This is a genomic window from Mycobacterium sp. 1465703.0, assembly GCF_001672975.1.
In the GTDB taxonomy this organism is placed as follows: domain Bacteria; phylum Actinomycetota; class Actinomycetes; order Mycobacteriales; family Mycobacteriaceae; genus Mycobacterium.
This window is the reverse complement of the sequence record NZ_LZKU01000045.1, coordinates 1-41,000: the sequence shown is the minus strand read 5'-3', so window position 1 is coordinate 41,000 and position 41,000 is coordinate 1. Positions and strand designations below refer to the sequence as shown.

At 65.7% G+C, this 41,000-nt stretch carries 43 protein-coding genes, 1 tRNA gene and 3 pseudogenes; 33 read left to right on the top strand and 14 right to left on the bottom strand.

Annotated features, from left to right (window positions below; translation table 11 throughout):
• The 5 genes from A5625_RS04025 to A5625_RS04005 form a co-directional block, all read left to right on the top strand.
• The coding region (locus A5625_RS04025) for an HNH endonuclease signature motif containing protein (RefSeq protein WP_197515956.1) at positions 1–609 on the top strand (609 nt) is incomplete at its 5' end.
• Positions 610–716: 107 nt separating this feature from the next.
• Complete coding sequence (locus tag A5625_RS04020; RefSeq protein WP_066989270.1) at positions 717–1,169, top strand: DUF2834 domain-containing protein; 453 nt, start codon at positions 717–719, stop codon at positions 1,167–1,169.
• 92 nt (positions 1,170–1,261) lie between these two features.
• Positions 1,262–1,660, top strand: a complete 399-nt coding sequence (locus A5625_RS04015) for a DUF4189 domain-containing protein (protein ID WP_066989267.1) — start codon at positions 1,262–1,264, stop codon at positions 1,658–1,660.
• Positions 1,661–1,708: 48 nt separating this feature from the next.
• Positions 1,709–4,726 carry an acyl-CoA synthetase gene (locus tag A5625_RS04010; RefSeq protein WP_156747911.1) on the top strand — a complete coding sequence of 1,006 codons (3,018 nt, stop codon included), beginning with the start codon at positions 1,709–1,711 and terminating at the stop codon, positions 4,724–4,726.
• Entirely contained in the window at positions 4,723–4,938 is a 216-nt protein-coding gene (locus tag A5625_RS04005) for a Trm112 family protein (protein ID WP_066989263.1), read from the top strand. The genes A5625_RS04010 and A5625_RS04005 overlap by 4 nt, the downstream gene beginning before the upstream one ends.
• On the opposite strand, the gene A5625_RS04000 is transcribed toward A5625_RS04005, so the two are convergent.
• The 4 genes from A5625_RS04000 to A5625_RS03985 all read right to left on the bottom strand — a co-directional run bounded on the left by A5625_RS04000 (position 4,904) and on the right by A5625_RS03985 (position 8,469).
• Positions 4,904–5,524 (bottom strand): TetR/AcrR family transcriptional regulator, encoded by a 621-nt coding sequence (locus A5625_RS04000; protein ID WP_066989261.1) that lies wholly within the window; start codon positions 5,522–5,524, stop codon positions 4,904–4,906. The two genes, A5625_RS04005 and A5625_RS04000, sit on opposite strands and share 35 nt — an antisense overlap.
• A gap of 79 nt (positions 5,525–5,603) precedes the next feature.
• Entirely contained in the window at positions 5,604–6,422 is an 819-nt protein-coding gene (locus A5625_RS03995; protein WP_156747909.1) for an ABC transporter permease, read from the bottom strand.
• A complete protein-coding gene (locus A5625_RS03990; protein ID WP_066989257.1) occupies positions 6,356–7,120 on the bottom strand; it encodes an ABC transporter ATP-binding protein in 765 nt (254 codons plus the stop codon). The genes A5625_RS03995 and A5625_RS03990 overlap by 67 nt, the downstream gene beginning before the upstream one ends.
• A gap of 71 nt (positions 7,121–7,191) precedes the next feature.
• Entirely contained in the window at positions 7,192–8,469 is a 1,278-nt protein-coding gene (locus A5625_RS03985) for an ammonium transporter (protein WP_066989255.1), read from the bottom strand.
• Between the two features lie 108 nt (positions 8,470–8,577).
• On the opposite strand from A5625_RS03985, the gene A5625_RS03980 reads away from it, so the two are divergent.
• From A5625_RS03980 to xerD, 14 genes are all read left to right on the top strand, one after another.
• Positions 8,578–9,222 (top strand): DNA-3-methyladenine glycosylase, encoded by a 645-nt coding sequence (locus tag A5625_RS03980; protein WP_066989252.1) that lies wholly within the window; start codon positions 8,578–8,580, stop codon positions 9,220–9,222.
• A gap of 33 nt (positions 9,223–9,255) precedes the next feature.
• The gene (tyrS, locus tag A5625_RS03975; RefSeq protein ID WP_066989250.1) at positions 9,256–10,527 is read left to right on the top strand and encodes a tyrosine--tRNA ligase; all 1,272 of its coding nucleotides are present in this window, start codon (positions 9,256–9,258) and stop codon (positions 10,525–10,527) included.
• A gap of 90 nt (positions 10,528–10,617) precedes the next feature.
• Entirely contained in the window at positions 10,618–10,989 is a 372-nt protein-coding gene (locus A5625_RS03970) for a DUF732 domain-containing protein (protein WP_066989248.1), read from the top strand.
• A gap of 28 nt (positions 10,990–11,017) precedes the next feature.
• On the top strand, positions 11,018–11,818 hold the full coding sequence (locus tag A5625_RS03965) for a tetratricopeptide repeat protein (RefSeq protein WP_156747907.1): 801 nt from the start codon (positions 11,018–11,020) through the stop codon (positions 11,816–11,818).
• 1 nt (position 11,819) lies between these two features.
• The gene (locus tag A5625_RS03960; protein ID WP_066989246.1) at positions 11,820–12,857 is read left to right on the top strand and encodes an HAD-IIA family hydrolase; all 1,038 of its coding nucleotides are present in this window, start codon (positions 11,820–11,822) and stop codon (positions 12,855–12,857) included.
• Between the two features lie 23 nt (positions 12,858–12,880).
• Positions 12,881–13,066: a hypothetical protein gene (locus tag A5625_RS03955; protein ID WP_066989244.1), complete on the top strand. Its 186-nt coding sequence runs from the start codon at positions 12,881–12,883 to the stop codon at positions 13,064–13,066.
• An 8-nt stretch (positions 13,067–13,074) separates the two neighbouring features.
• Complete coding sequence (locus A5625_RS03950) at positions 13,075–13,884, top strand: TlyA family RNA methyltransferase (protein WP_066989242.1); 810 nt, start codon at positions 13,075–13,077, stop codon at positions 13,882–13,884.
• A complete protein-coding gene (locus A5625_RS03945; protein ID WP_255397902.1) occupies positions 13,881–14,810 on the top strand; it encodes an NAD kinase in 930 nt (309 codons plus the stop codon). Before A5625_RS03950 ends, A5625_RS03945 begins: the two co-directional genes overlap by 4 nt.
• Before the next feature lie 24 nt (positions 14,811–14,834).
• Positions 14,835–16,589, top strand: a complete 1,755-nt coding sequence (recN, locus tag A5625_RS03940) for a DNA repair protein RecN (protein ID WP_066989240.1) — start codon at positions 14,835–14,837, stop codon at positions 16,587–16,589.
• A 113-nt stretch (positions 16,590–16,702) separates the two neighbouring features.
• Entirely contained in the window at positions 16,703–17,884 is a 1,182-nt protein-coding gene (gene steA / locus A5625_RS03935; protein ID WP_066989238.1) for a putative cytokinetic ring protein SteA, read from the top strand.
• 21 nt (positions 17,885–17,905) lie between these two features.
• Positions 17,906–18,850, top strand: coding sequence for a copper transporter (locus tag A5625_RS03930; RefSeq protein WP_066989235.1), 945 nt, complete (start codon positions 17,906–17,908; stop codon positions 18,848–18,850).
• Positions 18,851–18,972: 122 nt separating this feature from the next.
• Entirely contained in the window at positions 18,973–20,724 is a 1,752-nt protein-coding gene (locus A5625_RS03925; protein ID WP_066989233.1) for a CTP synthase, read from the top strand.
• A complete protein-coding gene (locus A5625_RS03920) occupies positions 20,717–21,340 on the top strand; it encodes an NUDIX hydrolase (RefSeq protein ID WP_066989231.1) in 624 nt (207 codons plus the stop codon). Before A5625_RS03925 ends, A5625_RS03920 begins: the two co-directional genes overlap by 8 nt.
• Complete coding sequence (gene xerD, locus A5625_RS03915) at positions 21,337–22,278, top strand: site-specific tyrosine recombinase XerD (protein ID WP_066989229.1); 942 nt, start codon at positions 21,337–21,339, stop codon at positions 22,276–22,278. Before A5625_RS03920 ends, xerD begins: the two co-directional genes overlap by 4 nt.
• Positions 22,279–22,293: 15 nt before the next feature.
• On the opposite strand, the gene A5625_RS03910 is transcribed toward xerD, so the two are convergent.
• Entirely contained in the window at positions 22,294–23,046 is a 753-nt protein-coding gene (locus tag A5625_RS03910) for an O-methyltransferase (RefSeq protein ID WP_066989227.1), read from the bottom strand.
• A 305-nt stretch (positions 23,047–23,351) separates the two neighbouring features.
• Between A5625_RS03910 and A5625_RS03905 the strand changes: the two genes are divergently transcribed.
• The 9 genes from A5625_RS03905 (at position 23,352) to A5625_RS03865 (ending at position 30,736) form a co-directional block, all read left to right on the top strand.
• Positions 23,352–24,215: a ParA family protein gene (locus A5625_RS03905; protein ID WP_066989225.1), complete on the top strand. Its 864-nt coding sequence runs from the start codon at positions 23,352–23,354 to the stop codon at positions 24,213–24,215.
• Positions 24,212–25,039 carry a segregation/condensation protein A gene (locus tag A5625_RS03900; RefSeq protein WP_066989223.1) on the top strand — a complete coding sequence of 276 codons (828 nt, stop codon included), beginning with the start codon at positions 24,212–24,214 and terminating at the stop codon, positions 25,037–25,039. Before A5625_RS03905 ends, A5625_RS03900 begins: the two co-directional genes overlap by 4 nt.
• On the top strand, positions 25,040–25,744 hold the full coding sequence (gene scpB, locus A5625_RS03895; protein ID WP_066989221.1) for an SMC-Scp complex subunit ScpB: 705 nt from the start codon (positions 25,040–25,042) through the stop codon (positions 25,742–25,744).
• Positions 25,744–26,487 (top strand): pseudouridine synthase, encoded by a 744-nt coding sequence (locus A5625_RS03890; RefSeq protein ID WP_066989219.1) that lies wholly within the window; start codon positions 25,744–25,746, stop codon positions 26,485–26,487. Before scpB ends, A5625_RS03890 begins: the two co-directional genes overlap by 1 nt.
• Positions 26,484–27,167 (top strand): (d)CMP kinase, encoded by a 684-nt coding sequence (gene cmk / locus A5625_RS03885; protein WP_066989217.1) that lies wholly within the window; start codon positions 26,484–26,486, stop codon positions 27,165–27,167. Before A5625_RS03890 ends, cmk begins: the two co-directional genes overlap by 4 nt.
• A complete protein-coding gene (der, locus tag A5625_RS03880; RefSeq protein ID WP_066989216.1) occupies positions 27,164–28,564 on the top strand; it encodes a ribosome biogenesis GTPase Der in 1,401 nt (466 codons plus the stop codon). The genes cmk and der overlap by 4 nt, the downstream gene beginning before the upstream one ends.
• Before the next feature lie 289 nt (positions 28,565–28,853).
• Positions 28,854–28,930, top strand: a tRNA-Pro gene (locus A5625_RS03875).
• Between the two features lie 252 nt (positions 28,931–29,182).
• Positions 29,183–29,611, top strand: coding sequence for a nuclear transport factor 2 family protein (locus tag A5625_RS03870; protein ID WP_082984256.1), 429 nt, complete (start codon positions 29,183–29,185; stop codon positions 29,609–29,611).
• Positions 29,612–30,139: 528 nt separating this feature from the next.
• A complete protein-coding gene (locus A5625_RS03865) occupies positions 30,140–30,736 on the top strand; it encodes a hypothetical protein (RefSeq protein WP_156747905.1) in 597 nt (198 codons plus the stop codon).
• A gap of 41 nt (positions 30,737–30,777) precedes the next feature.
• Here the strand turns inward: A5625_RS03865 and A5625_RS03860 are convergent, their stop codons facing one another.
• The 6 genes from A5625_RS03860 to A5625_RS30520 form a co-directional block, all read right to left on the bottom strand.
• Positions 30,778–30,966, bottom strand: a complete 189-nt coding sequence (locus A5625_RS03860; RefSeq protein WP_066989210.1) for a hypothetical protein — start codon at positions 30,964–30,966, stop codon at positions 30,778–30,780.
• A 342-nt stretch (positions 30,967–31,308) separates the two neighbouring features.
• Positions 31,309–31,803 carry an AAA family ATPase gene (locus A5625_RS03855; RefSeq protein ID WP_066989208.1) on the bottom strand — a complete coding sequence of 165 codons (495 nt, stop codon included), beginning with the start codon at positions 31,801–31,803 and terminating at the stop codon, positions 31,309–31,311.
• Positions 31,797–32,354, bottom strand: a complete 558-nt coding sequence (locus A5625_RS03850; RefSeq protein WP_066989206.1) for a hypothetical protein — start codon at positions 32,352–32,354, stop codon at positions 31,797–31,799. The genes A5625_RS03855 and A5625_RS03850 overlap by 7 nt, the downstream gene beginning before the upstream one ends.
• Before the next feature lie 87 nt (positions 32,355–32,441).
• Positions 32,442–32,627: an excisionase family DNA-binding protein gene (locus tag A5625_RS29485; RefSeq protein WP_066989204.1), complete on the bottom strand. Its 186-nt coding sequence runs from the start codon at positions 32,625–32,627 to the stop codon at positions 32,442–32,444.
• 364 nt (positions 32,628–32,991) lie between these two features.
• Positions 32,992–34,155 (bottom strand): tyrosine-type recombinase/integrase, encoded by a 1,164-nt coding sequence (locus A5625_RS03840; RefSeq protein ID WP_066989202.1) that lies wholly within the window; start codon positions 34,153–34,155, stop codon positions 32,992–32,994.
• A gap of 366 nt (positions 34,156–34,521) precedes the next feature.
• Entirely contained in the window at positions 34,522–36,477 is a 1,956-nt protein-coding gene (locus tag A5625_RS30520) for a serine/threonine-protein kinase (protein WP_082984254.1), read from the bottom strand.
• 320 nt (positions 36,478–36,797) lie between these two features.
• Between A5625_RS30520 and A5625_RS03830 the strand changes: the two genes are divergently transcribed.
• Both A5625_RS03830 and A5625_RS03825 read left to right on the top strand, forming a co-directional pair.
• Entirely contained in the window at positions 36,798–37,397 is a 600-nt protein-coding gene (locus A5625_RS03830) for a GNAT family N-acetyltransferase (protein ID WP_066989200.1), read from the top strand.
• A 47-nt stretch (positions 37,398–37,444) separates the two neighbouring features.
• Entirely contained in the window at positions 37,445–38,128 is a 684-nt protein-coding gene (locus A5625_RS03825; protein ID WP_066989198.1) for a TetR/AcrR family transcriptional regulator, read from the top strand.
• Here A5625_RS03825 and A5625_RS03820 read toward each other — a convergent pair whose 3' ends face one another.
• Both A5625_RS03820 and A5625_RS03815 read right to left on the bottom strand, forming a co-directional pair.
• Entirely contained in the window at positions 38,129–38,803 is a 675-nt protein-coding gene (locus A5625_RS03820) for a TetR/AcrR family transcriptional regulator (RefSeq protein ID WP_066989196.1), read from the bottom strand.
• A gap of 24 nt (positions 38,804–38,827) precedes the next feature.
• Positions 38,828–39,139, bottom strand: a complete 312-nt coding sequence (locus A5625_RS03815; RefSeq protein ID WP_066989194.1) for a putative quinol monooxygenase — start codon at positions 39,137–39,139, stop codon at positions 38,828–38,830.
• Between the two features lie 381 nt (positions 39,140–39,520).
• Between A5625_RS03815 and A5625_RS03810 the strand changes: the two genes are divergently transcribed.
• Both A5625_RS03810 and msrB read left to right on the top strand, forming a co-directional pair.
• Positions 39,521–40,291, top strand: coding sequence for an SDR family NAD(P)-dependent oxidoreductase (locus A5625_RS03810; protein WP_066989192.1), 771 nt, complete (start codon positions 39,521–39,523; stop codon positions 40,289–40,291).
• Positions 40,292–40,367: 76 nt separating this feature from the next.
• Positions 40,368–40,826, top strand: a pseudogene (gene msrB / locus A5625_RS03805) (peptide-methionine (R)-S-oxide reductase MsrB); the annotation flags it as partial.
• Here msrB and A5625_RS30665 read toward each other — a convergent pair.
• Positions 40,812–40,919: pseudogene (locus A5625_RS30665) on the bottom strand (peptide-methionine (S)-S-oxide reductase); the annotation flags it as partial. The pseudogenes msrB and A5625_RS30665 overlap by 15 nt on opposite strands.
• Positions 40,920–40,927: 8 nt before the next feature.
• On the opposite strand from A5625_RS30665, the pseudogene A5625_RS28930 reads away from it, so the two are divergent.
• Positions 40,928–41,000, top strand: a pseudogene (locus A5625_RS28930) (peptide-methionine (S)-S-oxide reductase); the annotation flags it as partial.

Genomic DNA, 41,000 nt, shown 5'->3' with positions numbered 1-41,000 from the left:
CCGGAGTTGGTGGCCGAGTTGGCCGCCTCGGCCACGCTGGTGTCGTTGGTGCATCCCGGTGATGGCGCCCCGGAGCGCGGTTATGTGCCGTCCAAGGCGTTGGCCGATTTCGTGCGGTGCCGGGATTTGACGTGTCGCTGGCCCGGCTGTGATCGTCCGGCCACCGACTGCGACCTCGACCATACGATTCCTTATGCCGACGGTGGGCCTACCCATGCGTCGAACCTCAAATGTCTGTGTCGCACCCACCATTTGGTGAAAACGTTTTGGGGCTGGGCCGAACAACAACTCGCCGACGGCACGCTGATTGTGACCGCCCCGTCGGGGCACACCTATGTCACCACCCCGGGCAGCGCCCTGCTGTTCCCCAGCCTGTGCGCGCCGACCGGCGAAATCCGCCCACCAACTCCGCGCGCGGCCGACCACTGCGCTGAGCGCACCGCAATAATGCCCACACGCCGGCGCACCCGCGCCCAAGACCGCGCCCACCGCGTCGCCACCGAACGCAGACAAAACCACCAAGCCCGCCAAGCGAACCGTCGAGAATGCGAGGCCGCCTACTTCGGTCCCGCGCCACCGTCCGACGATGATGATCCACCGCCATTCTGATTGCCGGACAACGGTTTACACAGAGGCGACGGCGAGCAGACGCCAGTCGCCGGGCACGAAGTTGTCGTTCTGGTCCCATCGACGGTTCAGTTCGCTTAGCGTGAGCTATGACAACAGCCGATCAGCGCTCAGTCCTGCCCACTTCACGCAAGGTCCTCTGCTTCGTCTACGGCGCTATCGCTGTCGCCGCGCTCATTGCCACGTGGAGTCAGAATGTGGCCTACCTGGACAAGCCCGCCCGATTCCTGATCGAATTCATCAACGCCTCGAAGGTCACACCGGCATCTCGATCGATGAGTGTCGACGCTCTGCTGGTCGCCATCTCTGCAGTGATCCTGATGGTGATCGAGGCCAGAAGGCATGGCGTTAAATACGTTTGGCTCTACGTCGCGGGCGCATTTGTCACCGCGATCAGTGTCATGTTTCCCCTATTTCTGATCGCGCGCGAATTACGCATGGGCACATCCGACGCGCCCCGCCTCAGCACTACCGACACGATCCTGCTGGCAGTCGTCGCCGTTGCGACTGCGGTGTGGACTGTCTGGGTGGATGTGGGGTGAGGCCGTTCTAACGGCCTTCAGGACCAGTTCTCACGTCCTACCCAACTGCGGCTGCGACCGTAGAGCCGTTGGTCCACGGATGGGTCGGAACCATGAGGAATGTTGCGCTGGCCGCGGTCACCGGACTTCTCGTCGCCGCCGTGCCGGTGGTGGCCACGCCGCGAGCCGCCGCCGATATCTCCCTGTATTGCAGGCCGGGATGCTGGGGTGCGATCGCGGCGTCGCTGTCCACTGGAGAGGAGGCCATCCGGCTCAACTACACCACTGCGCAAAAGGCGGAGGACGACGCCGTGTTGTGGTGCGACGTGATCGGCAAGACGAACGACTGCCAGCTGGTCACGTCGGGGCTAGGTTGCCTCTCGATCGCGGAGAGCAGCGACGGCAAGACCCTGGCGGCGCGACAGGCTTTCACCCAAGACGCGGCCGATGCCGCAGCGCTGGACGGCGCGGGACCTGGGTCGACGATCGACCTGAACGGGTGCAGCGGCTGACGTCGATTGGGGGAACCACCGGCCTTCTAGCTGCCCTGATGTGCCATGATGTCCAAGCTGTCAAGACTCAGGGGAGCAGCAGTGGATCTCAATTTTTCGATGGTCACACGACCGGTCGAGCGGCTGATCGCTACAGCGCAGAACGGGCTGGAGGTCTTGCGGCTGGGGGGTTTGGAAACCGGTAGTGTCCCGTCGCCGTCTCAGATCGTCGAGAGCGTGCCAATGTACAAGCTGCGGCGGTATTTCCCGCCGGACAGCCGGCGCGGCCAGTCGCCCCTCGGGCCGCCGGTGCTGATGGTGCACCCGATGATGATGTCGGCCGACATGTGGGACGTCACCCGCGACGAAGGCGCGGTGGGAATCCTGCACGCCCACGGCATCGACCCGTGGGTCATCGACTTCGGCGAACCCGACAAGGTCGAAGGCGGTATGCGCCGCACCCTGGCCGACCACATCGTCGCGCTCAGTCAGGCCATCGACACCGTCAAGGACGTCACCGGCAACGACATCCATCTGGTCGGATATTCGCAGGGTGGCATGTGGTGCTACCAAGTCGCCGCCTACCGGCGTTCGAAAAGCCTGGCCAGCATCGTCACCTTCGGTTCGCCGGTCGACACGCTGGCCGCCCTGCCGATGGGCATCCCGGCCAACTTCGCCGCGCCCGCGGCGAACTTCATGGCCGACCACGTGTTCAGCCGGCTGGCCATCCCCAGCTGGATGGCGCGCACCGGCTTCCAGATGCTCGACCCGCTCAAGACCGCCAAGGCCCGGGTGGACTTCGTCCGCCAGTTGCATGACCGCGAGGCGCTGCTGCCGCGCGAGCAACAGCGCAGGTTCCTCGAGCGCGAAGGCTGGATCGCCTGGTCCGGCCCGGCCATCTCCGAACTGCTCAAACAGTTCATCGCGCACAACCGGATGATGACAGGCGGTTTCGCCGTCAACGGACAGATGGTCACCCTCACCGACATCACCTGCCCGGTGCTGGCCTTCGTCGGCGAGGTTGATGACATCGGGCAGCCGGCCTCGGTGCGCGGCATCCGGCGCGCCGCACCTGACGCCGAAGTCTACGAAAGTCGCATCCGCACAGGACATTTCGGGCTGGTCGTGGGAACCAAGGCGGCGCAACAGAGCTGGCCGACGGTAGCCGAATGGGTGGAGTGGCTTTCCACCGGCGGCGACAAACCCGCCAGCATCGACCTGATGGCCGATCAGCCCGAGGAACACACCGACAGCGGCGTGGCGTTGAGCTCCCGGATAGCACACGGCCTCGGCGAAGCGTCCGAGGCGGCAGTGGGAATTGTGCGCGGCGCGGCCAACACCGTCGTCGCCGCCAACAAGTCGGTGCGCACGCTGGCCGTCGAGACGGCCCGCACCCTGCCCCGACTGGTGCGCCTGGGCCAGATCAACGACCACACCCGGATTTCGCTGGGCCGCATCATCGAAGAACAGGCACACGACGCACCTCAGGGCGAATTCCTGCTGTTCGACGGCCGTGTGCACACCTACGAGGCGGTGAACCGGCGCATCAACAACGTGGTGCGTGGCCTGATCGACGTCGGGGTGCGGCAAGGCGATCGGGTCGGCGTGTTGATGGAAACCCGGCCCAGCGCGCTGGTGGCCATCGCCGCCCTGTCCCGGCTGGGCGCCACCGCGGTGGTGATGCGGCCCGACGCGGATCTGGCCGCATCGGTGCGGCTCGGGGGAGTGACCGAACTGCTCACCGACCCCACCAACCTCGACGCGGTGCTGGCGTCCGACCGCCAGGGGCTGCGCCAGGTGCTGGTGCTCGGTGGCGGGGAGTCGCGGGATCTGCACCTGCCCGAGGACTCCGACGTCATCGACATGGAACAGATCGACCCGGACGCCGTCGAGCTGCCCGGCTGGTATCGGCCCAACCCCGGACTGGCCCGGGACCTGGCGTTCATCGCGTTCACCGCGGCCGGCGGTGAACTGGTGGCCAGGCAGATCACCAACTACCGGTGGGCGGTGTCGGCCTTCGGTACCGCCTCGACGGCCGCCCTGGACCGCCGTGACACCGTCTACTGCCTGACACCGCTGCACCATGAGTCGGCGCTGCTGGTCAGCCTGGGTGGCGCGGTGGTCGGCGGCACCCGCATCGCGCTGTCGCGTGGCCTGGACCGGCACCGATTCGTCCAGGAGGTGCGCCAGTACGGCGTCACCGTGGTGTCCTACACCTGGTCCATGCTCCGCGAGATCGTCGACGATCCCGCGTTCGTGCTGCACGGCAATCATCCGGTGCGGCTGTTCATCGGTTCCGGCATGCCGACCGGCCTGTGGGGACGGGTCGTCGAGGCATTCGCGCCCGCCCATGTCGTCGAGTTCTTCGCCACCACCGACGGGCAGGCGGTGCTGGCCAACGTGTCGGGCGCCAAGGTCGGCAGCAAGGGTCGCCCGCTGCCGGGTGCGGGGCGGATCGAGTTGGGCGCCTACGACGCCGAGCAGGACCTGATCCTGGAGAACGAGCGCGGCTTCGTACAGATCGCCGAACCCATGCAGGTCGGGGTCCTACTCGCGGCCTCCAACGGCCCGATCGATCCGAGCGCGTCGGTCAAACGCGGTGTCTTCGCTGCGGGCGACACCTGGATATCGACGGAGTACCTGTTCTACCGCGACGACGACGGCGACTACTGGCTGGCGGGCCGCCGGGGCTCGGTGGTCCGCACCGCGCGTGGCCTGGTCTACGCCGAGCCGGTCACCGACGCCCTGGGATGCATCACCGGTGTCGACCTCGCGGTGACCTACAACGTGCCGGTGGGGGACCACGAGGTGGCGTTGTCGGCGGTGACGTTGTTGCCTGGGGCCTCGATCACGGCGGCCGACCTCACCGAAGCCTTCGCCAAGCTCCCCATCGGTCAAGGACCCGACATCGTGTGCGTGGTGCGAGAGATGAATCTGAGCGCGACGTTCCGCCCCACCGTCAGTGCGCTACGGGCGGCCGGGATCCCGAAGGCCGGACGCAACGTGTGGTATTTCGATGCCGAGGCGAACGAGTACCGTCGCCTGACCGGCGCGGTCCGTTCCGAGCTGACCGGAGCGCAGTCATGATCGACGATGCACTGCTGCGCATCCTGGTGTGCCCGCAGGACCGGGGCCCACTGGTTTTGGTGGGCTCCGAACTGCTCTACAACCCACGGCTGCGGCGCGCCTACCGCATCGAGGACGGCATCCCGGTGCTGTTGATCGACGAGGCCCGTGACGTCGGCGACGACGAGCACGCCCGGCTCATGGCGCAAGGCCGTCCGGCAGATCCCCGGTGAGGTAGCGCTGCAGATTCGGCGCGATGGTCTGCGCGATCTGCTCGGGCGGTAGCGACGCGAACGGCTCCAATTGCAGGATGTACCGCGCCATCACCACGCCGACCAGTTGCGACGCCACGAATTGGATGCGGATGGTTCCGCTTCCCGGTGGATTGTCCACGCGTGAACCGACTTCGACGGTGATGACGTCTTCGATGAACGTGCGGAACAGGTTGACCTCCGAACCGGCCAGCACCGACCGCAGGGTCGCGATGAACCCGGTGCCCAGATCGGAATCCCACAGCGGCAACAACATCGACGGCAGCCGGTAACCGATTTCGGAGACAGGCACCTCGCGCAACGGACCGATGATGTCCATCGGGTCGATCGGGATATGCACCGCCGCGGCGAACAGCTTTTCCTTGGTGCCGAAATAGTGGTGCACCAACGCCGAATCCACCCCCGCCGCCGCGGCCACTGCCCGAATCGAGGTGTTGCGAATCCCCTTGCTGGCGAACAGCTCTCGCGCACTGGTCAAAATGCGTTCACGGGTGTCGGAGACCCCGGCCGGCCGCCCCCGCCGCCGCCGCGCGCTGGTGGCCGTCACTAGGACGCTCCGTGGCGACCCAGCCCCCGCAAGCGGGAGGTACCCCCGGCGCCCGGCTGTGCCGCGCTTGCGATCGCCACTACGGTGTCCGTCGCCGCAGCGTGGCCGCGGCCAGGCACAGCGCGGCCAGGGCGAAGCCCAACACCACGGCGATGTCGCGCACGGCGATGAAGGTCAGTTCCGGGTTCGCGCCCACCTGCTGCAAGGCCTCCAGTGCGTAGCTGGCCGGCAGCACATTGCTGATCCATTGCAACCAGTGTGGCATCAATGCGCGCGGCACGATGATGCCGGCCAGCAGCAGCTGCGGCACCATCACCAGCGGTATGAACTGCACCGCCTGAAACTCGGTGCGGGCGAACGCACTACACAACAGACCCAGGCCGACCCCGAGCACGGCGTTGACGATGGCGATGACGAACACCCACATCGGGCTGCCCGCGGTGTCGAAACCCAGCAGCCAGAACGACACGATGCAGGCCACAATCGCCTGTGCGGCAGCGGCGACGGAGAAGGCGGTGCCATAGGCGATCAGCAGATCGAGGCGGCGCAGCGGCGTGGTCAAAATGCGCTCCAGCGTTCCGGAGGCCCGCTCACGCTGCATGGTGATCGCCGTGATGATGAACATCACGAAGAGCGGGAACAGGCCCAGCAGAATCAGGCAGGCGTTGTTGAATGGCGAAGGGGTGCCCGGCCGATGTGGAGCATTTTGAAACATGAAGTACATCAACGTGATCACCAGCACCGGAACCGCCAGAATCATCGCTACGCTGCGGTGGTCGGCGACCAACTGGCGCAAGATTCGCGCCGTCGTCGCGGTGTAGCCCTTGAGCCCTAACCGGCTTGGCGCGTGGTGCTGCGCTTGATGATGGACAGAAACGCGTCCTCCAGTGACGTGCATCCGGTGTCCTCTCGTAGTCGGGTCGGCGTGGTGTGGGCGACGAGGTGGCCGTCGCGCATCAGCAGCAGATCACCGCAGTGGTCGGCCTCCTCCATGACGTGGCTGGAGACCAGCAGCGTGGTCCCACCGCGCGCCAGTTCGGTGAACTGCTCCCAAAGATCCACCCGCAACACGGGATCCAGGCCCACCGTGGGCTCGTCGAGCACCAGCAGGTCGGGCTGGCAGACCAGCGCGCACGCCAGCGACACCCGGGTGCGCTGGCCACCGGAAAGATTGCCGCAGAAGGCGGTTCGGTGATCCGTCAGCCCCACCCGTTCGATGGCGGCATCGGCGGCCTGGCTGTCGAACCCGTACAGCGCCGCGAAGTACCGCACGTTGTCGACGATGCGCAGGTCGTTGTAGATGGTCGGGTCCTGCGGCAGGTATCCGACCCGGCGGCGCAGCGGCGCGGATCCGGCGGGGTGGCCCAGCACGGTGACGGTTCCTGAGGTCACGATCTGGGTGCCGACGATGCAGCGGATGAGTGTGGTCTTGCCGCAGCCCGATGGGCCCAGCAGGCCGGTGATACTGCCCGTGCCGATCTGCACCGAAAAGTCGTGCAGAGCTGGGCGTTTGCCGCGGATCACGCGCAGGTGATCGATCTGCACCGCCGGCTCCGCGGAGGCGGTGATTAATTCATCGCGGGATGAACTCATCATGCGATGAATAATCGTCTTGTGCGGCAGGGTTGTCAAGGACGAGATTGTGCGGGGCGGCAGGTATGCCGGGGCTAGTTCAGCCGGTCACCGGTGCCCGGGCGGCGCTGCGGCAGATGTCCGTGCACGCCTTCGGCGTACGCGGTCTCGGCGTGCTGGGTCAGGTCGACACCGGTGGTCTCGTCTTCGGCGCTGACCCGGAAACCCATCAGCCGGTCGATCGCTTTGCCCAGCGCGAACGTCATGGCGAACGCGTAGAACGCGACGACCACAATGGCCAGCCCCTGCTTGCCCAGCTGGCCGAAGCCGCCCCCGTAGAACAGGCCCTGCGGGCCCGCCGTCATGACCGCAGTGGCGAACAGCCCGATCAGCGACACCCCGACCACGCCGCCGACGAAGTGCACGCCCACCACGTCCAGCGAATCGTCATAGTTGAAGCGCAATTTGGCGCCCACCGCGAACGAGCACACGACGCCCGCCGCCAGGCCGACGACCGTCGCACCCAGCGTGTTGACCGTCCCGCAGGACGGGGTGATGGCGACCAGGCCGGCGACCACACCCGATGCCGCACCGAACGTGGTGGGCCGGCCGTCGCGGATCTGTTCGACCGAGAGCCAGCCGAGCATGCCCAGACATCCGGCGACCAGGGTGTTGAGGAAGATGGCCGCGGCTGTTCCGTTGGCGGCCAGCGCGGAACCGGCGTTGAACCCGAACCAGCCGAACCACAGCAACCCGACGCCGACGAACAGCAACGGCAGATTGTGCGGGCGCATCGCGTCCTTCTTGAAGCCGATGCGCGGCCCGAGCACCAGCGCCAGTGCCAGCGCCGAAGAGCCCGACACGATCTCGACGACCAGACCGCCCGCGTAGTCCAGCACCCCTAGCTTGGCCAGCCAGCCGCCGGGCCCCCATACCCAATGCGCGACAATCGAATACACGGCAACGGTCCATACCGGAACGAACACCATCCAGGCGGCGAACTTGGCACGGTCCGCGATCGCGCCGCTGACCAGTGCCGCCGTAATGATCGCGAATGTCAACTGGAAAGTGGCATAGAGCAATTCGGGGACCGTGCCGTGGACGGTGTCGGGAGTGATGCCGAGCATCCCGAAATGTCTGAGGTTGCCGACGAGTCCGTTCATCCCATCCTCGGAGAACGCCATGGTGTAGCCGACCAGCAACCAGGCGACCGTCACCAGCGGGATGGAGATGAAGCTCATCATCATCATGTTGAGCACCCCGGTGGTGCGGACCATGCCGCCGTAGAAGATCGCCAGGCCGGGGGTCATCAGCAAGACCAGTGCGGTGCTGGCCAGCAGCCACGCGGTGGCGGCGGGGTCGATCGCATGCATGAGGTGGGCTCCTTCTCGCGGCCCTGAGGTCACGGGACACCGGGATACTGCCACGTTCGGCCTGCCGGTAGGTTCATTGGGTTAAGAAAAGAGGATTCAGGATCTGATGTGGTCAAGGCTCGAGGACAATTTCGCGAAGGCACGGCTGCGGCCCAGCTGGTAGTCGATCCGGTCGAGGCCGCGCGCCGGCTGCTGGGCGCGACCCTCACCGCGCGGGGCGTGAGCGGGATAGTCGTCGAGGTCGAGGCCTACGGGGGAGTTCCGGACGGTCCGTGGCCGGATGCCGCCGCGCACTCGTACAAGGGTCTGCGCGCCCGCAACTGGGTGATGTTCGGGCCGCCCGGGCGGCTTTATACCTATCGCAGCCACGGCATCCACGTCTGCGCCAACGTCTCCTGCGGTCCGGACGGCACCGCCGCCGCGGTCTTGCTGCGCGCCGCGGCCATCGAGGACGGCACCGATGTGGCCCGCGCCCGTCGCGGCGAGTTGGTGCACACCGCGGCCCTGGCGCGCGGACCGGGCAACCTGTGCTCTGCCATGGGAATCACCATGGACGACAACGGAATTGACCTTTTCGGGCCCGGCAGCCCGGTGACTCTCGAACTGCACGAACCGCTGACCGCGGCGTCCGGCCCGCGGGTCGGCGTCAGCCAGGCCGCCGACCGGCCATGGCGGCTGTGGCTTCCCGGCCGCCCGGAGGTTTCGGCCTACCGTCGCAGCCCCCGCGCGGCGGCGCCGGGCGCCAGCGACTAGCCGAACCGGTCTCGGGTGGGAGGATCTTGGATCATGGGCGACACGATCATCGACGAGCTGGGCTGGCGCGGCCTGATCGCGCAGTCCACCGACCTCGATGCGCTGGCCGACGAGGCCCGGCGCGGGCCCATGACGGTGTACGCCGGCTTCGACCCCACCGCGCCGAGCCTGCATGCCGGGCATCTGGTGCCGCTGCTGGCGTTGCGCCGGTTCCAGCGCGCCGGTCACCGCCCGATCGTGCTCGCCGGCGGAGCCACCGGCATGATCGGCGATCCGCGTGACATCGGCGAGCGCACCCTGAACGAGGCCGACACCGTCGCCGAGTGGACCGAGCGGATCGGCGGACAGCTGCAACGCTTCGTCGACTTCGACGACTCACCCACCGGCGCCGTCGTCGTCAACAACCTGGACTGGACCAGCCCGATGTCGGCGATCGAGTTCCTGCGCGACGTCGGCAAGCACTTCTCGGTCAACGTCATGCTGGACCGCGACACTGTCCGGCGCCGGCTCGAGGGCGACGGCATCTCCTACACCGAATTCAGCTACATGCTCTTGCAGGCCAACGATTACGTGGAATTGCACCGGCGCTACGGCTGCACCCTCCAGATCGGCGGTTCCGATCAGTGGGGCAACATCATCGCCGGGGTCCGGTTGGTGCGCCAGCAGCTCAGCGCCTCGGTCCACGCGCTGACCGTGCCGCTGGTGACCGCCGCCGACGGCACCAAATTCGGCAAGTCCACCGGGGGCGGCAGCCTGTGGCTGGACCCGGCGCTGACCACGCCGTACGCCTGGTACCAGTACTTCTTCAACACCGCCGACGCCGACGTGATCCGGTACCTGCGCTGGTTCACCTTCTTGTCGGCCGACGAACTCGGCGAGCTCGAACAGGCGACGGCCGAGCGGCCCCAGCAACGCGCCGCCCAACGGCGGCTGGCCCGCGAACTGACCGTGCTGGTGCACGGCGAGGCCGCCACCGAGGCCGTCGAGCACGCCAGCCGGGCGCTGTTCGGGCAGGGCGAACTGGACCGCCTCGACGAGGCCACGCTGGCCGCGGCGCTGCGCGAGACGTCGGTCGCCGAGCTCAAACCCGGTGGCCCGGACGGAATCGTCGACCTGCTGGTGGCCAGCGGCCTGTCGGACAGCAAGAAGGCGGCGCGGCGCACCATCGGTGAAGGCGGCGTCTCGGTCAACAACGTCCGCATCGACAGTGACGAATGGGTGCCGCAACCGTCCGACTTCCTGCACGGCAAATGGCTGGTGTTGCGCCGCGGCAAACGCACCGTCGCCGGGGTGGAAAAGCTCTAGCCGGACCGGGGGCAGCACGGCCTTCGCAAAACCCGGGCATGCACAGATCTTTATCTCACCGTGTCCTTCACGTGACCGTGGGCGACCACTGTGGTCACGGTGATTTTCGCGACACGTTTGCGGTCGACCGTCCTGCGGATGCTGGGGGTGATCACCGGCCTGGTGGGGCTCGCGGCCATCCTGTCGGCGCCGATACGCGCCGACATGCTGGGCAACGCCTTCCTGTCGGCCCTGACCAACGCCGGGATCTCCTATACCCAGCCGACCAGCACGATGGCGATGGGACAGTCGGTGTGCCCGATGCTGTTCGCGCCCGGTGGCTCGTTCGACGATGTGACGTCCAAGATGGCCGAGGGCAATGGAATGTCCTACGAGATGGCGGGCAGGTTCACCATCGTCGCGATCGCGACCTACTGTCCGGCGGTGATAGCGCCGCTGCTGGGTAACCGGCTGCAAAGTTAGGCGATGGGCTGCCCGTATTCTCGGCAGCGTGGTCGACGACAGGGAACGGCACCGCGGCGAACGGCGGGCGCGCCCGGCATCCGCTGGCTGGTCGGGTCCGGGCCGTGCGCGGCCGGCCCAGCCGCAGAACGCCGGGCGCCGGGATGCGCAGGCCGACCGCGCGCCGCAGGACGGGCCGCCGATACCGCCCGGCGTGGAAGCCAAGCAGCTGGCGCCCGACATCCGCCGCGAACTGAGCACCCTGGACCGCGCCACCGCCGATGCGGTGGCGCGGCACCTGGTGGCCGCGGGTGAATTGCTCGACGAAGACCCCGAGGCCGCCTTGCGTCACGCCCGCGCGGCGCGGGCCCGGTCCAGCCGGATCGCCACCATTCGGGAAGCGGTCGGCATCGCCGCCTACCACTGCGGCGACTGGTCGCAGGCGCTCGCGGAATTACGCGCCGCCCGCAGGATGGGCAGCAAGTCCCCGTTGCTTGCACTGATCGCCGATTGCGAACGCGGACTTGGCCGTCCGGAGCGGGCCATCGAACTCGCGCGCCGACCGGAGGCTGCCCAACTCAGCGGTGACGACGCCGACGAGTTGCGCATCGTGGCGGCCGGGGCGCGTGCGGACCTGGGTCAACTGGAACAGGCGCTGACCGTGTTGTCCACGCCGCAACTGGATCCGAGCCGCACCGGCACGACGACGGCGCGGCTGTTCTACGCCTACGCGGACACGCTGTTGGCGCTCGGCCGCGACGAGGAAGCGCTGCAATGGTTCCTGCACGCGGCGGCCGCCGACGTCGACGGCGTCACCGACGCCGAAGACCGGGTCAGTGAACTCGGCTGACATGACAGGGCCGAATCACACCAAAACCCTTGCACAGCAACATGACTGCCTGCTGATCGACCTGGACGGAACGGCGTTTCGCGGCCGTCAACCCACCGAGGGCGCGGTGCAGGCACTGGCCGAGGTGCGCGCGCGAGCGTATTTCGTCACCAACAACGCGTCGCGCAGCGCCGACGAGGTCGCCGCTCACCTGACCGACCTGGGCTTCACCGCCACCGCCGAAGACATCGCCACCAGTGCGCAGACTGCGGCCCGGTTGCTGGCCGATCAGGTGCCGCCGGACTCACCGGTGCTGATCGTGGGCACCGAGGCCCTGGCCAACGAGATCACCGCCGTCGGACTGCGCCCGGTGCGCCGCTACGACGACCATCCGGTGGCCGTCATACAGGGTCTGTCGCAGACCATCGGCTGGCCGGAGCTCGCCGAGGCGGCGCTGGCCATCCGGGCCGGCGCGCTGTGGGTGGCGGCCAACGTCGACCTGACGCTGCCCACCGAGCGCGGACTGCTGCCCGGCAATGGATCCTTCGTGGCCGCGCTGCGGGCCGCGACCGGCGGCGAGCCGCAGGTGGCGGGTAAACCGGCGCCCGGACTGCTGCGTGATGCGGCGGCCCGGGGTGATTTCCACGCCCCGCTGGTGATCGGCGATCGGCTGGACACCGACATCGAGGGCGCCAACGCCGCCGAACTGCCCAGCTTGATGGTGCTCACCGGAGTCAATTCGGCACGGGACGCGGTGTACGCCAAGCCCACCCAACGCCCCACGTATATCGGCCACGATCTGCGCTCGCTGCATCAAGACGGCGAGCGGCTCGCGGTCGGATCGCAGCCGGGCTGGCGGGTCGACCTCGCGGACACGGCAATCACCGTCAGCGCCGACGGGCCGGACGACGGGGACGGGCTGTCCATCGTGCGCGCGGTTGCCGATGCGGTGTGGAGTGCAGCGCAGTCCGGCTCCGGCGAGTCCGTGGTGCGCATCGAGGCCGGCGACGACCAGGCGCGGGCCGCACTGCAGCGCTGGTCTTTGGTGCGCACCGACTGATGGGTGACTAGCGTAGGGACGCGATGACTATCGATCCCGATCAGATTCGTGCTGAAATCGACGCTTTACTCGCCCGGCTGCCCCAGCCCGGCGACGGCGAAGATCCGGAGAAGGTGCCGTCGCTTGACGAGCTCGAAGAAATAGCACGCCGTCTTTCCGAGGCGCATGACGTGCTGCTGGCTGCGCTGGAGTCGGCGGAGAAAGGCTGAGTGCGCGGATGTCTCGACGCGCCCGCGTTGACGCCGAGCTGGTCCGGCGCGGTCTGGCCCGGTCCCGTCAGCAGGCCGCGGAGTTGATCGGCGCCGGAAAGGTCAGCATCGACGGCATGCCGGCGCGCAAGCCGGGAACCGCCGTTGCTGTCACCGCTGCCCTGACCGTCGCCGAGGACGGTGAGCGTGGCTGGGTTTCGCGCGGGGCGCACAAACTCATCGGGGCGCTGGACGCCTTCGGGATTTCGGTTGCGGGGCATCGCTGCCTGGATGCCGGCGCGTCGACGGGCGGGTTCACCGAAGTCCTGCTGGATCGCGGGGCCACCGAAGTGGTTGCCGTGGACGTGGGATACGGCCAGCTTGCGTGGTCGCTGCGCAGTGACCCTCGGGTGGTGGTGGTCGAGCGAACGAACGTTCGCGAGCTGACGCCCGAGGCGATCGGCGGGCGGGTCGACCTGGTGGTGGCTGACCTGTCGTTTATTTCGCTGTCCACGGTGTTGCCGGCGCTGGCTGGATGTGCCGCACCGAACGCGGATATCGTTCCCATGGTGAAGCCGCAGTTTGAGGTGGGCAAGGGCCTGGTCGGTGCCGGCGGTGTGGTGCACGACCCGGGCCTGCGCGCCGACGCCGTCCTGGCGGTCGCGACACGCGCGGACGAGCTGGGCTGGCACCCGGTCGACGTCACCGCCAGTCCGCTGCCCGGGCCGTCGGGCAATGTCGAGTACTTTCTGCGGCTGCGCGCCCAGACCGACCGACCGCTCGCCGGGGACGAGCTGGTGACGGCGGTGTGGCGTGCCGTGGAAAGCGGGCCACAGTGAACGAACACGCTCCGCGCACCGTGCTGATGGTGGTCCACACCGGCCGCGACGAGGCCACCGAAACCGCACGACGCGTGCAGAAAGTGCTGGGCGACAACGGCATTGGACTTAGGGTGTTGTCCGCCGAGGCCGTCGACAGAGGACCGCTGCACCTGGCCCCGGACGACATGCGCGCCTTGGGCGTCGAAATCGAGGTGGTCGACGCCGAGCCGCAGGCCGCCGCCGGCTGCGAAGTGGTGCTGGCGCTGGGCGGCGACGGCACCTTCTTGCGGGCCGCCGAACTCGCCCGCAATGCCAACATCCCGGTACTGGGCATCAACCTCGGCCGCATCGGGTTTCTGGCCGAGGCCGAAGCCGAGGCCATTGATCGCGTGCTGGAACACGTTGTCGCACAAGATTATCGGGTGGAAAACCGGTTGACCCTCGACGTGCTGGTGCGGCATGGCGGCGAAATTACCGAACACGGTTGGGCGCTCAACGAAGTCAGCCTGGAAAAGGGTCCCCGGCTCGGCGTGTTGGGGGTGGTCCTCGAGATCGACGGACGCCCGGTATCGGCGTTCGGCTGCGACGGGGTCCTGGTGTCGACCCCCACCGGATCCACCGCTTACGCGTTCTCCGCCGGCGGACCGGTGTTGTGGCCCGACCTCGAGGCAATCCTGGTGGTACCCAACAATGCTCACGCGCTGTTCGGCCGACCCATGGTCACCAGCCCGGACGCCACCATCGCGATCGAGATCGAGGCCGACGGACACGATGCCCTGGTGTTCTGCGACGGCCGCCGCGAAATTTTGATACCGGCCGGCAGCCGACTCGAGGTGAGACGTTGTGACACACCGGTGAAATGGGCCAGGTTGGACAGCGCTCCGTTCACCGACCGATTGGTGCGCAAATTCCGGTTGCCGGTGACCGGGTGGCGCGGGAACTGACCGCCTAGCACAGGTGCTGACTGAATGCTGACTGAAATCCGCATCGAGTCACTCGGTGCCATCAGCTCCGCGGTCGGGGAGTTCGACCGCGGCCTGACCGTACTGACCGGCGAGACCGGTACCGGTAAGACCATGGTGGTCACCGGATTGCACCTGCTCGGCGGTGCCCGCGCGGACGCAACCCGAGTGCGGTCCGGCGCCGAGCGTGCCGTGGTCGAAGGCCGTTTCGCCACAACCGATCTAGACGAAGCCCTGATCGTGAAGCTGGACGAGATGCTGGACGCGTCGGGCGCCGAACGCGACGAGGACGGCAGCGTGATCGCGCTGCGCTCGGTCAACCGGGACGGGCCGTCGCGGGCGTATCTCGGGGGCCGCAGCGTGCCCGCCAAGTCGCTGGGCGACTTCACCGCCGGACTGCTGACCCTGCACGGGCAGAACGACCAGCTGCGACTGATGCGGCCCGAGGAACAATGCGGTGCGCTGGACCGGTTCGCCAAGGCGGGTCCTGCGCTGGAGCGTTACGGCAAACTGCGCGACGCCTGGTTGTCGGCGCGGCGCGACCTGTTGGACCGCCGCAACCGGATGCGCGAACTCGCGCTGGAGGCCGATCGGCTGAACTTCGCGCTCAACGAGATCGACGCCGTGGACCCACAACCCGGCGAGGACGATGCCCTGGTCGCCGAGATCCTGCGGCTTTCCGAACTGGACACGCTGCGCGAAGCCGCCGCCGGGGCCCGCGCCGCCCTGTCCTCGGATGACGCGGAGGGCTTCAGCGCGACCGAGAGTTTGGGAAAGGCAAGGGCCGCACTGGAATCGACCGATGACGCGAAGCTGATGGCGCTGGCCGGCCAGATCGGCGAGGTGCTGACCGTGGTCGTCGATGCGGCCGGTGAATTGGCCGGCTTTCTCGACGAGCTGCCGGTCGATGCCAGCGCGCTGGAAACCAAGCTGGCCCGACAGGCCGAGTTGCGCACCCTGACGCGTAAATACGCCGCGGACATCGACGGCGTGCTCGCCTGGGCACAGGAATCGCGGCAGCGACTGGCCCAACTCGACGTCTCCGAGGAGGGGCTGACCGCGCTGGCGGGCCGGGTCGATCAGCTCGCGGGTGAATTGACCCAGGCCGCAATCGAACTCAGCAACATCCGGCGCAAGGCCGCCAAGCGGCTGGCCAAAGAGGTCACCGCCGAGCTGTCCGGGCTGGCGATGGCCGACGCCCAATTCGGCATCGAGGTGACTGTCGATACGGCGTCGGCGTCCGACGATGCGGCCGCGCTAAAACTGCCCTCCGGCGAACTGGCCCGCGCCGGCGTTGACGGCATCGACCAGGTCGAGTTCGGCTTCGCCGCGCACCGCGGGATGGATCAGCTGCCGCTGGCCAAGAGCGCTTCCGGCGGCGAGCTGTCGCGGGTGATGCTGGCGCTGGAGGTGGTACTGGCCGCCTCCCGTAAAGAGACAGTGGGCACCACCATGGTGTTCGACGAGGTCGACGCGGGCGTGGGCGGCCGGGCCGCGGTGCAGATCGGGCGGCGGCTGGCCCGGCTGGCGCGCACCCACCAGGTCATCGTGGTCACGCACCTGCCGCAGGTGGCGGCCTACGCCGACGTGCACCTGGTGGTGCATGGCGCGGGACCCAAGGGCACCAGCGTGGTGCGACGGGTCGCCGACGACGAGCGGGTGGCCGAGCTGGCGCGGATGCTGGCCGGGCTGGGCGAATCCGACAGCGGCCGCGCGCACGCCCGCGAACTGCTCGACGCGGCGCAGAAGGATGAGATCTAACCGTCGGGAACCTGGGATACAGATGTGACTAATGGGACTCTAGATAACTTATGAGGCTAATGTTACGGCGCGCCTCCCATCGACGCCGACGCATCTTGGACAGAATCGCCCCCATGAAGATGTCAGGCCTGCTCTCCCGAAACCCCGCCCGGCCGGGCCTCGTCGGCACCGCCCGCGTTGACCGGAACATCGACCGATTGCTGCGTAGGGTCTGCCCCGGCGACATCGTGGTGCTCGACGTCCTGGATCTGGACCGCATCACGGCGGACGCCCTGGTGGAAGCCGATATCGCCGCGGTCGTCAACGCGTCTCCGTCGGTATCGGGCCGTTACCCGAATATGGGGCCGGAGGTGCTGGTCAACAACGGGGTGACCCTGATCGACGAGGCCGGACCCGACATCTTCAAGAAGGTCAAGGACGGCGCCAAGATTCGACTGCACGAAGGCGGCGTGTACGCCGGCGACCGCAGGCTGGTCCGCGGCACCGAGCGCACCGACCACGACATCGCCGACCTGATGCGCGAGGCCAAGAGCGGGCTGTCTGCGCACCTGGAGGCGTTCGCCGGCAACACAATCGAGTTCATCAAGAGCGAGAGCCCACTGCTGATCGACGGCATCGGCATCCCCGACGTCGACGTCGACCTGCGCCGCCGGCACGTGGTGATCGTCGCCGACGAGCCCAGCGCCGAGGAAGACCTGAAGTCCCTCAAGCCGTTCATCAAGGAGTATCAGCCGGCCCTGATCGGTGTCGGCACCGGCGCCGACGTCCTGCGCAAGGCGGGCTACCGCCCCCAGGTCATCGTCGGCGACCCCGACCAGATCAGCACCGACGCGCTCAAGTGCGGCGCCCAGGTGGTGTTGCCGGCCGACGCCGACGGGCACGCGCCCGGCCTGGAACGGATCCAGGATCTCGGCGTCGGGGCGATGACGTTCCCGGCCGCGGGCTCGGCGATCGATCTGGCGCTGCTGCTGGCCGACCACCACGGCGCGGCGCTGCTGGTGACGGCCGGCCACACCGCCAACATCGAAACGTTCTTCGACCGCACCCGCGCACACAGCAACCCCTCCACGTTCCTGACCCGGTTGCGGGTCGGCGAGAAGGTGGTGGACGCCAAAGCGGTAGCCACCCTGTACCGCAACCACATTTCGGCGGGTGCCATCGCGCTGCTGGCGCTGACCATGCTGATCGCCGTCATCGTCGCGCTGTGGGTGTCGCGCACCGATGGCGTGGTGCTGCATTGGGTCACCGACTACTGGAATCACTTCTGCCTGGTGGTGCAGAAGTGGGTCACCTAGTTCTGCTGGACGGTGCGTTAAATGATCTCGTTGCGTCAACATGCCTTGTCGCTGGCCGCCGTCTTCCTCGCGCTGGCCGTGGGAGTCGTGCTGGGCTCCGGCTTCTTGTCGGACACCTTGTTGTCCAGCCTGCGTGACGAGAAGAAGGATCTGAACGCCCAGATCAGCGGGCTCAACGACCAGAAGAATGTGCTGAACGAAAAGCTCAGCGCGGCAAACAATTTCGACACTCAACTGGCTGGCCGGATAGTGCATGACGCGCTGGGTGGCAAGTCGGTGGTGGTGTTCCGCACCCCGGACGCGAAAGACGACGACGTCGCAGCGGTGTCGAACTTCATAGGTCAGGCCGGCGGGGCGGTAACCGGGACGGTCTCGCTGACGACTGAGTTCGTCGAGGCCAACTCGGCGGAGAAACTGCAGACGGTGGTGAACTCCTCGGTGCTGCCGGCGGGTCAGCAGCTGAGCACCAAGCTCGTCGACCAGGGTTCGCAGGCCGGTGACCTGATGGGAATCGCCCTGCTGGCCAACCCCAACCCGGCGGCGCCCCCGGTGGACGACGTTCAGCGCAACACCGTGCTGGCGGCGCTGCGGGACACCGGCTTCATCACCTATCAGGCGACCGATCACATGGGCGCGGCGAATGCCGCGCTGATCGTCACGGGCGGTTCGCTACCCGGGGAAGCCGGTAACAAGGGAGTCAGCGTGGCCCGCTTCTCGGCAGCGCTGGCCCCGCACGGGTCGGGCACCCTGTTGGCCGGGCGCGACGGTTCGGCGACCGGTGGCGCGGCGGTGGCGGTCGCGCGCGCCGACGCAGGGATGAATTCGGCGATCAGCACCGTCGACGACGTCGACGCCGCGCCGGGCCGCATCACCGCCGTCCTGGGTCTGCACGACCTGCTCAACGGCGGTCACGCCGGGCAGTACGGCACCGGCCACGGGGCGACGTCAATCACGGTGCCTCAGTAGCGGGCGTGTTAGCCGCGACACAGCGCGGCTGATGTTAGGGTGGGTTTCCGTGGGTCGGCAGGCCCATCTAGTTATTCGCTAGAACAATTTTGACGCCCTGCCCGTCTTCACGGAGGTCGCCTGTGCGAAAGCACCCGCAATCCGCCACCAAGCACCTCTTCGTCAGCGGGGGAGTCGCATCCTCGTTGGGCAAGGGGTTGACCGCCAGCAGCCTTGGACAACTACTGACGGCCCGCGGGTTGTACGTGACGATGCAAAAACTCGATCCGTACCTCAACGTCGACCCGGGCACCATGAACCCGTTCCAGCACGGCGAGGTCTTCGTCACCGAGGACGGCGCCGAAACCGACCTCGACGTCGGACATTACGAGCGGTTCTTGGACCGCGACCTGTCCGGCTCGGCGAATGTCACTACGGGGCAGGTGTATTCGACGGTCATCGCCAAGGAGCGGCGCGGCGAATACCTCGGCGACACCGTTCAGGTGATTCCACACATCACCGACGAGATCAAAGCGCGCATCCTGTCGATGGCCCAACCCGACGCCCAAGGCAACCGTCCGGACGTGGTCATCACCGAGATCGGGGGCACCGTCGGCGACATCGAGTCGCAGCCCTTCCTGGAAGCGGCCCGGCAGGTGCGTCACGACCTGGGCCGTGAAAACGTCTTCTTCCTGCACGTCTCGCTGGTGCCCTACCTGGCCCCGTCCGGCGAACTCAAGACCAAACCCACCCAGCACTCGGTGGCCGCGCTGCGCAGCATCGGTATCACGCCCGACGCACTGATCCTGCGCTGCGACCGAGATGTCCCGGAGGCGCTGAAGAACAAGATCGCGCTGATGTGTGACGTCGACATCGACGGCGTCATCTCCACCCCGGACGCGCCGTCGATCTATGACATCCCGAAAGTGCTGCACCGCGAGGAACTCGACGCCTACGTGGTGCGCCGGCTCAACCTACCGTTCCGCGACGTCGACTGGACCGAATGGGACGACCTGCTGCGCAGGGTTCACGAGCCGCATGAGGTCGTGCGAATCGCCTTGGTGGGCAAATACATTGAGCTCTCCGACGCCTATCTCTCGGTCACCGAGGCGCTGCGTGCCGGCGGATTCAAGCACCACGCCAGGGTGGAGATGGTCTGGGTGCCGTCCGACGACTGTCAGAGCGCGGCCGGCGCCGCAGCGGCGCTGGGCGACGTGCACGGCGTGCTGATCCCCGGCGGGTTCGGCATCCGCGGCATCGAGGGCAAGATCGGTGCCATCCAGTACGCCCGCACCCGTGGGTTGCCGGTGCTGGGCCTGTGTCTCGGCCTGCAATGCATCGTGATCGAGGCGGCGCGTTCCGCCGGTCTGGCCCAGGCCAACTCGGCGGAATTCGACCCGGAGACGCCCGATCCGGTCATCTCCACGATGGCCGATCAGGTCGACATCGTCGCCGGTGAAGCCGACCTGGGTGGCACCATGCGACTGGGCGCCTACCCCGCGGTGCTGGAATCGGATTCGATTGTGGCCCAAGCGTATGGCGCAACGGAGGTGTCTGAGCGGCACCGGCACCGCTACGAGGTCAACAACGCCTACCGCGACAAGATCGCCGAAAGCGGCCTGAGGTTCTCCGGGACATCTCCGGACGGCCATCTGGTGGAATTCGTCGAATACCCGCGGGACGTGCACCCGTTCATGGTCGGCACCCAGGCTCATCCGGAGCTGAAGAGCCGGCCCACCCGGCCACACCCGCTGTTCGTCTCATTCGTCGGCGCGGCCATCGACTACAAGGCGGGTGAACTGCTGCCGGTGGAGATCCCGGAGCAGTCATCGAACGGCATCCAGCACCGGGACAGCGCCGCGCGGCCGATACCTGAGCCCGCGACCCGTGGCTGAACACGTCTTCGAGACGGCGTCATCCGAAACGCTGTACACCGGAAAGATTTTCGCGCTCCGCAGCGACCAGGTACGGATGCGCGGCGGCGAGGTCGTGACTCGCGAGATCGTCGAGCACTACGGGGCGGTCGCCGTAGTCGCGATGGACGACGACGGCAACATCCCGATGATCTACCAGTACCGTCACGCTTTCGGCCGGCGGCTGTGGGAGTTGCCTGCCGGACTGCTCGATGTCGGCGGCGAGGCGGCTCATCTCACCGCGGCTCGCGAGCTGATGGAGGAGGCGGGGCTGAAGGCCGAGTCCTGGGCGGTGCTGGTGGACCTCGACTCCACACCGGGCTTCAGCGACGAGTCGGTACGCGTCTACCTGGCCACCGGCCTGACTCAGGTCGAGCGGCCCGAGGCGCACCACGAAGAAGCCGACCTGACCTTGGCGTGGTATCCGCTCGCCGACGCCGCCCGCAAGGTGCTCAGCGGTGAAATCGTCAATGCCATTGCGGTGGCAGGGATTTTGGCCGCCCAGGCCGTGACGACGGGGTTCGCCCAGCCGCGTCCGGTGGACAGCACGTGGCAGGACAAGCCGTCGGCGTTCGCTGCGCGGAAAGCCGCGCAATGACGACGGTGGCGCTGGACACGCAGTTGCAGGGCTACCTTGACCATCTCACCATCGAGCGCGGCGTCGCCGCGAACACCTTGAGCTCGTATCGCCGCGACCTGCGCCGGTACACCAAGCACTTGTCGGACCGTGGAATTCACGATCTGGCCAAGGTGGGCGAGAACGACGTGAGCGAGTTCCTGGTTGCGCTGCGCCGCGGGGATCCCGACACCGGGACGGCGGCACTGTCCGCGGTGTCGGCGGCGCGCGCGCTGATCGCGGTGCGCGGCCTGCATCGGTTCGCCGCCGCCGAAGGGCTGGCCGAACTCGACGTGGCGCGCGCGGTCCGCCCGCCGACCCCGGGGCGTCGGCTGCCCAAAAGCCTGACCATCGACCAGGTTCTGGCGCTACTGGAGGGCGCCGGCGGAGAAAGCCCGGCCGATGGCCCGCTCACCCTGCGTAACCGGGCGCTGCTGGAACTGCTGTACTCCACCGGCGCACGCATCTCGGAAGCCGTCGGGCTCGACGTCGACGACGTCGACACGCACGCCCGGTCGGTGCTGTTGCGCGGCAAGGGCGGTAAGCAGCGGTTGGTGCCGATCGGGCGCCCAGCCGTGGCCGCGCTGGACGCGTATCTGGTGCGGGGCCGTCCGGAGTTGGCGCGCCGCGGGCGCGGAACACCGGGCATCTTCCTCAATGTGCGCGGCGGCCGGTTGTCGCGGCAGAGCGCCTGGCAAGTCTTGCAGGACGCGGCCGAGCGCGCCGGCATCAGCTCGGGGGTGTCGCCGCACATGCTGCGGCATTCCTTCGCCACCCACCTGCTCGAGGGCGGCGCCGACGTGCGAGTCGTGCAGGAGTTGCTGGGACACGCCTCGGTGACGACGACGCAGATCTACACCATGGTCACCGTGCACGCGCTGCGCGAGGTATGGGCCGAGGCGCATCCGCGGGCGCAGTAGTTTTAGCCGCCTGGGTCAGCCCAGGTAGTCGGACTCCAGCACCAGGTCGGAGACCAGCGTCTGGTACTCGAGATGCGCCTTGTGCTCGACGGTGTTGAATAGCTTGCCGTGTTGGCGGTGCATGTAGTCGCGGTACTTCGGCGCACCCGGCACCCGGACGTTGTCGGCGACCACGATGGAGCCCGGATGCAGCCAGCCGCGATCCAAGATGCTCTGCAGGTCGTCCAGGTAGGCATCCTTGTCGTGATCGAGGAACACGAAATCGAGTGTGCCGGCGGCAAACCCGTGCTGGTTTGCCAGCGCATCCAGGGTGCGCCCGCCGTCACCGATGGTGCCGACCACGCACGTCACCCGGTCGGCGACGCCGGCATGGGCCCAAATCTGGCGGGCGTTGGCCGCGTTGGCCTCGGCGAGTTCGACCGAGAACACTTTGGCCTTGGGGGCGGCCCTGGCGATGCGCAACGCGCCGTAGCCGACGTAGGTGCCCAGTTCGAGGGCGAGCGTGGGGTCGGCGCGCCGCACCGCGGCGTCCAGCAGTGCCCCTTTCTCGTCGCCGACGTTGATCAGCAGTGATTTTTCGTAGGCGAACTTGTCGATGGTGGCCAGCACGTCGTCGATGTCGCCGGCCCGGGCGTTCTGCAGCACGTATTCGACGGCGGCCGCTTCGCGCCCGTCACCTATCTGGCCGGTGGTGGTGATGTTCTTATTGCCGACGGCCATGCGCCAGACCGACCAACGCAGCAGAGGGATCCGTCGCTTGAGATTCATAGTCGACACGATAGGCGGGTGGCGGTGCCGGCCGTCCGGCGTGTCGGCGGCGGCTGGGGCCCTGTCCGGGGCGGTACCGGTAGGTCATTCGGCTAACTCGCTAGCGCCGGTGCTAGCGCGTTTCGGAAGGCGGAACACCTCCGAAAATTGGTGCTGCTGTGACTGAAGTGAAAAGGCGGTCGGAATGTGCGTTCTACCACCGAATTTTGCCCATATTGGCTGGTTAATTGCCTGCGGGTCGCCGGGTTTCGCGCGGTGAACCCGTTAGACTTTCCGACGATGTTCACCTCCCGAACACCCCCGCCATGACTGAGCAGCCGGACAGCGGCGTCGAGCTCGGTCTGACCGGGCGGCCGCCGCGGGCGATCCCGGAGCCGCAGCCGCGCACCTCGCACGGCCCGGCCAAAGTCGTCGCCATGTGCAACCAGAAGGGCGGCGTCGGGAAAACCACGTCCACCATCAACTTGGGTGCCGCGCTCGCCGAATACGGCCGCCGGGTGCTGCTGGTGGACATGGATCCGCAGGGTGCGCTCTCCGCGGGCCTAGGCGTCCCGCACTACGAGCTGGAAAAGACCATCCACAACGTTTTGGTCGAGCCGCGGGTGTCAATCGACGATGTGCTGCTGCAGACCCGGGTCAGGCACATGGATCTGGTGCCCAGCAACATCGACTTGTCCGCCGCCGAGATCCAGCTGGTCAACGAGGTGGGACGAGAGCAGACGCTGGGCCGTGCGCTGCACCCCGTGCTGGATCGCTACGACTATGTGCTGATCGACTGCCAGCCGTCGCTGGGTTTGCTCACCGTCAACGGCCTGGCCTGCTCCGACGGTGTGGTGATCCCCACCGAGTGCGAGTACTTCTCGCTGCGCGGCCTGGCGCTGCTGACCGACACCGTCGACAAGGTGCGCGACCGGCTCAACCCGAAACTCGAAATCAGCGGGATCCTGCTCACCCGGTACGACCCCCGCACGGTCAACTCGCGCGAAGTGATGGCCCGGGTGGTGGAGCGGTTCGGTGACCTGGTGTTCGACACCGTCATCACCCGAACCGTGCGCTTCCCGGAGACCAGCGTGGCCGGCGAACCCATCACCACCTGGGCGCCGCGGTCCACCGGGGCCATCGCCTACCGGGCGCTGGCCCGCGAATTCATCGACCGATTCGGCGCGTGAAAGAAACCGTAAACGGTGCGGCGCCACAGCAGAACGGCTACGGAGCTGGCTTCCAAGTCCGCCTGACCAATTTCGAGGGTCCGTTCGATCTGCTGCTGCAACTGATCTTCGCCCATCGTCTCGACGTGACCGAGGTGGCGCTGCACCAGGTCACCGACGATTTCATCGCCTACACCCGCGAAATCGGTCCGCAGCTCGAGCTGGAGGAAACCACGGCGTTCCTGGTGGTCGCCGCGACGCTGCTGGACTTGAAAGCCGCGCGGCTGCTGCCGGCCGGACAGGTCGACGACGATGAGGACCTGGCGCTGCTGGAGGTGCGCGATCTGCTGTTCGCCCGGCTGCTGCAATACCGCGCGTTCAAGCACGTCGCCGAGATGTTCGCCGAACTGGAGGCCACCGCGCTGCGCAGCTATCCGCGCTCGGTGTCGCTGGAGGATCGGTTCACCGAACTGCTGCCCGAGGTGATGCTCGGCGTCGACGCCGAACGCTTCGCCCAGATCGCCGCCATTGCTTTCAGCCCACGGCCGGTCCCGACGGTGTCGGTCGGGCACCTGCATCAGGTCCAGGTCTCGGTTCCCGAGCAGGCCAAGAAGCTGCTGGCGTTCCTGGAAGCGCGGGGCACCGGCGCGTGGGCGACGTTCTCCGAGCTGGTCGCCGACTGTGAGGCGTCGATGGAGGTGGTGGGTCGCTTCCTGGCGCTGCTCGAACTGTATCGGTCCCGGGCGGTAGCATTCGACCAGTCAGAGCCGCTTGGCGTGCTCCAAATCTCGTGGACCGGGGAACGTCCGGTCAGTGAAGCCTTGGTAGAAGTGCGGGACGAATAGATGACTGAAGACATGCCGGATGTCGATCTCGCCTCCGACATCGCAGGCATCCCCGACATCGCCGAAGTCGCGCCGATGGACTCCGAGGAACTCGGCTCGGTGCTGGAGGCGCTGCTGCTGGTGGTTGACACCCCGGTCACGGCCGAGGCGCTGGCGTCCGCCACCCAACAACCGGTGTACCGGATCGCCACCAAGTTGCGGGAGATGGCCGAGCAATTCACCGAACGCGACAGCGGCATCGATTTGCGGCAAAACAGCGAGGGCTGGCGGATGTACACCCGCGCCCGCTTCGCCCCCTACGTGGAGAAGCTGTTGCTGGACGGCGCGCGGTCCAAGCTCACCCGGGCCGCGCTGGAAACGCTGGCTGTGGTCGCCTACCGCCAGCCGGTGACACGCGCCCGGGTCAGCGCGGTTCGCGGCGTCAACGTCGATGCCGTGATGCGCACGCTGTTGGCGCGCGGACTGATCACCGAAGCCGGAACCGACGAGGACACCGGCGCGGCGACGTTCGCCACCACCGACCTGTTCCTGGAGCGGCTGGGGTTGACCTCGCTGGCCGACCTGCCCGATATCGCGCCGCTGCTCCCGGACGTGGACACGATCGAGGACCTCAGCGAATCCTTGGACAGCGAACCACGTTTCGTCAAACTCTCGGGCGGCCAATCACCCGATCAGGCGCTGTCGTTCGACGTGGACCAGGATTGATGGAAGAAGCGCAGGGGATCCGGCTGCAAAAAGTATTGTCCCAGGCCGGAATTGCGTCGCGGCGAGCCGCCGAAAAGATGATCATCGACGGCCGCGTCGAGGTGGACGGGCAGGTGGTGACCGAACTGGGCACCCGCGTCGACCCGGACTCCTCGGTGATCCGCGTCGACGGGGCCCGCGTGGCCCTCGACGACTCGCAGGTATACCTGGCCCTGAACAAGCCGCGCGGCGTGCATTCGACCATGTCGGACGACCGCGGCCGGCCGTGCATCGGTGATCTGGTCGAGCGCAAAGTCCGCGGCAACAAGAACCTGTTCCACGTCGGGCGATTGGACGCCGACACAGAAGGGCTGATCCTGCTGACCAACGACGGCGAACTCGCGCACCGGCTGATGCATCCTTCCCATGAGGTGCCCAAGACGTATCTGGCGACGGTGACTGGATCGGTGCCCCGAGGTCTGGGCAAGAAGCTGCGCGCCGGGATCGAGTTGGACGACGGAGTGGCCAAAGTCGACGAGTTCGCGGTGGTGGATGCCATTCCCGGCAAGACGCTGGTGCGGGTGACGCTGCACGAAGGCCGCAATCGCATTGTGCGCCGGCTGCTGGCGGCCGCCGGATTTCCGGTGGAGTCGTTGGTGCGCACCGACATCGGCCCGGTCTCGCTGGGAAAGCAGCGGCCGGGCACCATTCGCGCCCTGGCTCACCACGAGGTCGGCCAGCTGTATCAAGCGGTGGGCCTGTGAGCGATATCGTGGTGGCCATCGACGGCCCGGCGGGAACCGGAAAGTCATCGGTGTCAAAGGGATTGGCGAGGGCACTGGAGGCTCGCTACCTGGACACCGGCGGAATGTACCGAATGGTGACACTGGCCGTATTACGCGCCGATATCGACCCGTCCGACGCTGCGGCCGTCGCGCGGATGGCCGAAACGGTGCACATGTCGGTGGACTATCATCCCGACGGCGACCGGTATTTTCTTGACGGCGAAGACGTCTCGGCGGAGATCCGTGGCGACCGGGTCACCGGTGCGGTATCGGCGGTGTCCTCGGTTCCCGCCGTGCGTACCCGGCTGGTCGGCCTGCAGCGCGAAATGGCCGACGGGCCCGGCAGTGTGGTCGTCGAGGGCCGCGACATCGGCACCGTCGTCCTTCCCGACGCGCCCGTGAAGATCTTCCTGACCGCGTCGGCCGAGACAAGGGCGCGGCGGCGCAATGATCAGAATGTGGCCGCCGGTCTGGCCGACGACTACGAGGCGGTGCTGGCCGACGTCCGCCGGCGCGACCACCTGGATTCCACTCGGCCGGTGTCGCCGCTGCGGGCGGCGCCGGATGCGGTCGTCGTCGACACCAGCGAAATGACCGAGCCGCAGGTGATTTCCCACTTGCGGGACTTGGTCAAACAGCGAAGCGGAGCGGTGCGGTGACTCAAGACGGCACGTGGAGCGACGAAAGCGACTGGGATTCCGTCGAATTCGGTTTGGACGAAAATGAGGAAGCCGGCCCGGCGCCGGTGGTGGCGGTGGTCGGCAGACCCAATGTCGGCAAGTCGACACTGGTCAACCGGATCCTGGGCCGACGCGAAGCGGTGGTACAGGACATCCCCGGCGTCACCCGCGACCGGGTGTCCTACGACGCGTTGTGGACTGGGCGCCGATTCGTCGTGCAGGACACCGGGGGATGGGAGCCAGACGCCAAGGGGCTGCAGCAACTGGTGGCCGAGCAGGCATCGGTGGCCATGCGCACCGCCGATGCGGTGATCCTGGTGGTCGACGCTCTGGTCGGCGCCACCACGGCCGACGAGGCCGCCGCCCGGATCCTGCTACGGTCTGGCAAGCCAGTCTTTTTGGCCGCCAACAAGGTTGACAGCGACAAGGCCGAGGCGGACGCCGCGATGTTGTGGTCGCTGGGGCTTGGCGAGCCGCACGCGATCAGCGCGATACACGGCCGCGGCGTGGCGGATCTGCTCGATCAGGTGCTGGCCGCATTGCCCGAGGTGTCTGAAGTGGCGCCCACAGCGGGCGGTCCGCGGCGGGTGGCGTTGGTCGGCAAGCCGAACGTGGGCAAGAGCTCACTGCTGAACAAGCTTGCCGGCGATCAGCGCTCGGTGGTGCACGACGTCGCCGGGACGACGGTCGACCCGGTGGACTCGCTGATCGAGCTGGGCGACAAGGTGTGGCGGTTCGTCGACACCGCGGGTCTGCGGCGCAAGGTCGGCCAGGCCAGTGGGCACGAGTTCTACGCCTCGGTGCGCACGCACTCGGCCATCGATGCGGCCGAGGTGGTGATCGTGCTGATCGATGGATCGGAACCGCTCACCGAACAAGACCAGCGGGTGCTGTCGATGGTGATCGAAGCCGGCCGGGCCCTGGTGCTGGCCTTCAACAAGTGGGACCTGGTCGACGAGGACCGGCGCGAGCTGCTGGAACGTGAGATCGACCGGGAACTGGTGCAGTTGCGGTGGGCGCCGCGGGTCAACATCTCCGCTAAAACCGGGCGCGCGGTGCAAAAGCTGGTGCCCGCCATGGAGACGGCGCTGGCGTCCTGGGATGCCCGGATCGCGACCGGGCCGCTGAATTCCTGGCTGAAAGAGGTGGTGGCGGCCACGCCGCCGCCGGTGCGCGGCGGTAAGCAGCCGCGCATCCTGTTCGCCACCCAGGCCACCGCCCGGCCTCCGACGTTCGTGCTGTTCACCACGGGCTTTCTAGAGGCCGGCTACCGGCGCTTCCTGGAACGCCGGCTGCGCGAGACCTTCGGGTTCGAGGGGTCGCCGATCCGGATCAACGTGCGGGTGCGCGAGAAGAGGGGAGGCAGGCGGCGCTGAGCGGGGGTTGTCCGGGACGCTTCGGTCTCTCCGGGAATGTTCCCCGTCTCTCCGGAACCATTTGGTGACTCTCGACTCCGCTAGCGCAGTTGGAAATCACCCAATGCTTCCCGAGCTACCACTGAGATCTTTCCGAACTGGCCGCGGCCTGCCGATCTGCACCGAGAAGGTGGACGCTTGCTTCGAGAATGCCCGCGACGCGAAGACTCGCAGTTCAGCGAGGTAGTGACGGGCCGCGGGTGGGTCTGCGGTAGGCTTTCGACCTGCTGCCGGTGGACGCACCGGCGCGCGGGCTGTGGCGCAGTTTGGTAGCGCACTTGACTGGGGGTCAAGTGGTCGCAGGTTCAAATCCTGTCAGCCCGACCAGAGTTTACGCAGCTCAGACACTGTTTCCGTGTCGAGTCAGTAAACCATGTGTGATCGGTGTGCGATCAGGCCAGACTTTGGGCGCGTGCCCGGTGGAGACTTTGGGCGGGTATGGCCAGCCGGGCGACGTCCGACGACTCAGGAACGGCGACAAATCACCCGGTTGAAACGACAAATCACCCTGGGTGAAACGACAGATCACCCGGCCAGAGGGGAGCAAATGGTCCCGGGCCTGGCGTTGACGTCGTCGTAATGCAGTTCGCCAACATGAACAGGAGACCCCCGATGTCCGCCCTCCCCACCAAGCCCGAAGACATGGTCGCGGCGTTGGTTGAGCGATTCAATTCCGGCAAGGTCGACGAGCTGTTGCCCTTGTACGAGCCGGAGGTCATGCTCGTCAAGCCTGACGGGCGACCCGTCACCGGTCTCGCCGAGATGGCTGCCGATCTTGAGTACTTGGTCAGTTTCGGACTGCCGCTGAAGGCCAAAACGCGCCACGTGTTCACGAACGACAACATCGCGTTGATCATTCTGGACTGGGCAATTGACGGCACAGGTCCCGACGGCAAGCAGGTGCACTTCCATGGCTCGGCGAGCGATGTCCTGCGCCGCGGCACGGACGGAATCTGGCGCTACGTGATCGACAACAACCAGGGGACTGCCGTGCGGCAGCCCGCCTGACACGACGGAGGAACGCCCCGGCTCCGGTCGGGGCGTTTTCTGTATGCACTCATCCCGGCTTGCGGAACCCACGCAGCTCAGACAGTGTTTTAGTGTCAAGTCAGCAAGCCATGTGTGATCGGTGTGCGATCAGGCGAGCGCTCGGCGGGTCGCCCGCTGCGATCACACACGCGCTCACACGTCCCGACCCGCCAGCAGCGATTCTGAGCGCTGGGAATGACGCGCTGGCGGGCGTGACGCGCGGCACACGCTGCACCATTCGCATGAGTCCGCCCGGCGCGGCAGCGCATAACTGCCGGACAAGGCTCTTAGTGTGCGTCGTATGAACGAACCGACCGGCGGCGGCGGTTGGCGAGCACGGCTGGCCAGGGTCGTTGCGCGTTCGTGGTGGGCAGCGGCAGCGCTTGTGCTCGCTGGCGTTGTCGTGACGTTGGGCGTCATAGACCTAGCTCTCACGGTTGCAGTCGGCCACGAACACCTGCACATGCAGTGGGGTACGCCGTTGAAGCCTTCGCAGCGGTTGGCACCGTGGGAGCACTAGTCGTCGCCTTATGGGTGTTCTTCCACAATGAGCGCGTCCGGCGCAGCGAGGAGAGGCGCGAACAGGCCGAACTCATAACCGGATGGCTCATGGAACACGTCACGAGCAAGTACGAGAAGGAAGTCAACCACTACGTGTATGTGGCGTTAGGCAACGCCTCAGAGGTCGTCGTATACGACCTGCTCGTGGTGGTCACCTGTAAGCGAGCGGATACGCCCCATAAAGCGCGGGACGAAATGGGCAGTATCGTCGATACCGAACCGCATGAATTTGAGCCGGCCAGAGATCGCCTTGCACGCACCCGGTTGAGCGTCCTGCGAAACGGTCAATGGAAAGTGCTGGTCCCGCTTTCGCATTCGTCGGTGACAGCCGACGATCTCGACATCTTTTTTCGTGACCACCGAGGGGTGTACTGGCGTCGCAGCATCCGTGGCAGTTTGGTTGTGATTCCGATATCGCGTGCTGAGGCCGACCGTGACCCCGATGCCGTAGTGCGCGCCGCCGAACGCCAACTCGGCGTGTCCGAGGCGCCTGTGAAAACCGACATTCGATACCTCAGACATGTCGACTGGCGGCCCACGTAGTGATCATCTCAGCGACCAACCCTGAGAGTGATTCATTCGAATCACTTGACTTCGCGGCAGACCACATCCAACGCACGAGCCAGCGCACGCGCCTCGGATGAGGTGAGATAGTCGGTCGCGCCGAAACCGGCGACGCGCACCAGGCGTTCCTCGCCGCCGTCGTAGGGCCCGATGAACGGGGCCACGCTGATGCTGCTGTTCGGTGGGGGTCTGTCAACAGTGGTCTCCATACGAGCAAGTGTTGTCCGATTGCTGTTGTAACACAAGGAAATTCCGCTAATCAGCCGCAAATTCTAGTAATCGAAAGCCGATTCCGAAATTGGGAATCTAGGTCCAAAACGGCGCGGCGACACACAACTGCTGGCCCACTACTGCGTCCGGCGCGGGCAACGCAAATGCACCTGTGGCGGGCCGTGGCCTCAGGAGAAAAAGCCCCGGCCCGCCCGGTGCTCAAACCGCACCCCGGGCGGGTGTCGACGAGGGGGGAAAGGAAGCCCCAGCACCCACCCGTTGCGCGGGAGTTTTATGCGGCGCTAGACACCCCGCCGCTGAGCGCCGCCCAGCAGCGACGGTTACTGGTGCCGTCTCGGTGGTAGTGGCGGTCGTCGACGGCGAAGAAAATTGCCCCGCGGCCGCATCGTTGTCCGCCCGGTCTGGTCGTCGATCACCGCGAGTGTCGGGTTGTGTTGCTCGACAGTCTCGTACAGGTCGGCGAGGTTGATTTCGGTGTTCACCGATTGTGTGGGCCGCTTGTAGTGGAATCGTTCGCGTATCCATTCATGCGGTGTGTGGAAGGTGAGTAGTCTGCCGACGATTCCGTTTTCGTCGTCCTCGAAGTCGATGTAGAGCACCGAATTGCCTTGTCGCAGTTCGTGATATGCGGTAGAGATTGCAAGCCAGGTTTTGCCTGCCTCGGATTCGCTGGCCACGCTGTGCATTTTGCGCGGATAGAACAGTCCGATGCCGTCGCGGCGAGCGCCGACTGCCGGCTGCGGCGGCGACCATTGACCGGACAGGATCGGCCCGAGATCAATCGAGCGCCAGGAGCGGCTGGGTTCGATCAGCATAGGTCCGCCTTGCTGACGCCGAGGCCGGAGGCGATGGTGGCGAGGGTTTGGTTTTCCCCGTCCCGTTGGATGTAGCCGTTGGTGATGCATGCGTTCCAAAGTGCGTCCCGCACTTCGTGGATGGTGAGTTCGCCGCTGGCGACGGGTCCGCGCATCTTGTGTGCGGCCCAGTTCAATGCGTTGTTGGTGACGCCTTCTGTTTGTTTGGAGACGTGCTCGGCGACGCCGCGCAGCCGGGCGTGGGCATCGCCGCGAGTGTCGCTTTTCACCCGCCAGCCGTGCGGGTTGCCGACCGGCTTGAGGAACACGCTTCGCGCGTGATCGGCTGCATTGACGTTGCCGATGAAATCCTGCGACGGATCAGGCCACGGCCTGGTTGCGCCGAAGTCTGCCTCGCCGGGTGTTACCGGCGCGTCGCGGTGGCAGCCGCTGCGATGGCCTTGCCGCGCAACATAGAAGCCGCAGCCGGTGCAGCGACCCGGTCCCGTGGGTGGCTTGAAGTGGGTTCCCTGGCTGGCTTGTCTGCCAGGTGCTGCTGCATCGTCCTCCATGGTTGGTTTTCTCCGTTGTTGCTCGGTCCGTCACCTTCACTGGGGTGCGGGCCGAGCGTTTTTAGTTGTGGGAGTTCGGCTGGCGGCTCACAGCTTGCCGTTGGGGGTGATCGGGCGCAGCACTTGGGGCAGCTCGTCGGCGTCGATGCGCACCGCGGATGTGCGGCCCACTTTGAACGCGGGCAGCACACCATCCGAGATGAGCTGCCGCACAGTGCGTTTAGAGACACCCAGCTCGTCGGCTGCGGTGTCGAGGCTGATTTTCTTACCCATCGTGGTGCTCCTGAAATTTTGTCGTGCCGATATGAAAGACCAAAAGCACCACGGGTGTTGGGGCGGCATTCCTGGGCACGTATTGCCCGGACGTCTTTTCGGTGTCGCCCCCCGGTCGTGCGACCCGTGGGTCTGCATTTCAAGGATTGTCGACGACGGGTGTACCACCGCGCGGCCAATGTCCGCAAGCGCCGAGAAATGACTGCCGCGGCAAGGAATTACGTGAATGCCAGCCTATGCCAGCCAGTGCCAGGCTATGCCACGCAAATCCCGGTTTTTATGTGTTGCAAACTTTTTCCTAGACACACCTATGAAACGCAAAAGACAGCCCACAGCGCAGGAGGAACCAGCAGCGGGCGATGAATCAGTTGGTGGGCTGCTCGGCTGTTGTGGCTAGTGCCGACAGCGCGGCGGCGACCTCACGGTCACGGCCGCTCACGATGGCCTGATAGGTGAGTGACGCTTTCACCGTCGAATGACCCAACCGACCCATCGTCTCCACCAAGTTGCCGACACGGGCGGTCTGAGTGCCGGCGAAATGCCTTAAGTCGTGAATGCGCACACCCTCGCGCCCAACAGTTTTCAGTGCTGGCGCGAAATGCTTGGCGAACACAGAGTCATTGAGGTGACAGCCGTCGCGCAGCGCCGGGAAAAGCAGCGCATCAGGCTTTTTGCCCACAAAGGTTTCCAGGTGGTGTTTGAGGTCGGCGCGGATGTGCGGCGGTACCACCACCGCGCGGGCCTTACCCGACTTGGGTGTGTCGATGCGGCAGCCGGAGCCCCTCGGGCTCCCCGGCTTGAGGCCGCCACGGTGGGTGACGGTCCGCGATACGAGGATGACTTCGCAGGTGTCGTCAACATCTTTGCGGCGCAGCTCGATAGCCTCGCCCCAACGCAGCCCCAGCCAAGCCGACACCAGCACGAAACAACGCAGACGTTCCGGGCGGATCGCGTCGGCCACTCGCGCGATCTCGCCGACCGACAGGATGACCGGCTCACGCTTGCGGCTCGGGTTCATGGCGCGCGGGATCATGCACGGGTTGGCCGGTATCAGTTGATCGGCGACCGCGGTCGACATGATGGCGTGCAGCAAGCCGTAGGCGTGGCTGTTGCGTCGTGGTGTGTCGTTGCCCAGCGCTGAGTACCAGCCGCGCACCAGGTCGCTGCTGATGTTTTTCAGCGGCACCTTGCCCAAGGTGTCGGCGAGCAGCCTGCTCTTGATGCGTTTGTACTCGATCCGGGTGGTCGGCTTGACGGTGCGCTGCTCGATCCAGCGGTCGGCGTATTCGTTGAGGGTGATCACGTCAGCTTTGCGCTGCCCGACGCGATGCTTCGGCGAGGTCCAGATTTGTTGATCGATGAGCCGGCGCTCGTCACCCAGCCAGCGTTCGGCATCCATGCGGGTCGCAAACGTGCTGGGCGCGTAGTGGCGTGCCAGGTCGGGCCCGATGTATGAGGCTTGGTAACGCTTGGACGACGGGAGTCGTCGTATCCAGCCCCAGCCGCGGCGTCCCTGTTTGCCTGCCATTCTTGTCAGCTTTTCGTGCGATCTGTGTGCGATCTGTAGGCCAATAGTGACACTCGCTGACACTTGTGGGCAAGGGTCGGATTCCCGTGTTTAGCAGCTAGAAGCCATTTTTGCTGTCCACAGCATACGAGCGCATTCTGCGAGATGGCAAATTCAAATCCTGTCAGCCCATCACAGGCCAGAGAATGTATTCGGGCTCACCGACCATTCGGGTTCACCGTGCCTGCACCGGGGCATCGCATTGCCCCCGCAGGGACAATGAAACAGCGGTAAAACCAATACGCGCTTTCAGTCACCACCTAAGTCGCGGGCGTTCGAGATACGATCTGGCTCAAGCGAATACCGCTTCTTACGCTAGAAGCCTCGTTAGTCTCCGGTGCGCTCGAACCTTAGGTTGAAGTTTTGTGTTCCAGCGCATGGGCCGCTGGATACTGTTTCTTGTCCTTGGCCCGCGAGTACCTCAATCGGGTCGGATGTCGGCTGCGGTAGATCCAGCTCGGCGCTTCGGTCAATCCGGACTCGGGGACCGGTAGCACTTCCGCATGAAACGGGAGCGTTGTAGTGAAGAATCCATTGGCCGTCGGCAAATACGAACGGTTCTGCTGATCTGGACTCATAGAAATAGCTCATGCAACGTTCGCCGGTGCGCAGGCAGCGGGTCTGTACAAATCCCAGCACGTCGTGCGAGCCGGCAGCTGCGCTGTGGGTGTAGCGGTACTGACCGCGGAATCCTGCCGCCGGCGAAGGCTTCCGCGGCGGCAGTGCGGCGGCGTCACCAATGCTGGCGATGTCGACGTCACCGGTTCGTGTCAGGTTGACGGTGCGAGATGTGTTGCAGTTGTTGGCGTCGGTGACCTCGTATTGGCCGGTGAAGGTGCCGTTTTGCCGCGGTTGTAGTGACACGGTTTCCCACACCTCAGGCGCAAGTCCTTGTTCGCAGCCTGCCTTCATTCCCTTCGAGATGGCAGGAGATGTGCTGAGGGCGGTGCCGACTGAGAGCCACTGACCACCGATGTCATCGAAAATAAGGGTGCGGTTGATGTTTGGGCCGGTTTTTGCTTTGGCTACGGCCACACAGCCGGTGGGAGTGCATGCAGAACGAATTTCGAGGATGCCTTGGGCGGCATCGGGGTTAAGGCCTTTGCTGCTGCCTAGTTCGATCTCAGGTCCGTAATCTGCTGTGTAGTAACCGGTGAGAGGTCCGGTGTTTCTCGTTGGTTGCGCCAGCGATGTATCGTGGGTCGCCTCAAGCCCAGCTGCAGAAGTTTGTTCTACCCAGGGGCGCAAGGCGACGACTGCGACGACGATGGCAGCTAGGGCGGTGGCTGCGACGGCCAGTATCAGGCGTTTATGTAGTGCCCGTCCTGATGCGCTCACTGTCTCTGCGCGGGACTGATTGTCGCCCGCTTCGGCAGCAGCTCGCGGGGCAACCGGTGCCGGTTGGGTTGGTGCTGCGGCCAGCACGGCAGCAACCGGTGATGTGTTCTGCTCGACGAGTGCGCGTGCGAAATCCGAACTTCGTGCGTACCGGTCGTCAGGTTTCTTGGATAGCGCGGTGGCTAAGGGTGGGTCGAATTTGACTAGGCTGTCGCGGATATCTGAGAGCTTTGGCGGTGCTGCGTTGAGGTGACGGCTGATCACCACCGCCGGGTTGGAATGGGGGTAGGGCTGTCTCCCTGTCAGCAGGTGGTAGACGGTGGCGGCTAGGGCGTACTGGTCAGCGCGGCCATCGAGGTTCTCACCCATCAATTGTTCTGGTGCGGCGTAGGCGACGGTCCCGACCGCCATGTTGGTGGCGGTAAGTCCGCTGATGTCGTCGACATTTCGTGCGATGCCGAAGTCGGCCAATAAGACCCGCTGGTCATCATCATCGCCGTCAGGATGGGTGAGCATGATGTTGGCTGGTTTGACATCACGGTGCAAGAGGCCCTGTTTGTGCGCATAGTCCAGCGCGCTAGCCACGGCGATGACGATCCGCACGACCTGCTCGACGGGCATTCCGTCTGGGTAGCGGTTGGCGAGAAGTTGAGCCCCGTCAAGACCGTCGACGTAATCCATCGATATCCACAACTGCCCGTTGAACTCGCCCCGGTCATGAACGGCGACGATGTGCGGGTGCCATAGCTTTGAGGCGAGATCGGCCTCGCGGATGAAGCGGGCGCGGTAGTCAGCGTCTGCAGATACATCGGCTGGAAGCACCTTCAGGGCGTTCTGGCGGGGGAGTCGCGGGTGATCAGCCAAGTAGACCTCGCCCATTCCTCCTGAACCAAGCGGGCGGACGATCATGTAGCCAGCAAAAACCTGGCCGGCGCTCAATTGCATGGGAAGGATATTACGAACTTAGTCGGAATTTGACGGCGAGTTCGACTACGTCACGGCGGCTTCGCAGCGTGAGTTATCTCGCGCGAAAAGTCTGTTTGCCTTCCCTGCAGAAGATGAAGGTCAGCACCGTCCTGATCCCAGACCGCAGCATGTGGGCGCCGGTGTCGCCGCCGTCGCGCTATTCAAACAGTGACGGCCGGCCGTGCGCAGACTCGTTCTGACGGCCCCAGGCACCGCTGGGCGCCAAGCGTGCATTCGCAACGCCAGGTAGTCTATGACGACTGGGTGATTTGCCCCAGTATGACTAACCAGGAGGCGGCATGGCTGAGCATCGTCACGTTGAATGGGACCCCGACACCCGACGCATCCTGACGACTCGGCTTCTCTTGCGCCCGTGGCAAGTCGACGATGCCGCGGCCGCCTATGAAATCTACGGAGCGCCGGAGGTTTCGCGTTGGCTGTGTCCGGCGCTGCCGTTGATCACCGACCAGGCGCACATGCGCGATCTATTGGGCGAGTGGATCGCCGAAAGCGACGCGACCGGCCTGCCCCTGGGCCGATGGGCCATTACCGATAGAAACTCTGGCGACCTGATCGGGGGAGTGGCACTGCTTCCACTTCCACCCGGCCGCAACGATCTCGAGATCGGGTGGCAGGTGGCACCGGCGCAGTGGGGTCACGGCTACGGCGCGGAAGCCGGTCACGCAGTGGCCCATCAAGCATTCACCAATGTTGGTGTAAGCGAGGTCTTCGCCGTCGTGCGGCCAGGCAATCATCGCGGGGTGGCTACGGCGCGGCGAGTCGGCATGGAATGGGTCGGTGAGACCGACAAGTATTACAACCTGACTCTCGAGATCTACCGACTGAGCAAGTCGGATTTGGATCTGCCAGAGCCGGCCTGCGCCCCAGCGCCGAACTGAAGTGGGTCGTAGCGCCCATATCGGCAACGACCGGGTAATCTGACGCCATGCCCGCCCAGTTGCCAGTGACACGTCGTGGACGAGCAACGCGCGACCGCATCCTCAGCTGTGCCGCCGAGTTGTTTGTGACGGAAGGTGTTTCGGCGGTAAGCCAGGATCGGGTACGGCAAGCCGCCATGGTCAGTGGCTCACAGCTGTCCCACTACTTTGCCGATAAGGACGCGCTGATACGCGCCGTCATCGCCCGGCAAACCGAGGTGCTGCTGGACTTTCATCGGCAGCCGGCGCTGAACAATCTGGACACCTTCGAGGATTACGAGAAGTGGGCCGAGCTCACGTTGGTCTCGAGTCAGCGCCGAAATCGCCAACAAGCATTGCCGACGTATGGGATGCTGGCCGGCCAACTGAGCAAGCAGAACGAGCCGACGCGCGAACTGCTCGCCGATGGCTACCGGCAATGGACGGCGCTGTTACGTCGTGGCCTGACGCGAATGAAGAAGAGCGGATTGCTTGTTGAGTCCGCTGATCCGGTGGCTCTGGCTAACGTGCTGGTGACCGCCCACGAAGGCGGAGGCCTGATGACCGGCGCGTACGGCAAGACCTGGCCGGATCGGGACGCCCTGACCTTCGCGTTGAGCTACCTGCGCCAGTTCGCCGCTCGCCCGCGTGACCGACGGTCGGCGAGGCCAGGGGCGGTGGCTCAGGCTGCCGGGGCATCGCGCGGTGGCTAGCTAACGCGTGCGCTCCGATGCTGTTTTACCGCCGCGTTTAGCGGCAACGGTCACCGGCCGGGTAGCGAACGTACGGACGTAGTCGACGGCGGCATTGAGCGCGTCGCGCAGCGGATTGATGGAATGGGTCGTCTGCGCGAGCAGCGATCCGCCTTGGTGGGCAGCGACCAGCACCCTGGCGAGGTGCAGGGGATCGGCGTCGGCGCTTAGGGTTCCACGTTTGCGCATGGAGGTCAATGCGGTGCGAAACAGCGCGACCCATTCGTCGTAGACCGCGCAGACGTCACCGCGGATATCGTCTTGGGGTGGAACCAATTCGCCCACCAAGGACCCGAATGTGCATCCGCCGCCACATTTCACATCGAGTTGCTTCTGGACGTTGAGGTCGGCCCACTTCTGCAGCGCCTCGAAAGTGTCTAGCCTGGTCAGCTCGCCTGACGTGTGAAACGCGATCAATTCATTACGGCGCCAGGCGATGATGCCGCGCACCATCGCATGTTTGTCGTTGAAGTAGTGCGTCATCTGCGACCCGCTTACGGAGGCAGCCTTGCGCACGTCGCTCGCCGCAGTGTTGTGCAGTCCCCGTTTGTACACCAGATCAGCGGCCGCTCCGACGATGCGGGCATGCGTCGCCCGACCCCGTGGGGTCAGGCCGACCGCGTTGTCATCAATCATGTCCGGCTATCAAATCAGAAGGGCTTACCGACTCACTACATGGTAGAAGGTGACCTGGGGCTTGCCACCCTCAGCGAACTGGGCCAAGGCTTCGACGCTGAGCGCGAAATGATCGGTTTGGACATGAAGGTCGACGCCGTGCTGGTTTCGGAACCGCTGGTAAAGCGTGAAATGTCCAGGCTTGTCGCGGTCTTCGTGGAGGCGAAAGGTGCTGACGTCCGCTTCGGCCAACGACTGGGGGAGTAACTTGACAAGCGCGCGCCGCAGGTCGTCGCCTTTGCCTGGCAAAGCTGTGGCCTCGGTGATCAGCACCACTTCTTCATCTGAGCCATACATGGTTGACGCTCCTTCATCGTCGCCTCAGGGCTCTGCGTAGTCACGGTAGCGAGTAATTACCTTGCGGCACCGGCGTTTCGTCTACCGGGCCCGTCTTCTGGGTATTTCAACCCACTTCCAGGCTAACATACTTGGAGGATCGCGTGAGTGGTCAATATTTTGCTGCGCGTTTGTAACTCAGCACCCCGCCAGAAACTCACCCGGGTGAAACAACGCTGGGGTGATGACGGCTCACCCTGCCGGTCAGCAGACTGGCCCTAGTTAAACGTCGACATGCGGATCACCGGGTGTCGACGCCAAGGCTACAACTCTTCTTGCGGGGCGAAAGGCGGATATGGCCCAGCGGGAGCCGTCGGGAACAATTAGCAGAAGGGTCTCACCATGCACTTCGATTCCAAGAAGGTCATCGTCGTCGGAGGCAGCGCCGGTATGGGCCGGCAGGTCGCCATCGATGTCGTTGGCCACGGCGGCAGCGCGGTGATCGTCGGCCGGTCGAAAGACCGTGTCGAGGACACCGTGACCGAGTTGACCGGCGGGGCTGGCCAAGCCTGGGGAATCACTGCGGAGTTGACCGATCGCAGCACGGTCGCCGATGTGCAACGTGTGCTTTCTGAGGAGCACGCTGATGCGACGCTGTTGGTCAACGCGGCCGGGTTCTTCATCCCCAAGCCGTTTCTCGAGTACGACGCGGACTTCTATGACTCGTACATGGATCTCAACTATGCCTTGTTCTTCCTCACGCAGACCGTCGTTGCGGGCATGATCGCCCGCGGTGAGGGCGGGTCCATCGTCAACATCGGCAGCATGTGGGCCCATCAGGCGATCGGTGCGACCCCGTCGTCGGCGTACTCGATGCAAAAGGCCGGCTTGCATGCGCTGACGCATAACTTGGCCATCGAACTTGCCGAGCACAAGATCCGGGTCAACGCGGTGGCGCCGGCCGTCGTCAAGACCCCGCTCTATGAGGGCTTCATCCCCAAAGACGAGATCGACGCCACGCTCGACACGTTCGCGCCGCTGCATCCGCTGGGACGAGTCGGCACCCCGGCCGACGTGGCCAACGCCGTGACGTATCTGCTCTCTGACGAGGCCAGTTGGGTCACCGGCGCGATTCTCAATGTCGACGGCGGCATCATGGCCGGCCGCAATTAACCCGACAACGCGGGAAATCCTAATAAAACACTCAGCGCCCTCGTCATATCAGCGGCGCACCAATGAAGGAGATCGGATGCCACGCCAATACAGCAAGAGCCCGGACGCGGTAGACGCGTTAACCCCTGAGCAATACCACATCACCCAAGAGGCCGGTACCGAGCGTCCGTTCACCGGCGAATACTGCGATAACCACGAGCCCGGCATTTATGTCGACATCGTTTCTGGTGAGCCACTTTTCGCCTCGGTGAATAAGTACGACAGTGGAAGTGGCTGGCCCAGCTTCACCCAGCCCATCGACGCAGACAACATCGTTGAAAAGCGTGACCGCAGCCACTTCATGGAACGGATCGAGGTGCGATCAGCCCACGGCGATAGTCATCTGGGCCACGTATTCACAGACGGGCCAAGGGACGCCGGCGGGTTGCGCTACTGCATCAACTCTGCCTCGCTGCGATTCATCCATCGCGACGACCTGGAAGCCCAGGGTTATGGGGAATACCTGAGTCTGTTCACGAACGGTGAGGCCGCGAAACACCACAACGTAGCCGGGCAGCTTACGAAACAGCTCCTCCATGCCCCAGAAGCAGCCACCGGCGAGGACGGCGATCTCGTTGACGTTGCTCATGACTGCTGCCCGGCGTGGTTTCCACCCGGGTGGGATACACCGGCGGCCACAACGCGCACCCCACGTACCGCAACCATCCCG

Bases quoted from the DNA above. Each gene is read 5' to 3' on its own strand.
- A5625_RS29485 (WP_066989204.1), bottom strand. From the start codon at position 32,627: ATGGGTAAGAAAATCAGCCTCGACACCGCAGCCGACGAGCTGGGTGTC.
- A5625_RS03840 (WP_066989202.1), bottom strand. From the start codon at position 34,155: ATGGCAGGCAAACAGGGACGCCGCGGCTGGGGCTGGATACGACGACTC.
- A5625_RS03950 (WP_066989242.1), top strand. From the start codon at position 13,075: ATGTCTCGACGCGCCCGCGTTGACGCCGAGCTGGTCCGGCGCGGTCTG.
- A5625_RS03890 (WP_066989219.1), top strand. From the start codon at position 25,744: ATGGAAGAAGCGCAGGGGATCCGGCTGCAAAAAGTATTGTCCCAGGCC.
- steA (WP_066989238.1), top strand. From the start codon at position 16,703: ATGAAGATGTCAGGCCTGCTCTCCCGAAACCCCGCCCGGCCGGGCCTC.
- recN (WP_066989240.1), top strand. From the start codon at position 14,835: ATGCTGACTGAAATCCGCATCGAGTCACTCGGTGCCATCAGCTCCGCG.
- A5625_RS03985 (WP_066989255.1), bottom strand. From the start codon at position 8,469: ATGCATGCGATCGACCCCGCCGCCACCGCGTGGCTGCTGGCCAGCACC.
- A5625_RS03815 (WP_066989194.1), bottom strand. From the start codon at position 39,139: ATGTATGGCTCAGATGAAGAAGTGGTGCTGATCACCGAGGCCACAGCT.
- A5625_RS04020 (WP_066989270.1), top strand. From the start codon at position 717: ATGACAACAGCCGATCAGCGCTCAGTCCTGCCCACTTCACGCAAGGTC.
- A5625_RS30520 (WP_082984254.1), bottom strand. From the start codon at position 36,477: ATGCAATTGAGCGCCGGCCAGGTTTTTGCTGGCTACATGATCGTCCGC.
- A5625_RS03825 (WP_066989198.1), top strand. From the start codon at position 37,445: ATGCCCGCCCAGTTGCCAGTGACACGTCGTGGACGAGCAACGCGCGAC.
- A5625_RS04010 (WP_156747911.1), top strand. From the start codon at position 1,709: ATGTCCAAGCTGTCAAGACTCAGGGGAGCAGCAGTGGATCTCAATTTT.
- tyrS (WP_066989250.1), top strand. From the start codon at position 9,256: ATGGGCGACACGATCATCGACGAGCTGGGCTGGCGCGGCCTGATCGCG.
- A5625_RS03855 (WP_066989208.1), bottom strand. From the start codon at position 31,803: ATGCTGATCGAACCCAGCCGCTCCTGGCGCTCGATTGATCTCGGGCCG.
- A5625_RS03905 (WP_066989225.1), top strand. From the start codon at position 23,352: ATGACTGAGCAGCCGGACAGCGGCGTCGAGCTCGGTCTGACCGGGCGG.
- A5625_RS03820 (WP_066989196.1), bottom strand. From the start codon at position 38,803: ATGATTGATGACAACGCGGTCGGCCTGACCCCACGGGGTCGGGCGACG.
- A5625_RS03860 (WP_066989210.1), bottom strand. From the start codon at position 30,966: ATGGAGACCACTGTTGACAGACCCCCACCGAACAGCAGCATCAGCGTG.
- A5625_RS03830 (WP_066989200.1), top strand. From the start codon at position 36,798: ATGGCTGAGCATCGTCACGTTGAATGGGACCCCGACACCCGACGCATC.
- A5625_RS03990 (WP_066989257.1), bottom strand. From the start codon at position 7,120: ATGATGAGTTCATCCCGCGATGAATTAATCACCGCCTCCGCGGAGCCG.
- A5625_RS03960 (WP_066989246.1), top strand. From the start codon at position 11,820: ATGACAGGGCCGAATCACACCAAAACCCTTGCACAGCAACATGACTGC.
- scpB (WP_066989221.1), top strand. From the start codon at position 25,040: ATGACTGAAGACATGCCGGATGTCGATCTCGCCTCCGACATCGCAGGC.
- A5625_RS04015 (WP_066989267.1), top strand. From the start codon at position 1,262: ATGAGGAATGTTGCGCTGGCCGCGGTCACCGGACTTCTCGTCGCCGCC.
- A5625_RS03810 (WP_066989192.1), top strand. From the start codon at position 39,521: ATGCACTTCGATTCCAAGAAGGTCATCGTCGTCGGAGGCAGCGCCGGT.
- A5625_RS03930 (WP_066989235.1), top strand. From the start codon at position 17,906: ATGATCTCGTTGCGTCAACATGCCTTGTCGCTGGCCGCCGTCTTCCTC.
- A5625_RS03955 (WP_066989244.1), top strand. From the start codon at position 12,881: ATGACTATCGATCCCGATCAGATTCGTGCTGAAATCGACGCTTTACTC.
- A5625_RS03910 (WP_066989227.1), bottom strand. From the start codon at position 23,046: ATGAATCTCAAGCGACGGATCCCTCTGCTGCGTTGGTCGGTCTGGCGC.
- A5625_RS03850 (WP_066989206.1), bottom strand. From the start codon at position 32,354: ATGGAGGACGATGCAGCAGCACCTGGCAGACAAGCCAGCCAGGGAACC.
- A5625_RS04005 (WP_066989263.1), top strand. From the start codon at position 4,723: ATGATCGACGATGCACTGCTGCGCATCCTGGTGTGCCCGCAGGACCGG.
- A5625_RS03995 (WP_156747909.1), bottom strand. From the start codon at position 6,422: ATGCACGTCACTGGAGGACGCGTTTCTGTCCATCATCAAGCGCAGCAC.
- xerD (WP_066989229.1), top strand. From the start codon at position 21,337: ATGACGACGGTGGCGCTGGACACGCAGTTGCAGGGCTACCTTGACCAT.
- A5625_RS03870 (WP_082984256.1), top strand. From the start codon at position 29,183: ATGCAGTTCGCCAACATGAACAGGAGACCCCCGATGTCCGCCCTCCCC.